The organism is Microbacterium sp. DMC48, assembly GCF_056313825.1.
The window spans coordinates 56,164-111,401 of the sequence record NZ_JBQUZN010000003.1 but is presented as its reverse complement, the minus strand read 5'-3'; the positions used below and the strand labels follow the sequence as shown (position 1 = coordinate 111,401).

Here is a 55,238-nt window from a genome sequence, read left to right as displayed (position 1 = left end):
ATCGAGCGCGCGATCACCTTCATCGACACCCCGGGACACGAGGCGTTCACCGCCATGCGTGCCCGTGGTGCGCAGGTCACCGACATCGCGATCCTCGTGGTCGCCGCCGACGACGGCATCATGCCGCAGACGGTGGAGGCCCTCAACCACGCTCAGGCGGCGAACGTGCCGATCGTGGTCGCGGTCAACAAGGTCGACAAGCCCGACGCGAACCCCGCCAAGGTGCGCCAGCAGCTCACCGAGTACGGTCTGGTCGCAGAGGAGTACGGCGGCGACGTCATGTTCGTCGACGTGTCTGCGCGCCAGGGCACGAACATCCAGGAGCTCCTGGATGCCGTTCTGCTGACGGCCGACGCGGGACTCGATCTCACGGCGAACCCGAACAAGGCGGCTCGCGGTGTCGCGATCGAAGCGAAGCTCGACAAGGGCCGCGGCTCGGTGGCGACCGTGCTCATCCAGTCCGGAACGCTCCGCGTGGGCGATGCGATCGTCGCCGGCACGGCCTATGGCCGCGTCCGCGCCATGATCGACGAGAACGGCGATGCGGTCGAAGAGGCCTACCCCTCACGGCCCGTCCAGGTTCAGGGCCTCAACTCGGTTCCGCGCGCCGGCGACGTCTTCATCGTCACCGAGGAGGACCGCACCGCGCGTCAGATCGCCGAGAAGCGCGAGGCCGCCGAGCGCAACGCCCAGCTCGCCAAGGCGCGCAAGCGCATCTCGCTCGAGGACTTCACCCGTGCTCTCGAAGAGGGCAAGGTCGAGTCGCTCAACCTCATCATCAAGGGTGACGTGTCCGGTGCCGTCGAGGCGCTGGAGGAGTCGCTGCTGAAGATCGAGGTCGACGACAGCGTCCAGCTGCGCATCATCCACCGCGGCGTCGGTGCGATCACGGAATCGGACATCAACCTCGCCACGATCGACAACGCGATCGTGATCGGCTTCAACGTCCGTCCCGACACGAAGGCGCGCGAGCGCGCCGCCCGCGAGGGTGTGGACGTTCGGTTCTACTCGGTCATCTACAACGCGATCGACGACGTCGAGCAGTCGCTCAAGGGCCTGCTCAAGCCGGAGTTCGAAGAGGTGCAGTCGGGTGTCGCCGAGATCCGCGAGGTGTTCCGCTCCTCGAAGTTCGGCAACATCGCCGGTGTCATCGTGCGGTCGGGAACGATCACGCGCAACGCCAAGGCGCGCGTCATCCGCGATGGTGTCGTGCTCGCCGACGGCCTTCAGATCGAGTCGCTGCGTCGCTTCAAGGACGACGTCACCGAGGTTCGTACCGACTTCGAGGCCGGTATCGGCCTGGGCAAGTACAACGACATCCAGGTGGGCGACGAGATCGAGACGACCGAGATGGTGGAGAAGCCGCGCGGCTGATCCTCCCGTCGGTTCCGGATACGGCTACGGCTCCGGAGGTCGTGCCGCGGAGGCAAGAGTGGGGCCCCTACCCCAATTGCCACCGCGTCACGACCTCCTCCGCCTCCGCCATATCCTGACCTCGATGCAGTCATCCACTGGGGCCTTGAGAGGGAAGAGAAGATGTCGAACGAACGGCAGGCGAGACTCGCCGACCGCATCCGCGTGCTCATCGCCGAGCGCCTCGAGAAGGGGCTGCGCGACCCGCGCCTCGGCTTCGTGACGATCACCGACGTGCGCGTCACGGGTGACCTGCAGCACGCGTCGGTGTTCTACACGGTGTACGGCGACGATCAGGCGCGCGAGGACTCCGCTGCGGCCCTGAAGGCCGCGACCGGAATGCTGCGCAGCGAGGTGGGCAAGCGCCTCGGCATCCGTCTCACGCCGTCGCTGGAGTTCATCCCCGACGCGCTTCCCGAGAACGCAGGGCACATCGCCGAGCTGCTGCGCGAAGCGCAGGAGCGCGATGCGGCCGTGGCCGGTCTTGCGGCCGGAGCCGCATATGCGGGCGACGCCGACCCGTACGTCAAGCCGCGCGAGGACGACGACGAGGACTGAGCACGGTCGCTTTCGCGTCACCGCGGCAGGCGCAGGAAGCCGTCGACGGCTTCGACGAGTCCGTCGACGATGAGCGAGTCGATCGCGCGATCGCGCTGCGCCGCGACCGGCCAGTCGGCGGCGACGTCGTCGGCGGGGAGAGCATGTGCGGGTGCGGCGCGCAGCGCGTGCAGCACCGCTCCGCGCGCCTGACGATCGCTGCCCTCGTATGCAGCCTGCTTGCGGCGCAGGTCACCGGTGTCGGGGTAGCCAGCCGCACGCCAGGCGCACAGCGAGGAGATCGGGCACACGTCGCATCGCGCGGAACGGGCAGTGCACACGATGGCGCCGAGCTCCATCATGGCGGCATTCACGACCGCGGCATCCTGATCGCCGCGCGGAAGCAGCCCCGCCATCGCGGCCAGATCACCGCGAGCCGGCGGCCCGGGCTGAGAACGTCCGTCGACGGCACGCGCGATGACGCGGCGGGTATTCGTATCGACGACCGGGTGACGGTCGCCATAGGCGAACACGGCGACCGCCCGCGCTGTGTAGTCTCCGATACCCGTCAGCGCGAGGAGCGCCTCGACGTCGCGCGGCACGACGCCGTCGTGTCGGTCGCGGATCTCCACCGCGGCGCGGTGCAGCCACAGGGCGCGCCGCGGGTAGCCGAGGTTCGCCCACTGCGCGACCGCCGACGCCGGGGCATCGTCGGCCAGGGCGGTCGGTGTCGGCCACCGCGCCAGCCAGGCGTCCAGCAAGGGGATCACGCGCGTCACGGGCGTCTGCTGCAGCATGAACTCGCTGACGAGCACGCCCCAGGCGCCGAACCCCTCCGCGCGCCACGGCAGATCGCGCGCGTTGTCGCGGTACCAGGCGATGAGCGGCGTCGCGAGGTCGGGCATCGCACCAGCCTACGTCGGCACGCCGCGTTCGCCTGCGGCCCCGATCGCCTGCGGCCCCGAGCGGGTGCGGCCGGAGGTGGCACCGCGCCTAGGCTGGAGCAATGCCCGCCTCTCCGCTCGTCCCCAACGGCGTCCTCCTCGTGGACAAGCCGCAGGGGATCACCAGTCACGATGTGGTCGCACGGGCTCGCCGCGCCCTGGGCACCCGCAAGATCGGACACGCCGGCACGCTCGACCCGATGGCCACCGGGCTGCTCATCCTCGGAGTCGGACCGGCCACCCGGCTGCTCACCTTCATCGTCGGGCTCGGCAAGACCTACGAGGCCACGGTGGTGCTCGGCGTGGCGACCGACTCCGACGACGCGGACGGCGTGGAGACGCGTCGGGCGGATGCCGAGACTCTCGCCTCCGTGACCGACGAGCGCATCGCCATGGCAGTCGCGGCTCTCACGGGTGAGATCGATCAGATTCCGAGCACCGTGTCGGCGATCAAGGTCGCCGGCAGACGCGCCTACGACCTCGCCCGGGCGGGGGAGAGCGTCGAGCTGGCAGCCCGCCGGGTGACGATCGATCGGTTCGATGTCGTCCGCCGCCGCGACACCGCCGAGGGCCTCATCGAACTGGATGTCGTCGTGGACTGCTCCAGTGGCACATACATCCGCGCCTTGGCCCGTGATCTCGGCGCCGCCCTCGGGGTGGGTGGCCACCTCACGGCGCTGCGGCGGACGCGCATCGGCGCGTTCGACGTGGGCGACGCCGTCTCCGAAATCGCGGCGGACGCGCCGCTGCTGCCGCCCGCGCAGGTCGCGGCATCCGTGCTCGGCGCCCTGCCCGTCACCGCGGCCGAGGCGCGTGACCTCCGCCACGGCAAGCGTCTCGTCGGCGCCGCACCGCGCCTGGAGGGGGCGATGACGCCGACGCCGGCGGCGATCGACCCCGATGGTCGGCTCGTCGGCATCGTGGAGCGGCGCGGCGCCGACATCAAGAGTGCGATGAACATGGCGGAGGACGCATGATCGAGTGGTTCGCCATCGCCCAGGTGGCCGTCGCCGTCGCCGCCGGACTGCTCGCGATCATCCTCGGACTCGCGGGGCGTCGGCCGAGCGATCTCACGGTCGGTGCGATGGCCCTGATCCTGCTGCTCCTGCTCGCACAGGTGGTCGTCGCGATCGTCGCCCCGCTCGTCGGCAACCCGCCGGCCGGCAGCGCACTCGAGTTCTGGGTCTACCTCGTCTCGGCGGTGCTCATACCGCCGGCATCCGTCGTCTGGGCGCTCGTCGAACGCAGCCGCTGGAGCACGGTCATCATGGGCATCGCCGCGCTGTCGGTCGCCGTCATGGTGTGGCGCATGCAGGTCATCTGGACGACCGCGGGTATGTGAGGCCGCGGCCCGGCGAGGGCGGGCGCCTATCATTGACAGGTCATGACTGCGCCACACGCCGACGCCGCCGCCCCGACCCGGATGACCGGAATCGGGCGCGTGCTCGTCGTCGTCTACGCCGTCATGGCGCTGGCGGCGACCGGACGCTCCTTCGTTCAGATCGTGCAGGACTTCGCGGCCGCGCCGCTCGCGTACACGCTCTCTGCGCTCGCGGCGGTCGTCTACGTGCTCGCGACGGTGGCTCTTGTGAAGTCGGACGGCCGGCGGTGGTACGTCGTGGCGTGGGTGGCGATCTGCTTCGAACTGGCGGGCGTGCTCATCGTCGGAACACTCAGCCTCACACATCCCGAGCTCTTCCTGCACGACGCGACCGTGTGGTCGGGCTATGGCTTCGGCTACTTCTGGGTACCTCTCGTGCTGCCGTTCGTCGGCCTGTGGTGGCTGCGCAGCGGCGGCCGCGAGCGCCCGGACCTGGATGGTGCCGCGGCGCCGGACGACGCGAAGGCGGGCATCGTGCGCACAGACGGGAGGTCCAGCTGGTGATCGTCTTCCACGACCCCGCGGAGGTGCCGGCCGGGTTCGGCCCCAGTGTCGTCGCGATCGGCAAGTTCGACGGGGTGCATTCCGGCCACCGAGCGGTGATCGACCGGGCGCGTGTGGCCGCGGAGGATGCCGGGGCACGGGTGGTCGCCGTCACGTTCGACCGCAACCCCTTGAGCCTGCTGCGGCCCGAGCTGTGCCCGCAGCCCGTGTGCAGTCTGCCGCAGAAGCTCGATCTGCTCGCCGCCGCGGGGGTCGATGCGACCCTGGTGCTCCGCTTCGACGAGGCGCTGGCCACCCTCGAACCGCGCGCGTTCGTCGAGCATGTCCTCGTCGGCCTGGGCGTCGTCATCGTGATGGTCGGCGACGACTTCCGCTTCGGCAACGGCGGAGCGGGCGATCCCGACACCCTGGTGCGTCTCGGCGCGGAGTACGGCTTCCAGGTCGACGTCGTCGGGGACGTTCAAGGCGGAGGCCGCCGCGTGTCGTCGACCTGGGTACGGGACCTGCTCGCGGCGGGCGATGTCGAAGGTGCCGCGCGCCTCCTGGGACGCCCGCATGCGGTGCAGGGCGAGGTCGTCCACGGCCTCAAACGCGGTCGCGAGCTCGGCTACCCGACGGCGAATCTGTCAGCCGATGCGGAGGGCTTCATTCCGGCAGACGGGGTCTACGCCGGGTGGCTCGTCGACCTCGGCACCGATGGTGCGACGGTGACGACTCGCTACCCGGCGGCCATCTCGGTGGGGACCAATCCGACGTTCGACGACGTCCCGACACGCCAGGTCGAGGCGTACGTGCTCGACGAGACCGGGCTCGACCTCTACGGGCATCGGGTGCAGATCCGGTTCACGAACCGCATCCGCGGCATGGTCGCCTTCGAGGGGATCGAAGCGCTCATCGCCCAGATGGACGACGACATCACGCGGGTGCGCGCCGCCCTCGGCTGAGCCGCGCGCACCCGGGCGGGGTCAGTACGACGAGGTGTCGACGGCGCCCGACGCCTGCTCGCCGGCATCCACACGGCGCGCCTCGCCGAGGATGACAGCGCTGCCGCTCGTTCCGAGCCGTGTCGCCCCGGCGGCGAGCATCGCGAGCGCGTCGGCGTAGCTGCGCACCCCACCCGATGCCTTCACCTGCACGTCCGGGCCGACACTGGCGCGCATGAGCTCGACGTGGGGGACCGTCGCCCCACCGCCGGCGAAGCCCGTGGACGTCTTGACGAAGTCCGCGCCACCGGCCTCGGTCAGGCGGCTGCCGCGGGCGATCTGCTCGTCGTCCAGCAGCGAGGTCTCGAGGATCACCTTCGTCACCTTGCCGGCCGCGGCCGCGACCACCGCCTGGATGTCGGCGACGACGGCGTCGTCGAAGCCCGAACGCAGAGCACCGATGTTGATCACCATGTCGAACTCGACGGCGCCGTCGGCGAGGGCCTGGCGAACCTCAGCCACCTTCGCGGCAGTGGAGGTCGTGCCGTGCGGGAAGCCGATGACGGTGCCGACGTTGACGCCGGTGCCCGTCAGCCGCTGCACGGCGTGCGCGATGTCGCTCGGGCGCACGCACACGCTGAACACGCGCCATTCGGCGGCGATGTCGAGTTCCGCGTCGACGTCCGCGCGGGTCAGTTCAGGCTTCAGGATGGCGTGATCGATCGTCGCGGCGAGGTCGCGCTCGGTGATGGTGGACATGGCTCCAGCCTACGCCAGCACGAGTCGGGAATACCCCAGGGGGGTATCATCGTTGGCATCGACAGCAGAGGCGGATCGGGACCGCCCGCGGAAGGAGCTCCACATGTCCACACACACGTACGCCGTCGAGGGAATGACCTGCGCCCACTGTGCCGGTGCCGTCACTCGTGAAGTCCGCAAGGTCGCGGGCGTGACGGACGTCGCCGTCGACGTGACCGAGGGCACGTTGACGGTGACCGTCGACGGTGGGGCGCCGGATGACGAGATCGCCGCGGCCGTCGACGAGGCCGGTTACGCCGTCGTCGCTCGCTGAGAGGAGCACAGCGTCCATGGGTGCGACCACGTCTGACGCCGAGCCGCGGGCAGAGGCGGTGCTGGAGATCGAGGGCATGACGTGCGCGAGTTGCGTCGCGCGGGTCGAGAAGCGACTGCAGCGGCTCGACGGCGTGTCGGCATCCGTGAACCTCGCGACCGAATCCGCACGGGTGGATTACCCGAGCGGCCTCGATGCCGCGGCTCTCATCGCCGCGGTGCGCGAAGCGGGGTACGACGCGCGCGTGCGAGAGCGCACCGCCCACCCGCACGCCGGCCCCCACGACGGCCATGCGTCGTCGTCGCACGGCGGCCACGTCCACGACGTCGAGGACCGCCCGGGTGCCACACGGCTGACCACTCGTCTGCTCATCAGCGCCGTGCTGGCCGTGCCGGTGGTACTTCTCGGGATGATTCCGCCGTGGCAGTTCCCGGGGTGGCAGTGGGTGTCGTTCGTACTGGCGGTGCCCGTCGTGCTCTGGGGAGGCTGGCCCTTCCACCGCGCCACGTTCGCCAACGCCCGCCATGGCGCGATGACGATGGACACCCTCATCACGCTCGGAACAGGTGCGGCGACGCTGTGGAGCGTCTGGGCGTTGTTCTTCGGCTCGGCGGGACGTGTCGGCATGCGCCACGACGGGGGACTGTTCGCCCCCGTCCATGACCCCTCCTCGCTCGTCTACTTCGAAGTGGCGGCGGCGGTCACGGTGTTCCTGCTGCTCGGCCGCGTCATCGAGCAGCGCTCCAAGCGCGCCGCGGGGGCGGCCGTGCGCGCGCTGATGGATCTGTCGGCGCGTGATGTGGAGCTCGAAGACGGCCGTCGCGTGCCGATCGAGGCGCTCGGTGTCGGAGACCTGTTCGTCGTGCGTCCGGGAGAGAAGGTCGCCACCGACGGTGTCGTTCGCGGTGGTCGTGCCTCGGTCGACGAGAGCATGATCACGGGCGAGTCGATCCCCGTCGACGTCGACGCCGGCTCGTCCGTGACCGGCGGCACGATCGCCACCGATGGCCGTCTCGTCGTGGAGGCCACCTCCGTCGGCGAGGACACGCGCCTTGCCCGGCTGGCCCGCCTGGTCGAGGACGCGCAGGCGGGCAAGAGCCGCGTGCAGCGCCTCGCCGATCGCATCTCGGGGATCTTCGTCCCGATCGTCATCCTCCTGTCGGCTCTCACGCTGTTGGCGTGGCTCGTGGTGGGAGGCTTCAGCGGTGAGGCCCTGGCGTCGGGGTTCACCGCGGCGGTGGCCGTGCTGATCATCGCCTGCCCCTGTGCGCTCGGGCTGGCGACGCCGATCGCGATCCTGGTGGGGACCGGTCGCGGTGCACAGCTCGGTGTCCTCATCACCGGACCGGAAGCGCTCGAGGCCGCGGACCGCATCGACACCGTCGTGCTCGACAAGACCGGCACGGTCACCGAGGGTGCGATGACGGTCGACGCCGTCACGCCCATCGGCGGAGCGGATGCCGACGAGGTGCGACGACTCGTCGGATCGCTGGAGGAGGCCTCGGAGCATCCGATCGCGCGCGCCGTCGCGGCGCTCGCGACGGGGCCGCAGGACGTGAGCGAGTTCGCCGGTCACGCCGGGCTCGGGGTGACCGGGATCGTCGACGGCCACCGCGTGTTCGCTGGTCGACCGGCCTTCGCCCGTGCTCAGGCGCCGGGCTCGGGCGCGGACGTCATCGGCGCGGTCGACGCCGCCGTCGACGCCGCCCAGCGGCGCGGCGCGACCGCGATCGTCGCAGGCTGGGACGACCGCATTCGCGGCGTCGTGGTCGTCGCCGACAGCATTCGCAGCGACAGCGCGCGCACCGTCGCGGCGCTGGAGTCTCTGGGCCTGAACCTCGTGCTGTTGACCGGCGACAACGCGGGCGCCGCGCGCGCGGTCGCCGACGCCGTCGGCATCCGCGAGGTCGTCTCGGGCGTTCTCCCGGAAGGCAAGGTCGCCGAGATCGAGCGGTTGCGCGCCGGCGGACACCGGGTCGCCATGGTCGGTGACGGTGTGAACGACGCCGCCGCGCTGGCGACCGCCGACCTCGGCATCGCCATGGGATCCGGCACGGATGCGGCGATGCATGCGAGTGATATCGCCGTCACCGGCAGCGGCTTGTCGCCGGTGCTCACCGCGATCGGCCTCAGCAGACGCACGATGCGCATCATCCGCGGCAACCTGTTCTGGGCCTTCGCCTACAACGTCGCCGCGCTGCCGCTGGCGGCGTTCGGCGTGCTCAACCCGATGATCGCCGGCGCGGCCATGGCCTTCTCGAGCGTCTTCGTCGTGCTCAACAGCCTGCGGCTGCGCCGCTGACCCGGCCGCCGCTCGCGGCGGTGGGGGAGGGCGCGCTAGACTGACGACGAGGTCCGCCCCGTTCGTCGCCGCAGCTCGCAGAAGCGAGTACCCGCAGCCGGAGGATCCGCACCTCGCCCCACCCCGCGGCGACCGCTGCGGAACGACTGACCGGTCATCCGACCGGACCTCCGCCGGCTTTCCGGCGCTTCACGCTCAGGAGGAGCATGCCGACCACGGCATCCACTGCCACCGCGTCCCGCCGACGCGGCTCGTCCCATCGCGGGTCATCCGCCCGTCGCGACGACGACGCCCCGCTGATCCCGATCCTCGCCCGCAAAGTGCGCGAGGTCGAGGCGAAAGCCCAGAAGGGCAAGCTGGGTCCGACCAACCGCGTCAAGTTCCAGGTCATCGCCTTCCTCGTTCGCGAGGAGCGCGCGCGGGTGAAGGCCGACGAGGCCGTACCCACAGCGGCGCGGGCCGAGCTGCTCAAGCGCCTCGACGGCGTCGCGACCATCCTCGCCAAGACCGCCGCGCGCGACACCTCGCTCATCCAGCTGCTCGAGGTCGATCAGGCCACCTCTCCGGTCGCCAAGCGCATGCGTCGCGACTGGCTGCTCGAGTCGGGCGCGGAGCTGCCCGATGACGAGCTGATCATCACCGATGCGGCGCCCGCCGCCCAGAGCTGGGGACAGACCCCGGTGGTTCCGGCCGCGCTGGCCGAGCGCCAGGTCGTGCCGCCGCAGATCGAGGCGCGCCGCGAGGCGAATCCCTTCCTGGCGCCCGACGTCGCGCTGCGCGCACCGGCATCCACGGCCCGCCGCCGGCTGGACGGCTGGGAGTTGATGGGACCGCTGTACAAGGCGTTCGAGACGGGGGCCGGCGGCGCCACCGCCTCCATGGAGCTTCCGTCCGTCCCGGAGTTCGATCGGATCTCTCCCAAGGGGCTCGAGATCATGCCGCACCAGTCCCGCTTCCTGGAGGCGGTGCGAGCCGGTCACCGGTCATTCCTTCTGGCCGACGAACCGGGCCTCGGCAAGACCGCCCAGTCCGTGCTCGCCGCCTCCGTCGCCGATGCGTATCCGCTGCTGGCGGTCGTGCCCAATGTCGTCAAGATGAACTGGGCGCGTGAGGTCGAGCGGTGGACGCCGCAGCGACGTGCGACCGTCATCCACGGCGACGGCGACACCGTCGACGCGTTCGCCGACGTCTTCATCGTCAATTACGAGGTGCTCGATCGGCACCTGTCCTGGCTCGGCTCGCTCGGCCTGAAGGGCATGGTCGTCGACGAGGCCCACTTCATCAAGAACCTCAGCTCGCAGCGTTCCCAGAACGTGCTCGCCCTGGGCGGGCGCATCCGCGAGCAGGTGCGCAACCCGCTGATGCTCGCCCTCACGGGAACGCCGCTGATCAACGACGTCGAGGACTTCGACGCGATCTGGCGCTTCCTCGGCTGGACGAACGGCGAGAAGCCGGGCCCCGAGCTCATGGAGAAGCTCGACGCGACCGGATTCACGCCGGCGGACAAGGCTTTCTACCCCGAGGCGCGCGACGCTGTGATTTCGATGGGCATCGTCCGTCGCAAGAAGAAGGACGTCGCAGCCGACCTTCCCGACAAGTTGGTCGCCGACCTGCCGGTGGAGCTCGACGACGAGTTCGGACGCTCGATCCGCGAAGCCGAGCGTGAGCTCGGGTCGCGCCTGGCGGCCAAGTACCGCCGCATCATCGAAGCGCGCGGCGACAAGGTGCTCATCGGCGAGGTCGACGAGGACATCGTCCGCCTCGTCGCGCACGGCGAGCTCGAAGAGGCGAAGGCGTCGGCCGCCGGCGCGGACAACGTCTTCACGATGGTCCGCAAGATCGGTCAGGCCAAGGCGCACCTCGCCGCTGACTACGCGGTGCAGCTGCAGCGCTCGGTCGGCAAGGTGGTGTTCTTCGCGAAGCACATCGACGTGATGGATGCCGCAGAGGCGCACTTCGCGGCATCCGGCCTGCGGACGATCTCGATCCGCGGTGATCAGACGACGACCGCCCGCCAGCAGGCCATCGACGCCTTCAACACCGACCCCGGTGTGGCGATCGCCGTCTGTTCGCTGACGGCGGCCGGCGTCGGACTGAACATGCAGGCGGCATCCAACGTCGTTCTCGCCGAGCTCTCGTGGACGGCCGCCGAGCAGACCCAGGCGATCGATCGGGTGCACCGCATCGGTCAGGACGAGCCCGTCACGGCATGGCGGATCATCGCCGCGCACACGATCGACACGAAGATCGCGGAGCTGATCGACTCGAAGCAGGGGCTCGCCCAGCGCGCCCTGGACGGCGCCCAGCTCGACCCCACCTCGAGCGATTCCGTGCAGCTGTCGGCGCTCATGCACCTGCTGCGCCAGGCGCTCGGCGCCGCCTGAGGCGGGCCGGGATTATCGACGGCGGATGCGGTGGCATCCGCCGTCGATACGGCGATAGTGTCGAGGAGGCAGCGTCGCCGAATCACATCCCGAATCACCAAAGGATCTCCACATGAAGATCGGTATCCTCACCAGCGGCGGAGACTGCCCCGGACTGAACGCGGTCATCCGCGGTGTGGTCCTCAAGGGCACCACGAACTACAACATCGAGTTCGTCGGCATCCGTGACGGCTGGCGTGGCGTCGTCGACGGCGACTTCTTCCCGCTGACCCGGCACGAGGTCAAGGGCCTCTCGAAGGTCGGCGGCACGATTCTCGGCACGAGCCGCACCAACCCCTACGAGGGTCCGCGCGGCGGCGCGGAGAACATCGCGAAGACTCTCTACGGCCACCACATTGACGGGATCATCGCCATCGGCGGCGAGGGCACGCTCGCCGCGGCCAACCGGCTGTGGAACGACGGCATCAATGTCATGGGCGTGCCCAAGACGATCGACAACGACCTCCGCGCCACCGACTACTCGTTCGGCTTCGACACCGCCGTCAACATCGCCACCGACGCCATGGATCGCCTCCGCACCACCGGAGACTCGCACCAGCGCTGCATGGTCGCCGAGGTCATGGGCCGGCACGTGGGGTGGATCGCCCTGCACTCCGGCATCGCGGCCGGTGCGCACGTGATCTGCATCCCCGAGGTGCCCATGTCGATCACCGAAATCGCCGCGCAGGTGCAGAAGGCGCATGACCGCGGTCGCGCGCCGCTCGTCGTCGTCTCGGAGGGCTTCACGCTCACGGGCATGGACGAAGCCTTCAGCGACAAAGGGCTCGACGCCTTCAACCGCCCTCGCCTGGGCGGCATCAGCGAGGTCCTGGCGCCCGAGATCGAGCGTCTGACCGGCATCGAGACGCGTGCGACCGTGCTCGGTCACATCCAGCGCGGCGGCTCGCCCTCCGGTTTCGACCGGGTGCTCGCGACGCGCCTGGGTCTGCATGCCGCAGACTCCGTCTACGAGCAGGCCTGGGGCCAGATGGTCTCGCTGAAGGGCACCGACATCGTGCGGGTGCCGTTTGCGGAGGCTCTCGGTGAGCTGAACACGGTGCCGATCTACCGCTACGAAGAGGCCGCCGCGCTCTTCGGCTGAGCCCGCCACCGGGACACCGAAGATTCCGTGTCCCACTTTTCGCTGGCGTTGTCCCACTTCCGCCGTGCCGTGTCCCACTTTCTGCTGTGCAGGAGGCCACCGGACAGCAGGAAGTGGGACACGTCCTGCGAGGGTCACTCTCACTGACCACGCCCTATGCAGGTTCCTCCCCGGTCGGTGTCGGGCTCTGAGGTTTCCACCGTTCGGTGCTCAGCCACCAGAGCATCGCTGCGCACGGGTGACGCTTGCGCGATGACGACCTCGAGCGACCTGCCGCTGAGTCTGCCGGACGCGTTCACCGTCGCGCAGGCGCGAGATGCGGGCGTGAGCCCCGGGCGGCTGCGGGGACGCGATCTGTCGCGTCCCTTCCACGGCGTCCGCGCGCGAGTGGAGCCCACTCCTGGCTCGCTCGAGGCATCGTGTCGGGCGCTGCTGCCGAGGCTGCGCAGCGGGCAGTTCTTCAGCCACGAGACCGCCCTGTATCTTCTCGGAGTGCCTCAGCCGGAGTGGCCGTATGAGCCGACCATCCACGTGTCCACCCACCGTCCTGCGCGCGAACCCCGTACTCACGCCGTGGTGGGTCATCGGCTGCAGCTGCGAACGCCGGCCCACACGACGGTGGGCGGGATGCCGGTCGAGCACCCGGCGCGTGCCTGGCGTCAAACGGGCACGCTCTGGCGGCTCGATGACCTCGTTGCCGCGGCAGATCACCTGATCTCAGGCCGGAGCCCGCTGGCGAGTGCGGCCGAGCTTCGGGGTGAGATCGAGGTGATGGGCGACGTGCGCGGCGGAATTCTCCGCAGGGCGCTGGCGCTCGCTCGCGGTGGCGTGCGCTCTCCTCGCGAAACGCGCTTGCGGCTGCTGCTGAGTCGCGCGGGCCTGCCGGAGGCCGAGGTGGCCTGGAACCTGTTCGACGATCGGGGGACGTTCGTCGCGGAGCTCGATCTGGCCTTTCCCCGCTATCGTCTCGCAGTCGAGTACGACGGCCGCGTCCACGCTGACGATGCGCGTCAGTTCGCGCGCGACGCCGACCGGTGGGCGGCCATTCGCGGCCTGGGGTGGCAGCACGAGCGGGTGCTGGCTCATCACCTCGTCGGCGATGGCCGGCTCGCGGTCGCGATGGTAAGAGAGGCCCTGCAGCGTGCGGGGTGGACGCCCGGGCGCTGACGCCGGGGCACAGAGGCGCGGCGCCGGAGCTGTGTGTCCCACTTCCTGCTGCCTGGGAGCGCTGTCAAGAACAGATAGTGGGACATGCCGCGGCATAAGTGGGACACGCCGCGGCATAAGTGGGACATGCCTCGGCGTGCGGCGTGCGGGGAGGGGGGGAGGTGCGGGAGGGGGGAATCAGTCCTCGGCGAGGCCCAGCACGTCGAGCAGCCAGGCGAGCTCGAAGGCGCGCTGCTGCCAGGAGTTGTAGCGCCCGGAGACACCGCCGTGGCCCGCGACCATCTCGCACTTGAGCAGTGCGTCAGCACCGACCTCGCGCAATCGCGCCACCCACTTGGCGGGTTCCACGTAGTAGACGCGGGTGTCGTTGAGCGAGGTGGTCGCGAGGACCCGCGGATACGTCACTCCCTCGCGCACGTTCTCGTACGGCGTGTACGACTTCATGTACGCGTAGACCTCCGCGTCGTGCAGCGGATCGCCCCACTCGTCCCACTCGATCACCGTCAGCGGGAGCGAAGGATCGAGGATGGTCGTCAGGGCGTCGACGAAGGGGACGTCGGCGAGGATGCCGGCGAACAGCTCGGGGGCGAGGTTCGCGACCGCGCCCATCAGCAGACCGCCCGCCGAGCCGCCCTCGGCGACGAGGCGGTCCGGTGCGGTGACGCCCGTGTCGACCAGGTGGCGCGCGACCGCGACGAAGTCGGTGAAGGTGTTGCGCTTGTGCTGCAGCTTGCCGTCCTCGTACCACTGGCGTCCGAGTTCGCCGCCGCCGCGAACGTGCGCGACGGCGAAGATGACGCCGCGATCGAGCATCGACAGACGCGCGACCGAGAAACCGGGTTCGATGGAGTGCTCGTAGGACCCGTACCCGTAGAGGTGGAGCGGACGCGGCGCGTCCCCCGGCTCGCCGAACGAGCGCTTCCACACGATCGAGACGGGCACGCGGGTGCCGTCGGATGCCGTGACCCACTCGCGCCGCTGCCCGTAGGCCGACGGATCGTATCCGCCGAGCACGGGCTGGCGCTTGCGCAGGTGCAGCTCACGCGCCGCCACGTCGTAGTCGTAGACGGTTCCCGGGGTGAGGAACGAGCCGTAACCGAGCCGCACCACGGGTGGGGCCCATTCGGGATTGCCGCCGGCTCCGGCGGTGTAGAGCTCCTCCTCGAAGGCGAGCTCGTCGATGCTGCCGGTGGCGTAGTCCAGGATCCCCATTCGCGACAGCCCGTCGCGTCGGTACGACACGACCCCCCAGTCGCGGAAGGCGGACATATCCAGCACGCGCCGCCCGGGAGTGTGGGCCAGCACGACGTCACGTTGGCCCTGTGGATCGGATGCCGCGACGCGCACCAGTTCGAAATCGAGCGCGCCGTCGTTGTGCACGATGTAGAGCACGTCCTCGCCGCCCACGACGGCATGGGTGGCCGAGTACTCCACGCCTTCTCGACGCGGCCAGATGGATCGCGGCTCGGAACGCAGATCGGTCGCGTCGACGAGGTACTCCTCGGTCGTGATGGAGGAGCCCACCTCGATGACCAGGTACTTCTCGCTGCGCGTGAAGCCGGCACCCACCCAGTAGCGCTCGTCCGGCTCGTGGAACAGGCGCGCGTCGGCTGCGGCATCGGTGCCGACCTCGTGCAGCCAGACGGTGTCGGGTCGCCACGCGTCGTCGACCGTCGTGTAGACGATGTACCGGCCGTCGGGGGAGAACGACGCTCCCGCCGAGGTGTTCTCGATGACGTCGGGCAGGTCCTTCCCGCTGACGAGGTCGCGCACACGCAGCGTGTAGCGCTCGTCGCCCTCCACATCGACACCGAAGAGCAGTCGAGAACCGTCGGTCGAGACGTCGAAGCTGCCCAGGGAGAAGAACTCGTGACCGTCGGCCTCGACGTTGCCGTCGAGCAGGACGATCTCGCCGGGGACGTCGACGCCCGGCGTCAGGACAGGAGGCGTCCAGTCGTCGGGGCCGGCCAGAGGCGCGCGGCATTGGATGCCGTACTGCTTGCCCTCGACGGTGCGCCCGTAGTACCACCATGCGCCCTGACGCGTCGGAACTGACAGGTCGGTCTCGAGGGTGCGAGCCTTGATCTCGTCGAAGATGCGCTGGCGCAGCCCCGCGAGGTGGGCCGTGCGCTGCTCGGTGAAGGCGTTCTCGGCTTCGAGGTGCGCGATGACCTCGGCATCCTCCTTCTCCCGCAGCCACTCGTAGTCGTCTCGCACCTCGTCGCCGTGATGATGGCGAAGCGTCGGACGAGCGGGGGCGACGGGGGCGGACAGCGGCGTGGAGGACGTCTCTCGGGTCACCGCTCCACGCTAATCCACGCCCGGCGTGTCGGGGCGGGATCGCCGTTCTGCAAGGGGCCTTGAATGTGGGAGTATTTCTGTGGTCCGGTTGCCGGAGAATGAAACCACGGTGAACTCTTCGTTCGCATCGCCGATTCCGTCGGCTCCCTTCCTGTGAATCCCGACGAAAGCGAACTGTGGAAACCGCTGCCCTCATCGTCGTGCTGGTGATCGTGCTGGCGCTGTTCTTCGACTTCACGAACGGCTTTCACGACACCGCGAACGCGATGGCCACCCCGATCGCGACCGGGGCGCTCAAGCCCAAAGTCGCCGTTCTGCTCGCCGCGAGTCTCAATCTCGTCGGCGCCTTCCTGTCCACCGAGGTGTCGAAGACGATCTCGCACGGGATCATCCGCGAGGACCAGATCGAGCCGCTCGCGTTCTTACCGATCATCTTCGCCGGCCTGATCGGTGCGATCACCTGGAACATGCTGACCTGGCTGCTGGGTCTGCCCTCCAGCTCCTCGCACGCCCTGTTCGGCGGGTTGATCGGGGCGACGCTCGTCGGCGCGAGCGCGGCGGCCATCGATTTCGGCATGGTGCTGAGCAAGGTCGTCCTGCCGGCATTGATCGCCCCGTTCACGGCCGGTGTCATCGCCTTCCTGGCGACGCGGCTCGCCTACGCGATGACGCGTCGCTACGACAACAAGCCCGACGGTCGCGACGGGTTCCGCTGGGGCCAGATCTTCACCTCCTCCCTCGTCGCCCTCGCCCACGGCACGAACGATGCGCAGAAGACGATGGGTGTCATCACCCTCGCGCTGATCATGGCGGGCTGGCAGAGCGGTGCCCATGCCGACCCGCAGCTGTGGGTGATCCTGGCCTGTGCGTTCACGATCGCCCTCGGCACCTACATGGGCGGCTGGCGCATCATCCGTACGCTCGGCAAGGGGCTCACCGACGTGAAGCCCGCACAGGGCTTCTCCGCCGAGACGTCCACGGCGGCGACCATCCTCGCCTCCAGCGCGCTCGGCTTCGCACTGTCGACCACGCAGGTCGCCTCGGGTTCGGTGATCGGCTCCGGACTCGGTCGGCGCGGCTCGAAGGTGCGCTGGCGCACCGTCGGGCGCATCGCCGTGGGGTGGGTGCTGACGCTGCCCGCCTCGGCCGCCGTCGGCGCCTTCGCGGCTCTGCTGGTCGTCTGGTTCGGAAGTGCCGGCATCGTCGTCGACGCGGTGCTCGCCGTCGCGATCATCGTGGGTCTGTTCCTGCGCTCGCGCCGCAATCACGTCGACTCGTCCAACGCGATGAGCGAGGTCGCCGATTCGGGTCTCGCCGTCAAGGTCAAGCGCAACCCGCCGCCCACGCGTCGCCAGCGCGCCATCCTGCGCGCGGAGCGCGCGCAGGAGAAGGCGGAGCGCGCCAAGGAGCGAGCGAAGAACACGGCGCCCCGCGGAAAGAAGCCCTCGGCCACGAAGCCCTCGGCCACGAAGCCCTCGGCCACGAAGCCTTCGGCCGAGAAGTCCGGTGCTGAGAAGACGGGGGAGCGCTGATGGGTATCAGCATCGACTGGTTGGCCTTCGTCCAGGTCTTCGCCGCCGCCTTGATCGGCGCGCTGCTCGTCGTCGGCTTCTATGCGGGCGGTCTTCGGCTGCTGGTACGTGGCGGACGGGCGCCCATCGTCGCTCCTGCGGAGTTCACCGACGCGATCACCGTGATCAGCGAGAAGGAGGCGCGTCGTGCGGCCAAAGCCGCCGCGAAGGCGGCGAAGAAGAGCCCTCTGACCGACGCGCAGAAGCGTCTGGCGCTGATCGGTGCCTACCTGTCGTTCGCACTGTGCGGCGTCGCGGTTCTCGCTGGGCTCGCCCTGATTGTCCTGCACTGATTGACCGGCATCGCGATCGCGGGGGCCTCACGCCCGGAACTGCGGGAGGGTCCGCGCCGCGTCGGCGGCGGCGCCTAGGCTGAGCTCATGGCCCCCGACTCGTTCTCGTTCGGCATCCATCCACCCGCCCAGCGCGTGATCGTCCATCTCAGCGATACGCATCTGCTCGCCGGGAACCGGCCCCTCGGTGGCCGATACGACACCTCCGCCAACCTCATCGCGACATTGGCGGCAGTCGAGCGCACCGGCGTCACGGCCGACGCCATCGTGTTCACGGGCGACCTGACCGATCTGGGTGAGCCGGACGCCTACTCCGCCCTGCGCGCCGAGGTCGAGCCCGTCGCGGCGCGGCTGGGTGCGCCCATCGTGTGGGTCGCGGGCAATCACGACGAGCGCCCCGCGTTGCGTGCGGGACTTCTCGACGAGGCGCCGAGTCTCGAACCCGTCACCGGTGTGTGGGACCTCGGCGGACTGCGCCTGATCGCCCTCGATTCCTCCGTGCCGGGGTGGCATCACGGCGACCTGGATGCCGCACAGCTCGACTGGCTCCGCGGCATCCTCGCCGAACCGGCGCCGCTGGGCACCGTGCTGGCTCTGCATCATCCGCCGCTGCCGAGCCACATCCCGTTCTTCGACATCCTCGAACTCCGTCATCAGAGCGAGTTCGCGGCGGCGCTCGCCGGCAGCGACGTCCGCGCCATCCTCGCCGGACACCTCCACTACGCCACGGCGGGCACCTTCGCCGGCATCCCGGTCAGCGTCGCATCGGCGACCTGTTACACGATGAACCTCCAGCGTCCGCCGCAGGAGGTCAACGGCATGGACGGCGGACAGTCCTTCCATCTCGTGCACGTCTACGACGACACCATCACGCACAGCGTCGTCCCGGTCGGTGAGGCCGAGACGGCCGAGGTCTTCAGCGAGGAATGGACACGGGCGATGGCCGCACTCGACCCGGAGGAGCGGCTCGAGGCCTTCTCCCGAAAGCGCTGAGATGGCGAGGTGTCCCGGGCGCGGCAGATGCGCTCATGCGGCTTGACTTCGAGTGCACTCGAAGTTCTACCGTGGGGACATGACCCTGCTCCCCGTCCCCGCGCGCGAGGGCGTCTCGATCGCCGAGGCCGCCGCCGCCACCGACGTCTCGACGCACACCCTGCGCTACTACGAGCGCGAGGGGCTCATGCTGACGCCGATCGACCGCGCCTCCTCCTCGCACCGTCGCTACTCGGATGCCGACATCTCCTGGGTGCGCTTCCTGACGCGGCTGCGCCTCACGGGCATGCCGATCGCCGGCATCCGCGCGTACACCGAACTCGTGCGCAGCGGCGAGTCGACCATCGCCCAACGGCGGGAGCTGCTGGTCGCGCATCGTGAACGCGTGCGCGCACAGCTCGACGAGATCACCGCGAGCCTGCGGGCCATCGACCACAAGATCGACATCTATGACAAGGAGATCGCACACTCATGAAGACCACCACTCTGGGAAGCGCCACCCCCATCGAGGTCAGCCGCCTCGGTCTCGGCCTGATGGGAATCAGCGCCTTCTACACCGGCGCCGGACAGGACGATGCGGATGGTGCACGCACCATCCTCGGGGCCCTGGATCGCGGCGTCACCTTCCTCGACACGGCGGAGATGTACGGTCCGTACACGAATGAGGAACTGCTGGGCACGACGCTCGCCGACGCCGGACGCCGCGACGAGGTCGTCATCGCCACGAAGTTCGGCACGGTTCGCCACACCGCGGGCGGTGAGCGCGGATTGGACGGAACTGCGGCCAACGTGCGCCTGGCCGTCGAGGGGTCGCTGCAGCGTCTGCGCACCGACCGCATCGACATCTACTATCAGCACCGGATGGATCCGTCGACCCCCATCGAAGAGACCGTCGGCGCGCTGGCCGAACTGATCGCCGAGGGCAAGATCCGCGGCTACGGACTGTCGGAGGCGTCGGTCGCGACGATCCGTCGTGCGCACGCGGTTCATCCCGTCACCGCGGTGCAGACGGAGTACTCGCTCTGGACCCGTGACCCCGAGGCGGAGCTGCTTCCGACGCTGTCCGAGCTGGGCATCGGGTTCGTGCCGTACTCGCCGCTGGGCCGCGGATTCCTCACGGGCACCATCCGCTCGCTGGACGTGCTCGACGACAACGACTTCCGCAAGAGCAACCCGCGCTTCGCCGACGGCGCGCTGCAGGCGAACCTCGCGATCGTCGACGCCGTCGAGAAGGTCGCCGCGGATGCCGGCGCCACCCCCGCTCAGGTGGCGCTGGCGTGGCTGCTGGCCCAGGGGGAGCACATCGCGCCGATCCCCGGCACGCGAAAGCTCACCCGCGTCGAGGAGAACATCGCAGCGGTCGACCTGGTGCTGACGCAGGAGCAGCTGGCCGCGCTGGCCGCCGTCGGCTCTCCGGTCGGCGACCGCTACGCCGACATGTCGACCGTCAACCGCTGACCGTCGAGGTGCCCTTCGTCGCGGCCTCGGCCTCGGCGGAGGGCACCCGTCTGTGCGGTGTACGCCGTGTACACCGGATGCACGTCGTCGTCGCGGGTAGGCTCGACCGCGACCACCCGAGGCGACGACCCAAAAGGACTGCACTCATGGCACCTGCCGCAACGACGCGCACCGAGACCGACTCCCTGGGATCGATGGAGATCCCCGCCGATGCCTACTGGGGCATCCACACCGCACGGGCGCTCGAGAACTTCCCGATCTCCATGCGCCCGATCTCCGTGTACAAGGACCTCGTGACCGCGCTCGCGATGGTCAAACAGGCTTCCGCCCGCGCGAACCTCGAGATCGGAGTGCTCGACGCCGAACGCGCCGATCTGATCGACCGCGCCGCCCAGCGGGTGATCGACGGAGAGTTCCACGACCAGTTCGTCGTCGGCGTGGTGCAGGGCGGTGCCGGCACCTCGACCAACATGAACGCGAACGAGGTCATCACCAACATCGCCCTCGAACTCGCCGGCCGTCCGAAGGGCGACTACGCCTATCTCTCGCCGATCGATCACACCAACCGCTCGCAGTCGACCAATGACGTCTACCCGACCGCGGTGAAGGTGGGGCTCAGTCTCGATCTGAAGACCCTCCTGGAGGAGCTGGACCTCCTGCGCCAATCGTTCCTCGCGAAGGCGGTCGAGTTCCACGACATCCTCAAGATCGGTCGCACCCAGCTGCAGGATGCCGTGCCCATGACCCTGGGCCAGGAGTTCCACGGGTTCGCGACGACCCTCGGCTACGACCACCAACGCCTGACCGAGAACGCGTACCTGCTGTTCGAGATCAACATGGGCGCCACGGCGATCGGCACCGGCATCACGACCCACCCCGGTTATGCGCCCGCCGTCCTACGCCACCTGCGGGAGATCACGGGCCTCGACCTGGCGACCGCCGACGATCTGGTGGAAGCCACGAGCGACACGGGGTCGTTCATGTCGTTCTCCTCGACCCTCAAGCGCAACGCGATCAAGCTCTCGAAGATCGCGAACGACCTGCGCCTGCTCTCCAGCGGTCCGCAAGCGGGCCTGGGGGAGATCAACCTGCCCGCGCGTCAGGCCGGATCGAGCATCATGCCCGGCAAGGTGAACCCGGTGATCCCCGAGGTCGTCAACCAGGTGGCGTTCTCCGTTGCCGGCGCCGACCTCACCGTCACGATGGCCGTCGAGGGCGGGCAGCTGCAGCTGAACGCGTTCGAGCCGATCATCGCCCACTCGATCTTCCAATCGATCACGTGGATGCGCCGCGCCATGCGCACCTTCCGGATCAACTGTGTCGACGGCATCACCGCGAACCGTGAGCGTCTGGGGGCGATGGTGGGCTCATCCGTCGGAGTGGTCACCGCGCTCACGCCGTTCATCGGCTACGCCGCCTCGGCAGCGCTCGCCAAGACCGCGCTGCTGACCCATCGCAACGTCGGCGACCTCGTCGTCGAGGCGGGGCTCATGACCCGCGACGAGGTCGACAAGCAGCTCTCTCCGGCGCGGCTGTCGGGCCTGGAGGCGATCACGCAGGCCATTCCCGTCGTACAGCCCGCCGAGAACCTCGTCGAGAGCTGACGAACCCTTTGCGCGAGACGCACGCGGGCCGATAGCGTCACTGTCAGCAACGCGCCGCACCGGCCGACCGAGGAGAGACGCATGACCGACCCCACTCAGCCCCCCGTGAATCCGCAGACGCCGCCGGCGGCACCGCCGGTCGCACCGCCGGCGTATCAGCAGGCCGGTTACCCGTCCGCTCCCGCCTACAACGGCGGCCCGGCGGCCTCCGGCTCCGTTCCGGGGCGCACGCTCGGCATCGTCGCCCTCGTTCTGGCCATCGTGCCGGTGGGGCTGCAGCTGATCGGTCTCATCCTCGGCATCGTCGCCCTGGTGCAGTCCAAGAAGGCGGGCGCGAAGAACGGCATGGCGGTCGCCGCCATCATCGTCAGCTCGGTGCTGATCGTCCTCGGCATCATCGTCGGCATCATCATCGCCGTCGTGCTTGCCAACACGGCCGGTGACCTGATCCAGTTCTGCGCGAACAACCCGAGCGGCATCTACGAGCTCAACGGCAAGACCATCACCTGCAACGGCGGCTGAGCCGCCCGCAGACGACGCCCCGGCGTCCGCGCGTGCGGATCGCCGGGGCGTCGTGCGTGTCAGTCCAGAATGCGGCAGTGAGTGGTGAGCTCACCGATGCCGTCGATTCCCACTGTCACGATCGAGCGATCGCGCAGGAAGATCTGCGGATCGCGAGAATACCCCGCCCCTCCCGGGCTTCCGGTCGAGATCAGGGTGCCGGGCAGCAGCGTCGCCGACTGCGACAGATGCGCGATCAGCGTTGCCACCGAGCGGATCATCTGTCCCGTCGAGGCGTCCTGCACGGTCTGACCGTCGACGACCGCCCAGATGTGCAGGTTCTGCGGATCGGCGATCTCGTCGGCGGTGACGACGAAGGGACCGTTGGGGGTGAAGCCGTCGAACGACTTGCAGCGTGACCACTGCGCTTCCGAGAACTGGATGTCGCGCGCGGTGATGTCATTGACCACCGTGTACCCCCAGACGTGGGCCAGCGCGTCCTCTGCGGCGACGTCTTTGGCGGGCGTACCGATCACAACCCCGAGTTCCGATTCGTAGTCGACCGACTCGCTGAGCGATCGCGGCCACGAGGTCGTGGCGTCGTGTCCGGACAGCGAGTTCGGCCAGAGCACGAACACGGTCGGAGCGGTGTCGGCCTTGAGGCCGAGCTCGCTGGAGTGCGCCGCGTAGTTCAAACCGACGGCCAGAACGATGGGCGGCGCGTCGACCGCGGGGCCGAATGTCAGGCCGTCCAGAGGGATGCCGTCGACATCGCGGGCAGCCTCGCGCACGCGAGCGAGGAGCTCGTCGCCCCCCTCGATCAGGGCCTGCAGCGTGCGCGGAGCCGCGTCGAACAGGTCCGCCACGGGGGCGATCCGTCCGGGTGCGACCACGACGACCAGCTGCGGATCGTCCGTTTCGGGCAGGAGGACGTGGGCGAAACGCATCCCTCCAGGGTAGTGCGGGGCGATGAACTCCGCAGGTTTTGGTGATTTCGGTCACCGCGCATCTGCCGTACAGATTCTGCCCACACACAGACTCAGCGCCCGGTGCCGCGGCGATGCCTGCGTGTCTCCCGGGCGCTGAGTTGGCCTGCATTCATTGTGTTCCGAGCTCTCGGAGGGTGTCAAGAGGGTGCCCGGCCCATCCGCGCATGCTTGGATGGAGGTATGACCGAAGAGCGCACCAAGCCCGAGTTCGACGCCCCCGCAGGACCTGCTCCCGCCGACCTCGTCATCCGCGACATCATCGTGGGTGACGGCGACGAGGCGAAGCCCGGCGACAACGTCACCGTGCACTACGCCGGCGTCGAGTACGAGTCCGGTGAGGAGTTCGACTCCTCGTGGGGTCGCGGCGAGTCGATCCAGTTCCCGCTGCGGGGACTGATCCAGGGATGGCAGGACGGCATTCCCGGCATGAAGGTGGGCGGACGTCGCGAGCTGATCATCCCGCCTCACCTCGCCTACGGCCCCGCCGGTGGTCACTTCCTCGGTGGCAAGACGCTGATCTTCATCATCGACCTGCTCAAGGTCGGCTGATCGGACGCTTTCGTGAGGAGGGGGTGGATGCCGCGGCATCCACCCCCTCCTCGTCTCTCCCGGATTGTTCCTCGAGAGTTTTTCCATGTGTGGGAATACATACGGATTCCGCGTGTTGACTAGCCGCAGACCGTTTCCCCGACGAAGGATGGCAGACATGACCGACACCACCACCGTTCCCGAGATCCCTGGCTACAAGGCCGGCACCTGGGTGCTCGACCCCGCGCACAGCGAGGTCACCTTCAGCCTCCGCCACATGATGATCTCGAAGGTGCGCGGCGTCTTCGGTCTCAAGAGCGCCACCATCGAGGCTCCGGAGAACCCGCTCGAGGCGAAGGTCAGCGCGACCGTCGACGTCGCCTCCATCAACACGAACGACGAGAACCGCGACAACCACCTGCGCAGCGCCGACTTCTTCGATGTGGCGCAGTTCCCGACGATCGAGTTCGTCTCCACCGGTGTCCGTTACCAGGACGGCGACTTCCTCGTCGACGGCGACCTCACGATCCACGGTGTCACCAAGCCGGTGACCTTCGAGCTCGAGTTCGGCGGCTTCGGCACCGACCCCTATGGGAACTACAAGGCCGGTGCCACTGCGACGGGCGTCATCAACCGCGAGGACTTCGGTCTGACGTGGAACGCGGCCCTCGAGACCGGCGGCGTGCTCGTCGGCAAGGACGTCACGATCACGCTCGACCTGCAGGGTTCGCTCCAGGCCTGAGTCCCTCCGTCCGACGGCGGTCGTTCCCGTTCCCGGGGAACGGCCGCCGTTGCGGCATTCGGAGTCGGTTCTGCGCGAGGAGGATGCCGAGGAAGACGATCCCGGCGCCGACCGGCTCGTGCCAGCCGATGCGTTCACCGAGGACGAGAAAGCCCAGCGCCACGCCCACGACCGGCGTGATGTACGTCACGGTCGACGCGGCCGTGGGCCCCCAGGCCCGCAGCGTGTTCTGGTTCCAGATGTAGGCCACGCCCGTGCCGAGGCAGCCCAGCAGCACCATGCTCACCACGATCCACGGGTCCAGCCGTACGGGCGTGAGGGCCACTGCCGGCGCCACGATCGTCATGATCACCGCGGCGATCCCGATGTTCACGAAAGAGAAGGCGAGAGGGCTCATGCCCGAGTTCGCGAGGAAGCGGCGCATGTACGCGAGGCTGAAGCCGTAGCACGCGGTCGCGCCGAGAAGGGCGAGCTGAGCGAGCAGGCTCTGCGTGAGGTCGAGGCCGGTCCACGGTGCGATGATCACCACCACCCCGCCGATGCCGAGGGCGATGCCCGCGATCTGCACCGGCTTCAGACGCTCCACGCGGAACACGAGCGCCGCCATGATCGCGGTCATGATCGGCGTCGTCGCGTTGTAGATGCTTCCGAGGCCCGACGACACGTGCTGCTCGGCCCACGAGAACAGCAGGAACGGCACGACGCAGAAGCTCACCGCGAGCACCGTCATATGGCCCCACACCCGCGCGTTCTCGCGGCCCAGACCGGGCAGTCGGTCGCGACGGACGAGGACGAAGGCGCCGAGCGTGGCCGCGCCCAGCACGAGACGCCCCCACGCGACCTGCGCGGGAGAGATGCCGCCGAGGGCGACCTTCATGAAGAGGAAGCTCGATCCCCAGATGATCCCCATCAGGACGAACTGGACGGCGATCGCCGCCGAGGACGGCCCCGGGCGGACCGGGGTGGGAGCGGGCGAGCGGGTCACGCGCCGACTCTAGCGGCGGCCACGGACGCCGTCGGCGCCCGTGGTATGCCACGTCCGAAACCCGCCGAAGCCTGGCAGGAATCGGTCGCGGCATCGAGCGTCAGGGATCGAGCGTCAGGGAACGGGGTTCTCGGCGTCGTAGCTGCGGAACCCCGGGTACAGGCGCGCGAGGGTCGCGACGATCGCGATGATCAGGATGCCGCCCACCAGCGGCGGGAACCACAGCGTGGTGATCGTGGCGAGCGTCCCCGCGTAGAGGGCTCCGATGCGGGGGCCGCCGGCCACGACGACGATGAAGATTCCCTGCAGCCGTCCCCGCACGGCATCCGGCACCGCAGCCTGCAGCATGGTGGAGCGGTAGATCGCGCTCACGTTGTCGGCGGCGCCGCCGACGGCCAGCGCCACGCAGGCGGCGACGATCATCGCGATGTTCGCGTGGTCGGCATCCACTGCATTCGGGGCGCCGACGCCGACCGCGGCGAGCACCAACGCGAGAGCGAAGGCGCCGATGGCCGCGCCGTACACCTCGACCGCGCGCGCGATGCCTCGTCCATGCCAGCGATATCCGCCGACGCGCCCGGAGAACAGGCTCGAGAGGAAGGCGCCGGCCGCGATCGCGGCGGTGAGGATGCCGGCCGTGACCGGCCCGCCCCCGAGCAGCACCATGCCGAGTGCCGGGAAGAGGGCGAGCGGCTGGCCGAAGGTCATCGCGACGATGTCCATCACGAACTGCAGGCGGATGTTCGGCGCGCGTTTCAGGAACGCGATCCCGTCCTTGAGCGACTCCAGTCCCGGGCGCACCGTCTCGCCCTCGGGGCGCATGGCGGGCAGCGTCCAGAGCCCGAGGAACAGGCTGAGCATGAGGATGACGTCGATGGAGTAGGTCCAGGCGTATCCGGTGGTCGCCACCAGGATCCCCGCCAGTGCGGGGCCGGCCATCACCATGATGCCCACCGTGACGCCCTGCAGGGCCGCTGCGGAGGGCAGCAGCTCGCGGGGGAGAAGGCGTGGGATGATCGCGGAGCGGCTCGCCATCACGATGGAGTTGGCGGCCGCGTTGACGACGCTGAGGACGTAGAGCGACCAGACCGCCTCCTGCTGCGTCCAGGCCAGAACGGCCAGCAGCAGCGTGGAGGCGAAGGTGACGGTCGCGGCCGTCAGAGCCACCGTGCGACGGTCGAAGGCGTCGGCGAGCATGCCGCCGTAGATGCCCGCGAGCACCATCGGCACCAAACCCGCCACGGCGATCATCGAGACGGCGAACGTCGACGATGTCAGTGCGTACATGTGCAGCATGACGGCCATGATCGTGAGCTGGCCGCCGAGCCCCGACAGCGTCGAGCCGATCCACAGTCGCGCGAACGCAGGGCTGTGCCGGAACGGCGTCAGATCGATCAGGTGGCTGCCGCTCATGCGTCCACCTCGACGCGCTTGTGACGCGAGGCGTGTCCGCGGAGGATCGTGACGTCGCGCGGCGCCACGCCGAAGTGATCGGCGAGTACGCGCGTCACCGCGTCGTTGGCTGCGCCGTCGACGGCGCGCTCGCGCACGAAGACCGTGAGGCCCTCGGCATCCTGCTCGACGAGGGGGCCCTTGCGGCTGCCGGGTTTGACGTGGACGGAGAACTGCACGCCTCGAGCCTAAGAGGATTGGCCCGGGCCGCGGCGCCGAGTTTCCGGGACGGGCTCGGCGCTGGTAGACTCCTGAGGTTGCCGTTCGATCGGCCGCGGATAAAGAGAGCCCACGCATCAGGCGTCGGGCGCCGCGCAACGAAGAGGAAGGGGATCACCTATGGCACTGGAAGCAGACGTCAAGAAGGCGATCATCGAAGAGTACGCGACGCACCCCGGTGACACCGGATCCCCCGAGGTGCAGGTCGCGATGCTGACGCAGCGCATCAAGGACCTCACCGAGCACCTCAAGGAGCACAAGCACGACCACCACTCGCGTCGTGGCCTGTTCCTGCTCGTCGGTCAGCGTCGTCGCCTGCTGGGTTACCTGCAGGACATCGACATCAACCGTTACCGCTCGCTCATCGAGCGTCTCGGTCTGCGCCGCTAAGGCTTCGCGCCCAGCGTTCAATCGCGCAAAACATTCTTGGAGAGCCTCCCCACGGTGTGGGGAGGCTCTCGTCATTCCACGGCATCGTGAGGCGCTGACGCCCGGCGCCGGCGTCAGGCGCGGGCGGCGAGCAGGTCGGCGTGCCAGCGCTCGGCGACGTCGGGATGCGCGCGCAGGCGCGACTTGAGGGCGTTCTCGCCGTAGAGGCTGTGAATCGGGTTCGTCGGGTCCTGCGTCACCCCGCGCGCCTGCGCGGCCATCTCCAGCGGCAGTTCGATGAGCGGCAGCCGCGCATCGAGGGCGGGGTTGAAGAAGAAGGGCACCGAGATGCGGTCGTCCGGATGCCGCGGCGAGACGACTCGGTGATTGGTGGCGATGAGATAGCCGCCGGTCGCGTACTCGAGCATCTCGCCGATGTTCACGACGAATGCTCCCGGCACGGGCGGCGCGTCGACCCATTCGCCGTCGCGCTCGACCTGGAGCCCCCCCTTGCCGGGCTCGACCCACAGCAGTGTGACGACGCCTGAGTCTTTGTGCGCACCCACGCCCTGCGCGGGCTCGGGGGAGGCCGAGCCGGGGTAGCGCACGATCTTCAGCAGCGTCGAGGGTTCTCCGAAGTGGTCGTCGAAGTATCCTTCCGAGGCGCCGAGGGCGAGCGCCCACGCGCGCAGCAGCTTTCGCGCGACGCCGGTGAGCTGCTCCTGCCACAGCGCGGCGACCTCGCGCAGTTCTGGCTGAGCCGCCGGCCAGAGGTTCGGGCCGATCAGTCGCGCGAAGTCGGGAGCGTCGGGGGCCGTGACCGCCTCCCGTTCCGGCCCGATGTCGATCTGCTCGCGCCAGTCGACCTTTCCCTGGGTGTGTTCCCCGCCCACCCGCGTGTACCCGCGGAAGTGCGGGCTCGTCACGTTCTCGATCGCGAGCTTGTCGGCTTCCGGCAAGGCGAAGAAGTCCCGCGCTGCGCGATGCAGGCGCTGTTCCAGCTCGGGGGTGACGCCGGTGCCGGTGAGATAGAAGAACCCGACGTCGTGCGTCGCCGATCGCAGCTCGTCGCGGAAGCGCGCTGCCGCCGCCGACCCCGCGTCCAGCAGCGAGAGGTCGAGCACGGGGAGAGTGGGATCGCTCATGAGGCGAGGGTAGACGTCCTGATGCCGGCGCCGGCGGCATGTTGCGTCCGGTTACCGGTGTGCGGGTCGGGAATAACCTGGACACCGCGGTGTTGTACGAGATACATTCACTTGCATGGAATGGATGCCGAGGCATCCGGAAGGCGAAGGACACCGTGAACGAGAAGAGCCCGCAGATGCAGTTCGGCATCTTCACCGTCAGCGACATCACGCAGGACCCCACCACGGGCCACACGCCGAGCGAGGCCGAGCGCATCCGCGCCACCGTGGAGATCGCGAAGCACGCCGAAGAGGTGGGCCTGGACGTCTTCGCGCTCGGCGAGCACCACAACCCGCCGTTCTGGTCGTCGTCGCCCACGACGACGCTGGCGTACATCGCCGCCCAGACCGAGCGGCTCATCGTCTCGACCTCGACGACGCTGATCACCACGAATGACCCCGTGAAGATCGCCGAGGACTACGCGATGCTGCAGCACCTCTCCGGTGGCCGCATGGACCTCATGCTCGGCCGCGGCAACACGGGGCCCGTCTACCCCTGGTTCGGCAAGGACATCCGTCAGGGCCTTCCGCTGTCGATCGAGAACTACGCGCTGCTGCACAAGCTGTGGCGTGAGGACGTCGTGGACTGGGAGGGTAAGTTCCGTACCTCGCTGCAGGGCTTCACCGCGACCCCGCGGCCCCTCGACGGCGTCGCGCCCTTCGTCTGGCACGGCTCGATCCGCACGCCCGAGATCGCGGAGCAGGCCGCGTATTACGGCGACGGCTTCTTTGCGAACAACATCTTCTGGCCGGCCGAGCACTACCAGCGCCTCATCGGTCTCTACCGCCAGCGCTGGGAGCACTACGGCCACGGCGCACCGGAGACGGCGATCGTGGGCCTGGGCGGCCAGGCGTTCATGGCGAAGAACTCGCAGGATGCCGTGAACCAGTTCCGTCCGTACTTCGACAACGCCCCGGTGTACGGCCACGGCCCGTCGATGGAGGACTTCACCGAGATGACGCCGCTGACCGTCGGCTCGCCGCAGCAGGTCATCGACCGCTACGCGGGGATGCGCGACATCTTCGGCGACTACCAGCGCCAGCTGTTCCTCATGGATCACGCCGGCCTGCCGCTGAAGACGGTGCTGGAGCAGCTCGACTTCCTCGGCGGCGAGGTCGTGCCGGTGCTGCGCAAGGAGTTCGCGAAGGACCGTCCCGAGAACGTGCCGGACGCCCCGACGCACGCCTCTCTGGTCCGCGCCGCCTACGGCGACGGACCCTCACGCCAGGCGACGCCGCGCGCCAACCGCGGTGACAACCTGAGCGGGCCCTCGCCCTACCAGGACGCCCCCGCCCCCGCCGGTGCCGCGTTCGGAGTGGGGGCGACCCGATGAGCGCGCGTCGCATCGCCGTGGTCTCGGCCGGCCTGTCGAATCCCTCGTCCACGCGCATGCTCGCCGACCGCCTGGCGGCGGCGACGGTCGCGGCGCTGGCTGAGCTGACGGGTCCTGACGGCGCGCCCATCCAGGCCACCGTCGACACGATCGAACTGCGCGATCTCGCACACGACATCACGAACAACCTCCTGACCGGCTTCGCTCCACCCGCGCTGGAGTCGGCCATCAACACGGTCGTGTCGGCTGACGCCCTCATCGTGGTCACCCCGATCTTCTCCACGAGCTACTCGGGGCTGTTCAAGTCGTTCATCGACGTGCTCGACCCCGACGCGCTCACGGGCAAGCCCGTGCTGATCGGCGCCAACGCCGGCACGGCGCGTCATTCGCTCGCGATCGACTACGCCATCCGCCCGCTGTTCGCCTACCTGCACGCCGAAGCCGTCTCGACGGGTGTGTTCGCGGCATCCAGCGACTGGGGCGCCGCGGCCGATCAGGTCGCGCCGCTGAGCTCGCGCGTCGAGCGCGGTGCCCGCGAACTGGCCGAGGCCGTCGCGCGCCGTCAGCCCGCCGGCAGCGACGACCCGTTCGACCCCGCGAACTACCTCGGAGAGGGACGTTCCTTCGGTCACCTGCTCGGCGGTCTCGCCGGGGAGTGACTCCTGACGACGCCCCCGATCACGCTCCGGCGCGGTCGGGGGCATCGCCGTCTCAGCCGGCTGCGGCCTCGGCGCGGGCGAGGGCGGATGCCGCGCGCACGAGAGCCAGGTGCGAGAGCGCCTGCGGGGTGTTGCCGGCCTGCCGCTCCTCGGCCACGTCGTACTCCTCGGACAGCAGGCCGACATCGTTCGCGCGGGCACAGGCGCGGTCCATGAGCGCCCGCGCGTCGGCGAGACGGCCGCTCGCCGCGTACTGCTCGACAAGCCAGAACGAACACGCCAGGAACGGGTTCTCCGTGCCTTCCAGCCCGTCCACCCCCGACTCGGTGCGATAGCGCAGCACGAGGCCGTCGACCATGAGGGTGCGCTCGATCTCGGCCACGGTGGCCAGCATGCGCGGGTCGTCCGCGGCGCAGAATCCGACCGTCGGAAGCAACAGGAGCGAGGCATCGACCGCGTCCGTCGCGGTGTGCTGCACGAAATGGCCTCGTGGGGAGACTCCGTGAGCGTCGATGTCGGCGCGCACCCGGTCGCGCAGCTGCTCCCAGTGCGCGTCGGGGCCGTGCAGACCGTGTTCGCGCACCGAGCGCACGCCGCGATCGAATGCCGCCCACACCATGGCCCGGGAGTGCACGAAAACCTGCGGCGCACCGCGGATCTCCCAGATGCCCTGATCGGGTTCGTCGATGCGCTCCTCGGCACGGCGCAGCAGCGCGCGCTCCAACGGCCACGAGATCGCCGACTGCTCGATGCCGGCCGCACGCGCGGCGAACAGGCACGTCATGACCTCACCGGTCACGTCGGCCTGGTACTGCTGCGCCGCACCGTTGCCGATCCGCACGGGCGCGGCACCCCCGTAACCGGGCAGGTCGCCGAGCTCCCGTTCGATGAGGTCGCGCTCGCCGGCGATGCCGTAGACGATCTGCAGGTCGGCCGGGTCGCCCGCGATCGCCCGCAGCAGCCAGCGCTGCCAGTGCGCCACGACGTGCGCGAAGCCCTGGCCGAGCAGCACCTCGATCGTCAGCGAAGCGTCTCGCAACCAGACGAAGCGGTAGTCCCAGTTGCGCTCGCCGCCGAACTGTTCGGGCAGCGACGTGGTGGGTGCGGCGATGATGCCGCCTGTGTCGCGGTGCGTGAGCGCGCGCAAGGTCAACAGCGAACGCACGACGACGTCGCGGTGCGGCCCGTGCACGTCGATGCGTTCGGCCCACGCGCTCCACCATTCGCGCGTGCACTGCAGGGCATCCTCGACGTCGAGCGGGGCGGGAACAGGGCGGTGCGAGGCATGCCAGGTGAGCGTGAGGTCGCGGTGCTCGCCGGCGGCGACGCTCAGCGTGCCGCGGTGCACGTGGTCGGTGGCCGTCAACGGTGCACCGCGCAGGGCCACGGCATCCGGTCCGGCGATCGCCGTCACCTCGGGGGCGTCGGCCGTCCCGGTCTGGCGCACCCACGGCAGCGCGCGGGCGTAGTCGAAGCGCAGCCGCACCTGCTGCTCGAACGCGACGCGGCCGCTGATGCCGACGACGCGGCGCACCAGGTCGACGCGGTGCACGACGTCGAGATGCCGGGGATCGACGGGCAGACAATCGTGCACCTCGGCCACGCCGTCCGCGCTCTCCCAGCGCGTGATGAGGGTGAAGGTGTCGCCGTCGTAGTGCCGTGTCGCCCGCGCGTCGGGATCGGCGGGCCGCAGCGCCCATCGTCCCTGATGGTCGTCGCCGAGGAGGGCGGCGAACACGGATGCCGAATCGAACCGCGGCAGGCACAGCCAGTCGATCGATCCGTCGCGCGAGACCAGCGCCGCCGTGCGGCAGCTGCTCAGGAGCGCGTAGTCCTCGATGGGCGTGGGGGAAGAGATCCGGCCCGCGTATGCATCTGCCACGGAATGATTCTGCCCCCTCGCCGCCCCGCACCGGGCGACATAGGGTGTGCACATGGCGGACGTGTCGACACTGGTGATCATCGGGGCAAGCGGCGATCTGACGCAGCGACTGCTGCTGCCGGCGCTCGCCGATCTGCTGCGAGGACAACCGCAACGGCAGCTGCATCTGGTCGGTGTCGGTCGCACCGAGATCAGCGACGCGCAGTGGCGGCGACGTGTGCGGACCGCGTTCCGGGAAGCCGGAGCGGACGATGCCTTCTCCGCTGTCGCATCGACGCCGTTCATCACGGCCGACGCGACGACCGCCGCGGGCCTGCGCGCGGTGATCGGCGCCGTCCCGGAGGGGCGGCTCGTGCTGTACTTCGCCGTGCCGCCCGCTGCGGCGGCGGCCGCCTGCGCGGCGCTGTCTCCGGCCGATCTGCCCGAGGGGACGATCCTCGCGTTGGAGAAGCCGTTCGGTGAGGACGAAGCCAGCGCGCGTGAACTCAATGCGGTACTGCTGAAGCTGCTGCCCGAGGAGCAGGTCTTCCGCGTCGATCACTTCCTCGGACGCTCCACCGTTCTCGACGTGCTCGGCGCCCGGTTCGCGAACCGGCTTCTGGAGCCCATCTGGTCAGCGGAGCACATCGAGCGGGTCGAGATCCGCTTCGACGAGACCCTCGGGTTGGAGGGGCGTGCGGGCTTCTACGATCACGCCGGGGCACTCGTCGACATGATCCAAAGCCATCTGCTGCAGGTGATGGCCGTCGTCGCGATGGAGCCCCCCGCGGCCCTCACCGCGACGGACGTGCGTGACGCCACCGCGGCGGTGCTGCGGGCGACGCACGTCTGGGACGACAACGCCGTGCGCTCCTCGCACCGCGCGCGCTACACGGCCGGCACGGCGGGCGAGGAACGGATGCCGTCGTACGTCGACGAGCCGGGCGTCGATCCCGCGCGGGAGACCGAGACGCTCGCCCAGGTGCGCGTCGAGGTGCGAAACGCCCGGTGGGCGGGCGTGCCGTTCACCCTGCGCTCCGGGAAGGCCCTGGCCGCCAAGCGGGCAGAGGTCGACGTCGTCCTGCGTCCCGTGCGCCACCTGCCGCTGGGGTTCACCGGCGATGCGAGCGGTGCCGTCCTGCGCTTCGGACTCGGGCCGGACAAGCTCACGATGGAGATCTCGGTCAATGGGGGTGACGAGCCGTTCGCCCTGCACCGTGCGACGCTCGAGGCCGACCTCGGCCTCGGCACGCACGCCGCGTACACGGAGGTTCTCGCCGCGATCCTCGACGGCGACGCCATGCTGGCCGTGCGCGGCGACGCCGCCGAGGAGTGCTGGCGCATCATCCAGCCCGTCCGCGACGCGTGGCGGCGCGGCGACGTGCCCATGGACGACTACCCTGCCGGATCGGACGGTCCCGACGGGTGGGGCGTTTCCTGAGTCATCTCCAGCGGTACTCGGTCTCCGGCCGTCCGCGCGTGCCGTAGCGGGGCGCGCGCTCGACACAGCCGGCCTCGGCGAGGTGCTCGAGGTAGCGCCGGGCTGCCACGCGCGACATTCCCAAGGCGTCGGCGGCTTCGGTCGCCGACAGTCCGCCGCCGTCGCGGACGGCCTGGGACACCCGTTCCAGCGACGCGGGGGACAGCCCCTTTGGCAGCTCGATCGTGCCCGTCGGACGCAGCGCCCCCAGCATCGCGTCGATCTCGGACTGGGTCGCCGCCCCCGATGTCGCGCGGGCGCGCTCGCGATATGCGCGATATTGGTCCATCCGGTCGTGGAAGGTCGCGAAGGTGAACGGCTTGACGAGGTACTGCGCCGCGCCGAGGGCGACCACCTGACGGACGATGTCGGCGTCGCGTACCGAGGTGATCGCGATGACGTCGACGTCGGCGGCGCGTGCGCGCACGTGGCGCAGGACGTCCAGGCCCGAGCCGTCGGGCATGGTCATGTCCAAAAGGACGAGGTCGATGCGCTCCCGGTCGGACGCGTCCAGAATCGCCGAGACTGCGGCCCGCGCGCCCGCGCACTCGGCGACCACCTCGAAACCGTCGACCCGCTCGATGTACGAGCGGTGCAGCTCGAGCGTCAGCGCCTCGTCGTCGACGAGCAGGACGCCGATCATGACCGCACCGTCGGCAGGACGACGCGGAACGTCGTCGGGGAGATCTCGACGGTGACCGTTCCGCCGATCTCGTCGATGACGGCACGCACCAGCGCCAGCCCGACGCCCCGACCGTCGCTGCCGGCCGGTTTTGTCGAGAATCCTCGCTCGAACATTCGTGCACGCACCTCCTCGTCGGGGCCGTCCCCGGAGTCGGAGACAGTGAGCAGCAGTTCGTCCTCCGCCGTGCGCGACATGTGCACGCGCACCCACCTCGGCGCCGGACCGCTCGCGGCAGCGTCCAGGGCGTTGTCGATGAGGTTGCCGACCAGCGCGACCGCGTCGATCGGGCTGAGCAGCGAGCGGGGAGCGTCGGGGGCGATGTCGGTCGACCAGTCGATCCCGCGTTCCATCGCCTGCGAGGCTTTGCCGAGCAGCAGCGCCCCGACGGTGGGATCGCCCTCGGTGCGGGCCGCGACCTGGTCCACCAGCGCCTGACTCTGACGCGCCGAATCCGTCAGGATGCCGATCGCATCATCCGTGCGTCCCAGTTCGATGAGTGCGACGGCAGCGTGCATGCGATTGCCGTGCTCGTGCGTCTGTGCGCGCAGGGCCTCGCCGAGCGTGCGCATCGACTCCGCGGATGCCAGGGTGTCGCGGATGGCGCCGGCGGGGAGGTCGCCGGCGACCAACCGCGTCGCGCGGCGGGCGAGCACCGCGCCGGCGAGCCCGGCGCCGACGAGCACGAGGCCGACGGCGGCGACCACGAGCAGCCGCGGCACCACTTGCGCGGTGACCGTTCGGATCGTCACGCCGACCGAGACCCAGCCGACGAGGCGTCCGTCCGCCTCCACCGGCATGATCGTGCGCAGCGACGGTCCGAGGGTCCCGCTGAACTCTTCGGTGAGGGCTGTCGGGGTGTTCGGGATGGTGCCGATGTAGCGCTTTCCGATCTGCGCCGGGTCGCGGTGCGTCACGCGGATGCCGTCGGCATCCATGATCGTGACGAAGTCGACACCCGCGTCCGACATGACCGCCGTCGCCATCGGCTGCAGCGCCTGGCTGGCGGTGACGTCGTCGCCCTGCGCGAGAGCCGTGGAGACCTCCTCCAGGTCGGCGAGGGTAGCCGACACCGCCTGCGTCACACGCTCGGCCTCGGCGCGTGCCGTGCGCTGCGCCTCCAGCACCAGCAGTCCGGCGGTGGCCAGAGCCAGCACGAGAGCGGCGCCGGCCAGCCACAGGAAGATCCGGGACGCGGCGCTGCGTCCGATTCTTCGGGTCATGGCGTCCTCGGCGGTCGATGGCGGGTCGTCGGCCGTCCCGACGGGTATCGGAGCGGCCGCCGGGACCAATACGACCACAAGTGAACCACGAGGCAGCCGACGCTGCACTCTGTGCGTGTGGCCGCCAGCGTCGGCGCCACCCGAACAACGACCCGTTCACACCTGGAGGCGGACATGGCCCTCACATCATCTTTCAAGCTCCCCGGCTACAACTGGCGCCGCGGCAAGAGCTCGTGGGACAAGCACACCTGGCTCTACGTGGCGGTGATCATCGCGGTGGTCCTGGGCGCGGTGGTCGGCCTCGTCTGGCCGGAGTTCGCGAAGGGGCTCGAGCCGGTCGGCAAGGCCTTCGTGAACCTCATCAAGATGATGATCGCACCGATCATCTTCTGCACCATCGTCGTCGGGGTGGGATCGATCGCGAAAGCGGCGACGGTCGGCAAGATCGGGGGCCTCGCACTGCTCTACTTCCTCGTGATGTCGACCTTCGCCCTCGCGATCGGCCTCGTGGTCGGCAACATCATCCACCCGGGTGAAGGGCTGAACATGGCCGGTGCCACGTACGACGCCGGCAAGTCCGGAGAGGCCACCGACACCGTGAGCTTCCTCCTCGGGATCATCCCCACGACGTTCTTCAGCGCCTTCACCGGCCCGAGCGTCCTGCAGGTGCTCTTCATCGCGCTGTTGGTGGGCTTCGCCCTGCAGCAGCTCGGAAAGAAGGGCGAGCCGATCATGTTCGCGGTCAAGCAGCTGCAGGTGCTGGTGTTCCGCATCCTCGGAATGATCCTCTGGCTCGCTCCGATCGGCGCCTTCGGCGCGATCGCGGCGGTCGTCGGCAAGACCGGCGTCTCGGCCATCGTGAGCCTCGGCATCCTGATGATCGCCTTCTACATCACGTGCGCGGTGTTCATCATCGGCGTGCTCGGGTCGCTGCTGTACGCGGTCACCCGGGTCAACATCTTCAGCCTCATCAAGTACCTCGCGCGCGAGTACCTGCTCATCATCGGCACCAGCTCCTCCGAGTCGGCTCTGCCGCGTCTGATCGGAAAGATGGAGCACATCGGTGTGTCCAAGCCCGTCGTGGGCATCACCGTGCCCACCGGCTACTCCTTCAACCTCGACGGCACCGCGATCTACCTGACGATGGCGTCGCTGTTCATCGCGACGGGGATGGGGATGCCGATGTCGATCCCCGAGCAGATCGGCCTGCTGGTGTTCATGATCATCGCCTCCAAGGGCGCCGCGGGCGTCACCGGTGCGGGCCTGGCGACCCTCGCCGGCGGTCTGCAGGCGTTCCGCCCCGATCTGGTCAACGGTGTCGGGGTCATCGTCGGCATCGACCGCTTCATGTCCGAGGGTCGCGCGGTCACCAACTTCACCGGCAACGCGGTGGCCACTCTCCTCATCGGCACCTGGACGAAGCAGATCGACCGTGACCGCGTGCGCGATGTGCTCGCCGGCCGCATCCCCTTCGACGAGGCCACCCTCACCGGCGACGGTCACGATGGCATGTCGACCGACACCGCGGCGGTCGGCACCCAGGGGCTGGAGGAGGCGGCGATCGCCGAAGCCGAGGCGAAGCAGGAGCGTGCCCGCGAGCGCGCCGGGGTCCGCTGACCCGAACCGCCTACGACGGCGCCGCGCCCCCGATCACGCGTCGGGGGTGCGGCGCCGTTGTGCGCGGGCCACGATCGCGTCCGCCGCCGCGCCGAGCACGATCGCCACGACGACCGAGGCGATGACCGCGGCGACGGTGCCGCCCGGGATCAGTGCGGCGACGGCCGCCCCCAGCAGGGCCTGATAGAGCGCCCACGCGCTCGCCGCCGGCGCCGCCAGCAGCAGGTATCGCCGCATCGGCATCCGCGAGGCGCCCGCGACGAGATTCACGGCGAGGCGGGCGAACGGGATGAAGCGGGCCGTGAACATCAACGTCGCGCCGCGGCGGTGCAAGGCGGTACGCGCCCCGCCGAGAGCCGCTGCCACTCTCGGACCGCGCATCCAGCGCCATCGTTCGAGGCCCGCGGTGCGGCCGACGAGGTAGCAGCCGAGGTCTCCGGTCAGTGCGGCTGCCGCCGCGACGACGATGACGGCGGCGAGTGGGGGAGAGCCTTCCGCGACGGCGAGCGCCCCGAGCGTCGTGACGGCGGCTTCGCCGGGGATGACGACGAGGAAGGCGTCGCCGACGACGAGGGCGGCCATCGCGGGGAGGGCCCAGGGACTCTGGGCGAGGGCCTGCAGCCACGCGTCGGTCACGCCTTCGGAATAGCACGCCGTCATGAACGCGCGGGGAACGGCGCGTGCGACGGTGACGTCGGGATGGCCGCCGCGGGACCGTTCGGCGAACACTGCGTTCCCGAGGCCGATTCGGCCCCGTCGCACGCGCTGCAGCCGCAACGCTGGACCCATGAGAGTCGCGTTCGTCGCCGAGTCGTTCCTGCCTCATATGAACGGGGTCACCGGTTCGGTGCTGCAGTCGGTCCGCCATCTCACCGCGAGCGGGCACGAGGTCCTCGTCGTCGCCCCGGGCGCTCCGGGCGCGCGCTCTGACCAGCAGACGCGTCTGCTGCCCTCGATGCCGCTGCCGGGCTACCCACAGGTCCGCGTGGCGCTCGGGCGCACCGGAACCCTGGCCGGCATCCTGCGCGACTACCGTCCCGACGTCGTGCACCTCGCCTCGCCGTTCGTGCTGGGCTGGCGTGCCGTTGCAGCGGCGGCGAGCCTGGACCTGCCGACCGTGGCGGTCTACCAGACCGACGTCATCGCCTACGCCAGAAAGTACGGTCTGCCGCGGGCGACGGCCCTCACCGCGGCGCACGTCGCCCGCTTGCATGCGCGTGCGACTCTCACCCTCGCCCCGTCGTCGTCGGCGCTGGCGCAGCTGCACGAGCTCGGCGTCGATCGCACCCGCCTGTGGGGTCGCGGCGTCGACACCGAGCGTTTCCACCCCGACCGCCGCAGTGACGCGTGGCGCCACTGGATCGCTCCCGGCGAGGTCATCGTCGGCTATGTCGGGCGCCTCGCCCCCGAGAAGCAGGTGGAGGATCTGGCCGCGATCGCCCGGATGCCGGGCGTGCGGCTGGTCATCGTCGGCGACGGGCCCGCGCGTGCACGGCTGGAGCGCACGCTGCCGGGCGCGGTGTTCCTCGGCCACCTCTCGGGTCTGGAGCTCGCCCAGGCGATGGCCGGCTTCGACGTCTTCGTGCACCCGGGGGAGAGCGAGACGTTCGGTCAGACGATCCAGGAGGCGCACGCCAGCGGGGTTCCCGTGGTGGCCACCGGACGTGGCGGCCCCGTCGACCTGGTCCGCTCCAGCGTGGACGGCTGGCTCTACCGGCCCGGTGACCTCGACGATCTGCGTGAGCGCGTGCGGGACCTCGTCGGAGACGTGACCAAGCGGCGCGCCTTCGGTGCGGCGGCGCGCGCCGGCGTCGAAGGACGCACCTGGCCGGCACTCGTCGACGTGCTCCACGGCTACTACCTCGAGGCGCAGCAGCTGCATGCCGCCGACGCGGCGCGCACACCGGGGCCGCACCCGGCATCCCTCGCGCCCGCGCCCTCACCCCGGTCGTGGAGCCGTGTCGTGGCGCTCGGCGACTCGCTCACCGAGGGCCTGTGCGACACGTCACGGATGCCCGAAGGCCAGTACCGCGGTTGGGCCGACCGTCTGGCGACGCTCCTTGCACAGCGGTCGTCGTCGACGGTGCGCTACGCGAACCTCGCCGTCCGCAGCCGCCGAGTGGGGGATCTCCTCGACGAGCAGCTGCCACGGGCTCTCGAGCTCGCGCCGGATCTGACCACCGTGCTGATCGGCGCGAACGACCTCGTGTCGCATCGCGCCGATCCCGACGCGCTCGCCGATCGCCTGGACGACGCCGTCGGCGCGCTGCGGGCCGCCGGCAGCGACGTGCTGCTCGTGACACCGTTTCTTCCCGCTCGTCGCGCATCGGGTCTGTTCGCGCGCCGGTTCGCCCGTTTCGCCGAGCGGCTGCGCGAGACGGCGTCGGCCCACGGGGCGTTCCTGCTCGACCTCGACAGCGATCCGGACGTCGGGGAACTCGAGAAGTGGGCGCACGACAAGGTGCACCTGAGCTCGCGGGGCCACCGTTTCGTCTCGTACCGCGCCGCGGAGGTGCTCGGGCTGCCCGATGTGGAAACGCTCGGGGCGCTCGATGCCGCCCTGCACGCGGAAGAGGACCGTCCGGTTTCCGGGACCTGGCTGCTGCGCGACGCTCTGCCCTGGGTCTGGCGGCGCCTGCGCGGACGCACAGCGGGCGACGAGATCACCGCAAAGCACACCGACTACATCGAACTGCCGGCCGGAGGATCCACCGCGCGCACGCGCGCGGCGCAGCCGTGAGGAGCGAACGTCAGCCGCTCTTGCGTCGGAACTCCCGCTTCGTGACCGCGCCGTGGGTGCCGTGCACCGCGGAGTCGCCGTCGAGGTGGGCCTCGCCGGTGCGACGCTGCGCGTTCTTCTTGTCGAGCGCCTCCTTGAACTTGCGCTTCATCTCCTCGGATGCCGTCGTGTCGTCGGTGCTCATGGCATCAACCATACGCACGCCGAGGTGCGACTGATAGGGTTGAGCAGGTTGCCGTGGATCTTCCGCGGCATCCGGAGCAGGCCGGCAGGAAGCTGGTCCCCTGTGGTGGGTTCCCGTTCGACACGATCCGATGCGAACGGTGGCTTTCTACTGGTGGCCAGCGCTGATCGTCCCGGCGGCGCCGCACGCGGAGCCGCCGCGCGTCTGGATCTGCCTGTTCCTGCTCCTTCGCACGATCTCGTGCGCGAAACGCGCGCGCGAGTCTAAACAAAGAAGGAGAGACCTCTTGGAAGGTCCAGAAATCACCGCCGCCGAAGCCGTTCTCGACAACGGCCGATTCGGCACCCGCACGATCCGGTTCGAGACCGGACGACTGGCGCAGCAGGCACAGGGTGCCGTCGCCGCCTACCTCGACGAAGAGACCATGCTGCTGTCGGCCACGAGCGCGGGCAAGCACCCGCGTGAGGGCTTCGACTTCTTCCCGCTGACCGTCGACGTCGAAGAGCGTTCGTACGCGGCCGGCAAGATCCCGGGATCGTTCTTCCGCCGCGAGGGCCGTCCCTCCACCGAGGCGATCCTCGTGTGCCGGCTCATCGACCGGCCGCTGCGCCCGTCGTTCGTGGATGGCCTGCGCAACGAGGTCCAGATCGTCGTCACCGTCCTGAGCATCGCCCCGGGCGAGTTCTACGACGCGCTGGCGATCAACGCGGCATCGCTGTCGACGCAGATCTCCGGCCTGCCGTTCTCCGGCCCTATCGCCGGTGTCCGCCTCGCGCTTATCCCGGGCCACGGCGAGCACGCCGACCAGTGGGTCGCGTTCCCGACGGCCGCTCAGGTCGAGGAGGCCGTATTCGACCTGATGGTCGCCGGTCGCGTCCTCGAGGACGGCGACGTCGCGATCATGATGGTCGAGGCGGAGGCCACCGAGAACAGCTGGAACCTCATCAAGGCCGGCGCGGTCAAGCCCAGCGAGGAGATCGTCGCGCAGGGTCTGGAGGCATCCAAGCCCTTCATCAAGGAGCTCGTCGCGGCGCAGAACGTCGTCGCGAACACCGCCGCCAAGGAGATCCAGCCCTACCCGGTCTTCCCGGCGTACGCGAAGGAGACCTACGACTTCGTCGCCGGTCGCGCCTACGACCGCCTCGTGCCGGTGTACCAGATCGCCGACAAGATCGAGCGCCAGAACGCCGACGACGCCGTGAAGGACGACGTCAAGGCGCAGCTGGTCGCCGCCGTCGAGGCGGGCGAGCTGCCGGAGAGCGCACTGGCCGAGTTCGGCGGCGCCTACAAGTCGGTCACCAAGCTCATCGTGCGCAGCCGCATCCTCACCGAGGGTGTGCGCATCGACGGCCGTGGCCTGGCGGACATCCGTCCGCTGGATGCCGAGGTGCAGGTCATCCCGCGCGTGCACGGTTCGGCGATCTTCCAGCGCGGCGAGACCCAGATCCTGGGTGTCACCACGCTGAACATGCTGAAGATGGAGCAGCAGATCGACTCGCTGTCGCCCACGACCAGCAAGCGGTACATGCACCACTACAACTTCCCGCCGTACTCGACCGGTGAGACCGGCCGCGTGGGCTCGCCGAAGCGTCGTGAGATCGGGCACGGCTTCCTCGCCGAGCGCGCCCTCGTGCCGGTGCTGCCCAGCCGCGAGGAGTTCCCCTACGCGATCCGTCAGGTCTCCGAGGCTCTCGGCTCCAACGGCTCGACGTCGATGGGCTCGGTCTGTGCCTCGACGCTGTCGCTGCTCAACGCGGGCGTGCCGCTGCGCGCCCCCGTGGCCGGCATCGCGATGGGCCTCGTCTCCGACCAGGTCGACGGCCAGACCCGCTATGCGGCGCTGACCGACATCCTCGGCGCCGAGGATGCCCTCGGCGACATGGACTTCAAGGTCGCAGGCACGAGCGAGTTCGTCACGGCGATCCAGCTCGACACGAAGCTCGACGGCATCCCGTCGTCGGTGCTCACGGCCGCGCTGACGCAGGCCAAGGACGCGCGCATGACGATCCTGAACGTCCTCAACGCCGCCATCGACGGACCGGACGAGATGGCGCCGACCGCGCCGCGCGTCATCAGCGTGCAGATCCCCGTCGACAAGATCGGTGAGCTGATCGGCCCGAAGGGCAAGACGATCAACGCGATCCAGGACGAGACCGGCGCGCAGATCTCCATCGAGGAGGACGGCACCGTCTACATCGGCGCGACCGATGGCCCGTCGGCGGAGGCCGCGCGCGCTCAGGTCAACGCGATCGCCAACCCCACCAACCCGGAGGTGGGCGAGCAGTTCCTCGGAACCGTCGTCAAGCTCGCGGCGTTCGGTGCCTTCATCTCGCTGCTGCCCGGCAAGGACGGCCTGCTGCACATCAGTGAGGTGCGCAAGCTCGCCGGTGGCAAGCGCGTCGAGAACGTCGAAGACGTGCTCGGCGTCGGCCAGAAGCTGCTCGTCAAGATCACCAAGATCGACGACCGCGGCAAGCTGTCCCTCGAGCCGGTGCTCGAAGAGGCCGCCGACCAGGAAGGCCGTGCGGCGGCCAGCGAAGGCCCGGAGGCTCCCGCCGAAGGCTGAGTGCTTCGTCGCCCGGCGCTGAGGGATCCACCCTGAGCGTGCCGCGGCGGCGACCCGGACACGGATGCCCGCTTCCTCCCGTCTCGGAGGGGCGGGCATCCGTTCGTTCATCCGGTGTCCACCGGATGGGGGACACCGCCCCCGCGCACAGCGACGCCGTGACGCAAGCGTTATGGAATGTTTACCGTTCGTTGGGCTCAATGCGCGGACCGTACCCGCGTCTGCCCTACCCTCGGAACTACGCATCGGGGGGTGGGTAGACAAGAAGAGCGACACCGCATCCGCGGTTCGTGAAGGGGGTGAACGGATGGGTTACTTCGGTATCGGCGCGACACCGACGGCCGTCAGAACCGCGCCGCCCGCGCATCCCTCCGCTCCCATTCCCGTTCAGGGGGCACCCGTGGGAGCCGGCATCCGCGTTCCGCTCGGCGAGTCCGGGCTTGAGGTCTTTCCGTTCCTCCTCGGTGCCGCCGAGTTCGGCTGGCATGTCGATCTCACCGCCGCGCACGCGATTCTCGACGCGTACCACGCGCGTGGTGGCAACGCGGTGCACACGTCCGACGGATATGCGGCGGGGCGCAGCGAGCACATCGTCGGGCAGTGGCTGCAGCGCCGCGGCATCCGCGACGACATCGTCGTCGCCGTTCGTGTCGGAGCCAACCCCGACCACCCCGGGCTCGGACCGGTGAACCTCATCCGCGCGGTCGAGGCGTCGCTGACGCGCCTGCACACGGACCGGATCGACCTGCTCTACCTCGACGCGCTGTCGGATGACGCGACAACCCTCGAAGACACCCTGGCGACGGTGGAATGGCTGATCGAGTCGGGAAAGGTGCGCGCCGTGGGAGCCTACGGCCACACGGCCGCCCAGCTGGTCGAAGCCCGGATTCTCGCATCGGCGGGTTACCCCCGCCTCACGGTGCTGGACGTCCCGTACAACATCCTTCGGCAGTCCGAGTTCGATGGCGATCTGCGTCTCGTGGCCAGCGCGCAGGGTATCGCCGTGACGCCCTCGCAGGCGCTCGAGCACGGCTATCTCGCCGGTGTGCACCGCGACCGTGCGCAGGTCGCGTATTCGGTACGCGGCATCCAATTGGCTGCGGCGATGAACCGGCGCGGATCGCGTACGCTGCGTGCGCTGGACCGGATCGGTGACGAACTGTCGGTGCCGCCGTCCGCCGTCGCCATCGCTTGGCTGCTGGCGCAGCGCGCGGTGGTCGCCCCCATCGTGAACGTCTTTGCCGTGGCCCACGTCGAAGAACTCGTGCAGGGTGTGGGCGCGCGGCTCAGTCGCTCCCACCTGGGCGAGATCTCGCGCGCCACGCAGTAGAGGCGGCGCGGCGTCCCGTGTCAAGACCCGGGTCGACGTCGACCGCCTGACGTAGGCTGGGAGCTGCCCCACCCCCAGGCGAGACGAGTATGACGTGACGCATTACCTGTACCTCGTGCGACACGGAGAACATCTCGACGCGGAGCACGGTCTGGAAGACGGGCCGCTGTCGCCGCGGGGGAGACGCCAGGCGGAGCTTCTCGCCGACCGCCTCTCCGGCGTGCCGTTGGATGCTGTGTGGCACTCGCCCCTGGAGCGCGCGGCCGAGACGGCTCGCGCCGTGTCGGGCCGCCTTCCCTCGGTGACCCCGAAGTCGTCCGCACTGCTGTTCGACTGCATCCCCACCGGGATGCTGCCCGAGACGCCGTCGATCTACGAGCCGTTCTTCGGCTCCTACACCGAGGCCGAGATGGAAGCGGGGCGCGCGCAGATGGGCGACGCGGTCGCCGAGTTCCTCGTGCGAAAGCCCGCCGCCCACGAACTGCTCATCACCCACAACGCCGTGATCGCCTGGTTCGTGCGGGAGGTGCTCGATGCCCCCGACTGGCGGTGGATGACGATCAATCAGGCGCACTGCGGCCTCACCGTGCTCGCTCAGCGCAAGGGGCGTCCGTGGGCTCTCGTGACCCACAACGACCTCGCGCACCTGCCCATGGAGTTGCGCACGGGCCTGCCCGAGGTTCCCCCGGTCTGAGTCGGCAGGATGCGGCGGCCGCGTCCGGCGGGCGGTATCCGACGGCCTGCGCTCGCTGGTCGGCGTTCACAACTCCGGACACTCTCGCCGGGCTGTCGGGGCGCCCGCACCGCCGCGCGGAAACTCCGGCCGCACGTCGACGATTCTCCGGAGTTGGGAACAGTCCGCGCCGCTGGTCAGTCGTTGCGTGCGACGATCCGCGTGGCGATGCGGCGGATCTCCGCGACGATCGGCGCAAGATCGCCGTCGACCTCCGCGACGTCGTCATGCGCGTCGTCGAGCACCGCCAGCAGATCGATCGACTCGTCGCCGGCGCCGTGACGGTAGCGGGAGTGTGCCCACCGCGCGAGCTCACGCGGGCTCACCTCGTCATGAAGAACGAGGTGGCACAGTCGATGCACGACGACCGGTTCGAGGTCCGAGTGAACCGCCTCGGTGATACCCGCGTCGCCCGCTGCCCGGTCGATCAACTCGTCGACGTCGAACCGACTCGCGGTCTCATCGATCAGCGCCAGCTGCACCAGGTCGTAGCCGTCTCTGCCGGCGATCAGCGCCGCCGTCGCCGCGTCGGCGAGCAGGGTTCGTGCGCCGGGCAGATCGGCGCGCCACCAGGCGACGGCCGCCACGAGTTCGGTGACGTCGTGTTCCCCAGCGGGCATGTCGACATCCTTCCACGCGCCTCGGCCGGTCAGTCGATGCAGCCGCCCGAGCTCAGAGCACCTTGCCGTACCAGCGCGTCGCGTTGGGATTGTCGTTGTAGGGCTCGATGGCGGTGAAACCCGAGCGTGCGTAGAGCGCGCCGGCGGCTTCGAGCGTGTGGTGGGTGTCGAGTACCAGTTCGGCCGCGCCGAAGGCGCGCGCCCGCTCCTCGAGCCCGTCCAGCAGCAGCCGACCCCAGCCGCGACCGCGCGTGCGCGGCTGCAGGTAGAGGTGCTTCACCTCGTACCGCACGCCCGTCGGCGCGTCCTCGATCCGTCGGATGCCGCCGCATCCGACGTCCGCCCCGTCCTCGTCGACGAGGACGAGGAAGACACCTGCTGGCGGGGTGAAGACGGATGCCGTGGGAAAGACGGGACGGTAGGCCTGGCCCTGAGGGAAGGCGTCGGCGCGCATCTGGAAGTACTCCTCCAGGAGGGCATGTGCGCGCGGGTCGTCGGCGGCGAGGGCGTGGAGCAGCACCATCCCTCGAGCGTAACCGTGTCGGTCGCACGGCCTAGGCTGGAACCATGACGACGAGAGTGGCCCTCGTGGGCGGCACCGGCAAGCTCGGTGCGATCATCGCCGGCGTGATCGATGAGCTCGACGACTTCGAGACGGTCGCCGTTCTCGGCTCTGCGAGCGATCTCGCCGAGATCGACGCGGCCGATCTCGTCGTCGACGCGTCGACACCCGGCGTGTCGATCGATGTGGTGCGGGCGGCGATCGAACGCGGCAAGAACGTGCTCGTCGGCACCTCCGGGTGGTCCACCGAACGGATCGCGCTGGTGCGCCCCCTCGTCGAGGCGGCGGGCACGGGCGCGGTCTTCATTCCCAACTTCTCCCTGGGCTCTGTCGTCGCCACGGCGTTGGCGGCGGCTGCGGCGCCGTTGTTCCCCTCGATCGAGATCGTCGAGACCCATCGCGAGACGAAGGTGGATTCACCCAGCGGCACGGCCGTGCGCACCGCCGAACTGATCGCCGACGCCCGCGTCGGGGTCGGCCCGGTGGAATCGCCGCACGTCGACCAGAGGGCGCGCGGCCAGCAGGTCGCCAGTGTTCCCATCCACTCTCTGCGACGACCCGGTGTCATCGCGAAGCAGGAGACGATCCTGTCGGGGCCGGGGGAGTCGCTGACGATCGTCCACGACACGGTCGAGCCGGCACGTGCCTACGCACCCGGCATCCGCGTCGCCCTCGCAGCCGCGCGCGACGCGCGCGGGGTCACGATCGGCCTCGACGCGCTCATCGATCTGGGACTCGGTGCGCCGCGCGACGCCGCGTCGGCGAGCGAGGTCATCGACGAGGGCGCCGTTCCGGGCCAAGTCGCCCGCGTCACCGGGGCATGAAGGCCCGCGCCGGTGTCGCCGTCATGGCGGCGCTGCTCGTCCTCTACATCGTCCTCGTCGCACAGCGCGCGTGGCTGTTGTTGACCTCGGGGCAGATCATCGGCGTCGCGATGGGGGTGGCGCTGCTCGTCTTGCCCGTCATCGCCGGGTGGGCGCTCTGGCGAGAGCTCTCATTCGGGCGCAGTGCCGAGCGACTCGCACGGCGTCTGGAGGCCGAGGGTGCGCTGCCGACCGAGGAGCTGGATGTCCGTGTGAGCGGCCGTCCCGATCGTGCGCAGGCCGACGCCGTGTTCCCGCACTATCGAGAAGACGTCGAGGCGCACCCGACCGATTGGCGAGCCTGGTTCCGGCTGGGGCTGGCTTACGACGGCGCCGGCGACCGACGCCGCGCCCGCGAAGCCATTCGGCGGGCGATCACGCTCGAGAAGAAGCCGACGACGCGCTGATCACGCCGGCACCGCGGCGGCCACGGCATCCTCGACCGTCGGGTGCGAGAAGACGAAGCCGGATGCCGTGAGCGCTTCGGGAACCACGTTCATGTCGCACGTGAGCAGTCCCTCCGCCGCATCGCGCCCGAGCACCAACTTCAGTGCCCACTCCGGCACCCGCAGCAGGTAGGGGCGGTTCATCCGTCTCGCGAGCGCCAGGCCGAGGTCGTTGGCCGTCGTCCGCTGGGGGCCCGCGAGGTTGACAGGGCCGGTGAGGGCGTTGTCGATGACATGCCGGATCGCGCGGACCTCGTCGTCGAGAGAGATCAGCGGCCAGACCTGCGTTCCGCGCCCGATGGGGCCCGACAGGCCGAGTTTGGTCAGCAGCAGAAGGGGCTTGAGAACACCGTCGGCGTGCACCACCGGCGCGGTCCGCAGCAGGGACACGCGGGCACGATCTCCGGCGCCGCGTGTCGCGGCCGTCTCCCACTCGCCGCAGAGGTCTGCGAGGAAGGAGTCTCCGCGGGGCGACGACTCCGTGAAGGTGACTCCCGGCGCCGACGGGTAGTAGCCGACCGCGGACGACGACACGAAGTGCGGGGCGTCATCGCCGAGGGCGCGCACGGCTGCCGCCAATGCCTGGGTCGGCGCGATCCGCGACCACACGAGGTCGTGCTTGTACCGCCGCGTCCACGGGAAATGCCCGAGGGTGGCTCCGTTGAGACCGACGACGGCCCGCGCCCCTTCGAGGGCGGAGGGCGGCAGCGGTCGGCTCGCCGGATCCCAAGAGAGCTCGTCCGGCGCGGCGCTGGGGCGGCGCACGAGGCGCGTCACGGCGATGCCGTCGGCGCGCAGGCTCGCCACGAGGGCACGGCCGATCAGGCCGGAGGCTCCGGCGACGACGACGCGCCCCTCGGCGCGCGACGAGTCGTTCTCAGGCAAGCGTGGCCTCGAGGGTGATCTCGATGCCTGCCAGCGCGGCCGAGACGGGGCATCCCGTCTTCGCTTCGCCGGCAATGCGGGCGAAGTCCTCGGCCGACAGCCCCGGGACCACCGCGTTGACGTTCAGATGCGAGCCGGTGATGCCGGTGCCCGGGATGAAGGTGACAGACGCCGTGGTCTCGATGCTCTCGGGGGGCGTCCCGTTGCCGGCGAGCGCGTGCGAGAGTGCCATGCTGAAGCAAGAGGAGTGCGCCGCGGCGAGCAGTTCCTCCGGGGTCGTGACCGACGCGGAGCCCTCACTGCGCGCCTTCCAGTCGACGGCGAACGGACCCTGGTTGGAACTCTCCAGGGCGATCTCGCCGGACCCGTCGGTGAGGGAGCCCTTCCAGCTCGTGGACGCTTCGCTCGTGACGCTCATGTGTGCTCCTCGTGTCGGATGCGGGCCGCGTATCGGCGGTGTGCATCCGAGCCTAGACGGGCCCAGGCTCCCGCGGAACCGGTGCGGCCGGCGCGGGCGCAGACCCTCAGACGGTGGCGGGGGTGGCGGTGACGCGCCCGAGCTCCAGCTCGATCGCGCTGCGGCTGGGAGTACCGCCGAAGCGGGTCTGGATGACCCCGTCGCGGTCGAGGATCAACGTCGTCGGCGTCTGAAGCACGTGGAAGTGCTTCGCGATGTCGGGACGGTCGGTGAGATCGACGTCCAGGTGCATCACGCCGTCGTGGGCATCGGCGATCGATCCCAGCACGCGGTGCACGCCGGGGCAGCGCGCGCACATCTGCGTGCTGAACTGCAGCAGGGTGGCCCGCTCGCCGAGGGCGTCGGCTCCGAGGCGTCGCGGTTCCACGACTTCATCGGTCGATGCGCGGCGGGGACGATTCTGCGTCCACCGCAGGAGCAGTCCGACGGCGAGGGTCACGGCGAGCAGTGCGGTCAGCACGAGCACGGCATCGACGATGTTCACGGTCTGCCACGATACCGCCTCCGGAGGTGCACCGGCTCCGATGACGGGCCGTGCGTAACAGTCCCGGCGTCGGCGGGCGAGGGTAGGGTGGCTGGCGTGAGCGCGGCATCCATCCCCACCCCCTACGAAGACCTCCTCCGCGAGGTGCTCGCCGACGGCGTACACAAGGACGATCGCACCGGCACCGGCACGACGAGTGTGTTCGGACGCCAGATCCGTTTCGACCTGTCGCAGGGCTTCCCGCTCATCACGACAAAGCGTGTGCACATGAAGTCGATCGCCTATGAACTGCTCTGGTTCCTGCGAGGTGAGTCGAACGTCTCGTGGCTCCAGCAGCACGGCGTGACCATCTGGGACGAATGGGCGGATGCCGACGGCGAGCTCGGGCCGGTCTACGGAGTGCAGTGGCGCTCGTGGCCGACGCCGTCCGGCGAGCAGATCGACCAGATCTCACAGGTCATCGAGCAGATCCACGCCAACCCCGACTCGCGCCGGCTCATCGTGTCGGCGTGGAACCCCGCCGACATCCCGCAGATGGCACTCGCTCCCTGCCACGCGTTGTTCCAGTTCTACGTCGCGGACGGCAAGCTGTCGTGCCAGCTATATCAGCGCAGCGCCGACATGTTTCTCGGTGTGCCGTTCAACATCGCGTCCTACGCGCTGCTGACGATGATGATCGCCCAGCAGACGGGGCTCGAGCCCGGCGATTTCGTGTGGACCGGCGGTGATTGCCACATCTACGACAACCACCTCGAGCAGGTCCGCGAGCAGCTCACACGGGAGCCGTATCCGTATCCCCGCCTCTCGTTCGCGCGGACGCCCGCGTCGATCTTCGACTACACGTACGACGACATCGTGGTCGAGGACTACCAGCACCACCCCACGATCCGAGCCGCGGTCGCGGTATGACCCGGCTCGGCCTGATCTGGGCCGAGGCGCGCGGCGGCGTCATCGGCAAGGACGGCGGCATGCCGTGGCACGTGCCCGAGGACCTCGCGCATTTCCGCGCCGCGACGATGGGGGATCCGGTCATCATGGGGCGCCGGACGTGGGAGTCCTTCCCGCCCCGCTTCCGGCCCCTTCCTGGGCGACGCAACGTCGTGGTCACCCGCAATGAGTCCTGGCGGGACGACGGCGCGGAGCGGGCCGCCTCGCTCGATGGTGCGCTGGAGCTCGTCGACAGGGAAGAGGCGGCCTGGGTCATCGGGGGAGCGGGGCTGTTCGCCGAGGCGATCGCGCGCGCCGATGTGCTGGAGGTCACCGAGCTCGATCTCGAGGTCGACGGTGACACGTATGCCCCCCGGCGGGACGGGTGGGCCGTGGCGCGCATCGACCCGGACGATGGCTGGTCGCTCTCGCGCACCGGCGTCCCCTATCGCTTCCTGACTCTGATCCGTCCCTGAACGGTTCGTGTCTCGAGCGGCGACGACGACAGGGAGCTCAGAATGGGCAAGACAGCGGTGGTGACGGGCGCCAGTTCGGGCCTCGGCGCGGAGTTCGCGCGTCAACTGGCGGCACGCGGAGCCGACCTCGTCCTGGTCGCCCGAGACAAGGACGCGCTCGAGGACATCGCGGAGCGACTGCGCGCAGATCACCGGGTACAGGTCGAGGTGCTCGCCGCCGATCTCGTCGCCGATGACGGTCTCGCCGCGGTCGTGGCCCGCGTCGCCGACCGCGAGCGACCGATCGGCATCCTCGTCAACAATGCGGGATTCGGACTCGACCTCGACTTCGCGGCGGGCGACATCGCCGACGAGCAGCGCCACCTTGATCTGCACGTGCGTGCGACGATGCATCTGACCCACGCCGCGCTGGGCACCATGCTCGAGCGGGGATACGGCCGGATCGTCAATGTCGCCTCGGTCGCGGGTTTTGTTCCGCGAGGCACCTACGGTGCGGTCAAGGCCTGGGTGATCTCCTTCAGTCGATGGGCCAACATCGCGTACGCGCCGCGCGGCGTCACCGTGACGGCGCTGTGCCCGGGCTTCACGCACACGAACTTCCACGAGCGCTTGGGGCTGCCGCCGGGGCGGGAGGGCATTCCCGCGGTGATGTGGCTCGACGCAGCGGACGTCGTCCGCGAAGGGCTGCGCGACGCCGCGCGGGGCAAAGCCGTCTCGATTCCCTCTCTGCGCTACAAGGTGCTGGTGGCGGCGATGCGTGTGCTGCCGGGCCCCGTGGCCGCGCGCCTGGCGCGCACCGGACGCTGAGGACTCGGCCGTGACCCACCCGCGGTCTGCTCCGACGGGGTCGCCGCGAGCCGGTAGCCTGGAAGCATGACGCACTCGGGCAATCCCTTCGGACAGGTCCTCGTCGCTCTCGTCACTCCGATGACGGCCGACGGTGAAGTGGACTGGCCCGCTGTCGAGAAGCACATCGACGACGTCATCACCGCCGGCGCCGACGGCATCGTCGTCACGGGCACGACCGGCGAGACGAGCACACTCACCGACCCCGAGAAGCTGAAGCTCGTCGAGGTCGGCAAGTCCGTCTCCAGCGGGCGGGCGAAGATCATCACCGGTGGCGGCTCGAACGAGACCGCGCACGCGATCGAGCTCTACAAAGCCAGTGAGAAGGCCGGCGCCGACGGCATCATGATCGTGACGCCGTACTACAACAAGCCCACCCAGGCCGGCATCTTGACGCACTTCCGTCTGGTCGCCGACGCCACCGACCTTCCCGTCATCCTCTACGACATTCCGGGACGCACCGGCGTGCCGATCAAGTACGAGACGATCCTGCGGCTCGCCAACCACCCGAACATCCTCGCGGTGAAGGACGCGAAGGGTGACTTCAGCGAGGTCAGCCGGGTGCTCAACCAGACCGACCTGATGTACTTCTCCGGTGACGATGCGAACGTCCTGCCGCATCTGTCGATCGGCGCGTCGGGCCTGATCGGCGTGACGGCGAACATCACTGCGACGCCCTACCGCGTCATCGTGGATGCCGTCAACCGCGGGGACCTGGCCACGGCGACCGCCGCCCACCAGCAGCTCGAGCCGCTCGTGCGCGCCGTCATGACGCACGTGCCCGGGACCGTGAGCGCGAAGTACATCCTGCACGGACTCGGCCGCATCTCGAGCCCTCGGGTGCGGCTCCCGCTCGTCGGCCCCGAAGAGTGGGAGGCTGCCCTCATCGAGGATGAGCTCGCACTCGTGAAGGGCGTCGACGGCGCCGACTTCTCCAACTTCCGTCCCGACCGCAACGCCGCCGCCGGCGGCGCGCTTCCGAAGGTCCACGGCACCACCCGCTGAGCGACCGCGATACCGGTGGATGCCGCGGCATCCACGAAAGGCAGACGATGCCCACGACGTTCTCCGAGCCTCCCGCGCTCGCCCCCCAGACCCTTCGCGTCATCCCGCTCGGCGGGTTGGGCGAGATCGGTCGCAACATGACGGTCTTCGAATACGACGGCAAGCTCCTCGTCGTCGACTGCGGCGTGCTGTTCCCCGAGGAGCACCAGCCCGGCGTCGACCTCATCCTCCCCGACTTCGAGCCGATCAAGGATCGGCTCGACGATGTCGTGGGCGTCGTGCTCACGCACGGCCACGAGGATCACATCGGCGCGGTGCCGTACCTGCTGCGGTTGAAGAACGACATTCCCTTGATCGGTTCGAAACTCACCCTCGCCCTGGTCGAAGCGAAGCTCAAGGAGCATCGCATCAAGGCCTACACGCTCACCGTCGAGGAGGGGCAGGATGAGCAGGTCGGTCCGTTCGACCTCGAGTTCGTCGCGGTCAACCACTCGATTCCCGATGCGCTCGCCGTCGCGATCCACACCGACGCCGGGACGGTGCTGGCCACCGGTGACTTCAAGATGGACCAGCTGCCGCTGGATGGACGCCTCACCGACCTGCGCGCGTTCGCCAGCCTCGGCGAGGACGGCGTCGACCTCTTCCTGGTCGATTCCACCAACGCCGACGTGCCGGGCTTCACACCGCTCGAGCGCGACATCGGTCCGGTTCTCGACCAGGTGATCGCCAAGGCACCTCGACGGGTCATCGTCGCGAGCTTCTCCAGCCACGTCCATCGTGTGCAGCAGGTCATCGACGCGGCGGCGGCAAACGGACGCCGTCTCGCGTTCCTCGGCCGCTCGATGGTGCGCAACATGACGATCGCCGAAGACCTCGGCTACCTGCGCGTCCCGGACGGGGTGCTGATCGACTACAAGAAGGCCCAGGATCTGCCCGACGACAAGATCGTCTACATGTCGACCGGGTCGCAGGGTGAGCCCATGGCGGTCCTCAGCCGCATGGCGAACCTGGACCACGCGATCGAGCCCGGACCGGGTGACACGGTCATCCTCGCCTCGAGCCTGATCCCGGGCAACGAGAACGCGGTCTATCGCGTGATCGACGGGCTCACCAAGCTGGGAGCCAACGTGGTGCACAAGGGCAATGCCAAGGTGCACGTCTCGGGTCACGCGGCGGCGGGCGAGCTGCTGTACTGCTACAACATCCTCCAGCCACGCAACGTCATGCCGGTGCACGGCGAGTACCGTCACCTCATCGCCAACGCCAAGCTCGCGCAGGACACCGGCATCCCCGCGGAGAACACGATCATCGCCGAGAACGGCACCGTCGTCGACCTCAAGGACGGCGTTGCCCGCGTCGTCGGCCAGCTCGATCTCGGCTTCGTCTACGTCGACGGATCGACAGTGGGCGAGATCACCGACGCCGACCTCAAGGATCGCCGGATCCTCGGCGAGGAGGGCTTCATCTCGGTGATCGTCGTCGTCGATGCCACGACGGGGCGGATCATCACCGGCCCCGAAATCCACGCACGAGGGTTCGCCGAGGACGACAAGGTGTTCGACGACGTCAAGCCCAAGATCGCCGCGGCCCTCACGGAGGCGGCTCAATCGGGCGTCCGCGACACCCACGCGCTGTCGCAGGTCGTGCGCCGCACGATCGGTCGGTGGGTGAACCAGCGGCTGCGTCGTCGCCCGATGATCGTCCCCCTCGTCATCGAAGCCTGAGCAGTCGCGGCGCAGCGCTACGATCGGCTCCATGCCCGTCAGCTTTCGTGTGCGCCCCGCGACACAGGCCGATGGCGCGTTCCTCGGAGACATGGTCGTCGAGGCGGCGAACTGGCGGCAAGGGGGCGCGCGGCCGCGGCACGAGGTGCTGACGCACCCCGATCACAATCGCTACATCTCGGGGTGGATGCGTCCCGGCGACGCCGGCTTCGTCGCGATCGACGCGCAGGATAGTTCGGTCGGTGCCGCGTGGTACCGGATGCTGCCGCGCACCGATCCCGGCTTCGGGTACATCGGCACGGGCGTGCCGGAGCTCATCATCGGGGTGCGGCCCATCTGGCGGGCTCACGGGGTGGGGCGTGCCCTCCTGCAGCGGCTCTGCGAGCACGCGCGCGCACAGGGATACGCTCGCATCAGCCTGTCGGTGGAACGGGGCAACTACGCCCAGACGCTCTACCGCAGTGAGGGCTTCGCCGTCACGCAGGCCGGTCATGGCCGCGACACCATGGTCAAGCGCCTGCGTTGACCAGGCGCGGCGGATGCCGGGCCCGTCTCG

55 protein-coding genes (1 of these 55 running past the window's edge) are annotated in these 55,238 nt (G+C 69.5%); 37 read left to right on the top strand and 18 right to left on the bottom strand.

Translation table 11 applies throughout. The annotated features are described in order from the left end of the window. Positions 1-1,374, top strand: partial view of a translation initiation factor IF-2 gene (gene infB / locus ACT53O_RS00580; RefSeq protein ID WP_347418506.1) — the 3' portion only. 1,362 nt of this gene lie to the left of the window's left edge; 1,374 of the gene's 2,736 nt are visible here — the last part of the coding sequence; the start codon falls outside the window, past its left edge; its stop codon occupies positions 1,372-1,374. A gap of 162 nt (positions 1,375-1,536) precedes the next feature. Further along, positions 1,537-1,971 carry a 30S ribosome-binding factor RbfA gene (gene rbfA, locus ACT53O_RS00575; RefSeq protein WP_039414614.1) on the top strand — a complete coding sequence of 145 codons (435 nt, stop codon included), beginning with the start codon at positions 1,537-1,539 and terminating at the stop codon, positions 1,969-1,971. A gap of 17 nt (positions 1,972-1,988) precedes the next feature. Here the strand turns inward: rbfA and ACT53O_RS00570 are convergent, their stop codons facing one another. Next, positions 1,989-2,855, bottom strand: a complete 867-nt coding sequence (locus tag ACT53O_RS00570; RefSeq protein ID WP_036319794.1) for an HhH-GPD family protein — start codon at positions 2,853-2,855, stop codon at positions 1,989-1,991. A gap of 101 nt (positions 2,856-2,956) precedes the next feature. On the opposite strand from ACT53O_RS00570, the gene truB reads away from it, so the two are divergent. The 4 genes from truB to ACT53O_RS00550 are packed head-to-tail and all read left to right on the top strand — an operon-like array spanning position 2,957 to position 5,723. Further along, positions 2,957-3,871 carry a tRNA pseudouridine(55) synthase TruB gene (gene truB / locus ACT53O_RS00565; RefSeq protein ID WP_294946653.1) on the top strand — a complete coding sequence of 305 codons (915 nt, stop codon included), beginning with the start codon at positions 2,957-2,959 and terminating at the stop codon, positions 3,869-3,871. Next, positions 3,868-4,236, top strand: coding sequence for a hypothetical protein (locus tag ACT53O_RS00560; protein ID WP_476150922.1), 369 nt, complete (start codon positions 3,868-3,870; stop codon positions 4,234-4,236). Before truB ends, ACT53O_RS00560 begins: the two co-directional genes overlap by 4 nt. A gap of 42 nt (positions 4,237-4,278) precedes the next feature. Beyond that, positions 4,279-4,779, top strand: coding sequence for a hypothetical protein (locus tag ACT53O_RS00555; RefSeq protein ID WP_476150921.1), 501 nt, complete (start codon positions 4,279-4,281; stop codon positions 4,777-4,779). After that, positions 4,776-5,723, top strand: coding sequence for a bifunctional riboflavin kinase/FAD synthetase (locus tag ACT53O_RS00550; protein ID WP_294981424.1), 948 nt, complete (start codon positions 4,776-4,778; stop codon positions 5,721-5,723). The genes ACT53O_RS00555 and ACT53O_RS00550 overlap by 4 nt, the downstream gene beginning before the upstream one ends. Before the next feature lie 21 nt (positions 5,724-5,744). Here the strand turns inward: ACT53O_RS00550 and deoC are convergent, their stop codons facing one another. After that, complete coding sequence (deoC, locus tag ACT53O_RS00545; RefSeq protein ID WP_039414625.1) at positions 5,745-6,461, bottom strand: deoxyribose-phosphate aldolase; 717 nt, start codon at positions 6,459-6,461, stop codon at positions 5,745-5,747. Between the two features lie 103 nt (positions 6,462-6,564). Between deoC and ACT53O_RS00540 the strand changes: the two genes are divergently transcribed. From ACT53O_RS00540 to ACT53O_RS00520, 5 genes are all read left to right on the top strand, one after another. Further along, positions 6,565-6,774 (top strand): heavy-metal-associated domain-containing protein, encoded by a 210-nt coding sequence (locus tag ACT53O_RS00540; protein ID WP_112932701.1) that lies wholly within the window; start codon positions 6,565-6,567, stop codon positions 6,772-6,774. Positions 6,775-6,790: 16 nt separating this feature from the next. Next, on the top strand, positions 6,791-9,076 hold the full coding sequence (locus ACT53O_RS00535; RefSeq protein WP_476150918.1) for a heavy metal translocating P-type ATPase: 2,286 nt from the start codon (positions 6,791-6,793) through the stop codon (positions 9,074-9,076). Positions 9,077-9,282: 206 nt separating this feature from the next. Continuing rightward, the gene (locus ACT53O_RS00530) at positions 9,283-11,460 is read left to right on the top strand and encodes a DEAD/DEAH box helicase (RefSeq protein WP_135948368.1); all 2,178 of its coding nucleotides are present in this window, start codon (positions 9,283-9,285) and stop codon (positions 11,458-11,460) included. Between the two features lie 112 nt (positions 11,461-11,572). Beyond that, positions 11,573-12,601, top strand: a complete 1,029-nt coding sequence (locus ACT53O_RS00525) for a 6-phosphofructokinase (protein ID WP_005048745.1) — start codon at positions 11,573-11,575, stop codon at positions 12,599-12,601. A 252-nt stretch (positions 12,602-12,853) separates the two neighbouring features. Further along, positions 12,854-13,768 (top strand): PDDEXK family nuclease, encoded by a 915-nt coding sequence (locus ACT53O_RS00520; RefSeq protein WP_052241254.1) that lies wholly within the window; start codon positions 12,854-12,856, stop codon positions 13,766-13,768. A 177-nt stretch (positions 13,769-13,945) separates the two neighbouring features. On the opposite strand, the gene ACT53O_RS00515 is transcribed toward ACT53O_RS00520, so the two are convergent. Further along, complete coding sequence (locus ACT53O_RS00515) at positions 13,946-16,069, bottom strand: S9 family peptidase (protein ID WP_476150915.1); 2,124 nt, start codon at positions 16,067-16,069, stop codon at positions 13,946-13,948. 176 nt (positions 16,070-16,245) lie between these two features. Between ACT53O_RS00515 and ACT53O_RS00510 the strand changes: the two genes are divergently transcribed. The 7 genes from ACT53O_RS00510 to ACT53O_RS00480 all read left to right on the top strand — a co-directional run bounded on the left by ACT53O_RS00510 (position 16,246) and on the right by ACT53O_RS00480 (position 22,510). Then, the gene (locus ACT53O_RS00510) at positions 16,246-17,601 is read left to right on the top strand and encodes an inorganic phosphate transporter (protein WP_347418512.1); all 1,356 of its coding nucleotides are present in this window, start codon (positions 16,246-16,248) and stop codon (positions 17,599-17,601) included. Continuing rightward, positions 17,601-17,933, top strand: coding sequence for a peptidase (locus ACT53O_RS00505; RefSeq protein ID WP_135948364.1), 333 nt, complete (start codon positions 17,601-17,603; stop codon positions 17,931-17,933). Before ACT53O_RS00510 ends, ACT53O_RS00505 begins: the two co-directional genes overlap by 1 nt. An 87-nt stretch (positions 17,934-18,020) precedes the next feature. Beyond that, entirely contained in the window at positions 18,021-18,926 is a 906-nt protein-coding gene (locus ACT53O_RS00500; protein WP_294946682.1) for a phosphodiesterase, read from the top strand. A 79-nt stretch (positions 18,927-19,005) separates the two neighbouring features. Further along, positions 19,006-19,401 carry a MerR family transcriptional regulator gene (locus tag ACT53O_RS00495; protein WP_039414645.1) on the top strand — a complete coding sequence of 132 codons (396 nt, stop codon included), beginning with the start codon at positions 19,006-19,008 and terminating at the stop codon, positions 19,399-19,401. Then, positions 19,398-20,384 (top strand): aldo/keto reductase, encoded by a 987-nt coding sequence (locus tag ACT53O_RS00490; protein ID WP_476150913.1) that lies wholly within the window; start codon positions 19,398-19,400, stop codon positions 20,382-20,384. The genes ACT53O_RS00495 and ACT53O_RS00490 overlap by 4 nt, the downstream gene beginning before the upstream one ends. A 146-nt stretch (positions 20,385-20,530) precedes the next feature. Further along, positions 20,531-21,988: an aspartate ammonia-lyase gene (locus tag ACT53O_RS00485; RefSeq protein WP_036315616.1), complete on the top strand. Its 1,458-nt coding sequence runs from the start codon at positions 20,531-20,533 to the stop codon at positions 21,986-21,988. An 81-nt stretch (positions 21,989-22,069) separates the two neighbouring features. Next, a complete protein-coding gene (locus ACT53O_RS00480; protein ID WP_039414649.1) occupies positions 22,070-22,510 on the top strand; it encodes a DUF4190 domain-containing protein in 441 nt (146 codons plus the stop codon). A gap of 59 nt (positions 22,511-22,569) precedes the next feature. Here the strand turns inward: ACT53O_RS00480 and ACT53O_RS00475 are convergent, their stop codons facing one another. After that, complete coding sequence (locus tag ACT53O_RS00475; protein WP_036315621.1) at positions 22,570-23,436, bottom strand: fumarylacetoacetate hydrolase family protein; 867 nt, start codon at positions 23,434-23,436, stop codon at positions 22,570-22,572. A gap of 222 nt (positions 23,437-23,658) precedes the next feature. Here ACT53O_RS00475 and ACT53O_RS00470 point away from each other — a divergent pair, with 222 nt between their 5' ends. Both ACT53O_RS00470 and ACT53O_RS00465 read left to right on the top strand, forming a co-directional pair. After that, positions 23,659-24,027 carry an FKBP-type peptidyl-prolyl cis-trans isomerase gene (locus ACT53O_RS00470; RefSeq protein WP_135948361.1) on the top strand — a complete coding sequence of 123 codons (369 nt, stop codon included), beginning with the start codon at positions 23,659-23,661 and terminating at the stop codon, positions 24,025-24,027. Between the two features lie 157 nt (positions 24,028-24,184). Then, complete coding sequence (locus ACT53O_RS00465) at positions 24,185-24,748, top strand: YceI family protein (protein ID WP_135948360.1); 564 nt, start codon at positions 24,185-24,187, stop codon at positions 24,746-24,748. Here the strand turns inward: ACT53O_RS00465 and ACT53O_RS00460 are convergent. The 3 genes from ACT53O_RS00460 to ACT53O_RS00450 all read right to left on the bottom strand — a co-directional run bounded on the left by ACT53O_RS00460 (position 24,714) and on the right by ACT53O_RS00450 (position 27,364). Continuing rightward, the gene (locus ACT53O_RS00460) at positions 24,714-25,733 is read right to left on the bottom strand and encodes a DMT family transporter (RefSeq protein ID WP_476150910.1); all 1,020 of its coding nucleotides are present in this window, start codon (positions 25,731-25,733) and stop codon (positions 24,714-24,716) included. The two genes, ACT53O_RS00465 and ACT53O_RS00460, sit on opposite strands and share 35 nt — an antisense overlap. 114 nt (positions 25,734-25,847) lie before the next feature. Further along, positions 25,848-27,146, bottom strand: coding sequence for an MFS transporter (locus ACT53O_RS00455; protein WP_294982070.1), 1,299 nt, complete (start codon positions 27,144-27,146; stop codon positions 25,848-25,850). Beyond that, entirely contained in the window at positions 27,143-27,364 is a 222-nt protein-coding gene (locus ACT53O_RS00450) for a DUF167 domain-containing protein (RefSeq protein ID WP_036287653.1), read from the bottom strand. Before ACT53O_RS00450 ends, ACT53O_RS00455 begins: the two co-directional genes overlap by 4 nt. Positions 27,365-27,524: 160 nt before the next feature. Between ACT53O_RS00450 and rpsO the strand changes: the two genes are divergently transcribed. Next, a complete protein-coding gene (gene rpsO, locus ACT53O_RS00445) occupies positions 27,525-27,794 on the top strand; it encodes a 30S ribosomal protein S15 (protein WP_005048780.1) in 270 nt (89 codons plus the stop codon). A gap of 113 nt (positions 27,795-27,907) precedes the next feature. Here the strand turns inward: rpsO and ACT53O_RS00440 are convergent, their stop codons facing one another. Next, positions 27,908-28,918 carry an isopenicillin N synthase family dioxygenase gene (locus ACT53O_RS00440; RefSeq protein WP_476150906.1) on the bottom strand — a complete coding sequence of 337 codons (1,011 nt, stop codon included), beginning with the start codon at positions 28,916-28,918 and terminating at the stop codon, positions 27,908-27,910. Between the two features lie 176 nt (positions 28,919-29,094). Between ACT53O_RS00440 and ACT53O_RS00435 the strand changes: the two genes are divergently transcribed. Both ACT53O_RS00435 and ACT53O_RS00430 read left to right on the top strand, forming a co-directional pair. Next, the gene (locus tag ACT53O_RS00435; RefSeq protein WP_187289899.1) at positions 29,095-30,291 is read left to right on the top strand and encodes an LLM class flavin-dependent oxidoreductase; all 1,197 of its coding nucleotides are present in this window, start codon (positions 29,095-29,097) and stop codon (positions 30,289-30,291) included. Beyond that, positions 30,288-30,950: a CE1759 family FMN reductase gene (locus ACT53O_RS00430; RefSeq protein ID WP_036287646.1), complete on the top strand. Its 663-nt coding sequence runs from the start codon at positions 30,288-30,290 to the stop codon at positions 30,948-30,950. Before ACT53O_RS00435 ends, ACT53O_RS00430 begins: the two co-directional genes overlap by 4 nt. Positions 30,951-31,002: 52 nt before the next feature. On the opposite strand, the gene ACT53O_RS00425 is transcribed toward ACT53O_RS00430, so the two are convergent. Beyond that, positions 31,003-32,832, bottom strand: coding sequence for a glycoside hydrolase family 15 protein (locus ACT53O_RS00425; RefSeq protein ID WP_476150904.1), 1,830 nt, complete (start codon positions 32,830-32,832; stop codon positions 31,003-31,005). Positions 32,833-32,884: 52 nt separating this feature from the next. Here ACT53O_RS00425 and ACT53O_RS00420 point away from each other — a divergent pair, with 52 nt between their 5' ends. Continuing rightward, a complete protein-coding gene (locus tag ACT53O_RS00420; protein ID WP_295775150.1) occupies positions 32,885-34,252 on the top strand; it encodes a glucose-6-phosphate dehydrogenase in 1,368 nt (455 codons plus the stop codon). Position 34,253: 1 nt separating this feature from the next. Here the strand turns inward: ACT53O_RS00420 and ACT53O_RS00415 are convergent, their stop codons facing one another. Together ACT53O_RS00415 and ACT53O_RS00410 are read right to left on the bottom strand one after the other, a co-directional pair. Continuing rightward, on the bottom strand, positions 34,254-34,934 hold the full coding sequence (locus ACT53O_RS00415; protein WP_476150901.1) for a response regulator: 681 nt from the start codon (positions 34,932-34,934) through the stop codon (positions 34,254-34,256). Beyond that, positions 34,931-36,196 carry a sensor histidine kinase gene (locus ACT53O_RS00410; RefSeq protein WP_476150899.1) on the bottom strand — a complete coding sequence of 422 codons (1,266 nt, stop codon included), beginning with the start codon at positions 36,194-36,196 and terminating at the stop codon, positions 34,931-34,933. Before ACT53O_RS00410 ends, ACT53O_RS00415 begins: the two co-directional genes overlap by 4 nt. Positions 36,197-36,370: 174 nt before the next feature. On the opposite strand from ACT53O_RS00410, the gene ACT53O_RS00405 reads away from it, so the two are divergent. Further along, positions 36,371-37,813, top strand: a complete 1,443-nt coding sequence (locus ACT53O_RS00405) for a cation:dicarboxylate symporter family transporter (protein WP_036320258.1) — start codon at positions 36,371-36,373, stop codon at positions 37,811-37,813. Between the two features lie 33 nt (positions 37,814-37,846). Here ACT53O_RS00405 and ACT53O_RS00400 read toward each other — a convergent pair whose 3' ends face one another. Further along, the gene (locus ACT53O_RS00400; protein WP_476150897.1) at positions 37,847-38,449 is read right to left on the bottom strand and encodes a DedA family protein; all 603 of its coding nucleotides are present in this window, start codon (positions 38,447-38,449) and stop codon (positions 37,847-37,849) included. 151 nt (positions 38,450-38,600) lie between these two features. Here ACT53O_RS00400 and ACT53O_RS00395 point away from each other — a divergent pair, with 151 nt between their 5' ends. After that, positions 38,601-40,553, top strand: a complete 1,953-nt coding sequence (locus ACT53O_RS00395; protein WP_476150895.1) for a GDSL-type esterase/lipase family protein — start codon at positions 38,601-38,603, stop codon at positions 40,551-40,553. Between the two features lie 10 nt (positions 40,554-40,563). On the opposite strand, the gene ACT53O_RS00390 is transcribed toward ACT53O_RS00395, so the two are convergent. After that, on the bottom strand, positions 40,564-40,737 hold the full coding sequence (locus tag ACT53O_RS00390; RefSeq protein WP_162722461.1) for a DUF5302 domain-containing protein: 174 nt from the start codon (positions 40,735-40,737) through the stop codon (positions 40,564-40,566). A gap of 286 nt (positions 40,738-41,023) precedes the next feature. Between ACT53O_RS00390 and ACT53O_RS00385 the strand changes: the two genes are divergently transcribed. From ACT53O_RS00385 to ACT53O_RS00375, 3 genes are all read left to right on the top strand, one after another. After that, positions 41,024-43,303 (top strand): polyribonucleotide nucleotidyltransferase, encoded by a 2,280-nt coding sequence (locus ACT53O_RS00385; RefSeq protein WP_112932719.1) that lies wholly within the window; start codon positions 41,024-41,026, stop codon positions 43,301-43,303. Between the two features lie 307 nt (positions 43,304-43,610). Further along, complete coding sequence (locus ACT53O_RS00380; RefSeq protein WP_204946800.1) at positions 43,611-44,633, top strand: aldo/keto reductase; 1,023 nt, start codon at positions 43,611-43,613, stop codon at positions 44,631-44,633. 94 nt (positions 44,634-44,727) lie between these two features. Then, positions 44,728-45,327: a histidine phosphatase family protein gene (locus ACT53O_RS00375; RefSeq protein WP_476150892.1), complete on the top strand. Its 600-nt coding sequence runs from the start codon at positions 44,728-44,730 to the stop codon at positions 45,325-45,327. Positions 45,328-45,503: 176 nt separating this feature from the next. Here ACT53O_RS00375 and ACT53O_RS00370 read toward each other — a convergent pair whose 3' ends face one another. Together ACT53O_RS00370 and ACT53O_RS00365 are read right to left on the bottom strand one after the other, a co-directional pair. After that, on the bottom strand, positions 45,504-45,986 hold the full coding sequence (locus tag ACT53O_RS00370; RefSeq protein ID WP_036320283.1) for a hypothetical protein: 483 nt from the start codon (positions 45,984-45,986) through the stop codon (positions 45,504-45,506). Positions 45,987-46,038: 52 nt separating this feature from the next. Beyond that, the gene (locus ACT53O_RS00365) at positions 46,039-46,509 is read right to left on the bottom strand and encodes a GNAT family N-acetyltransferase (protein ID WP_476150890.1); all 471 of its coding nucleotides are present in this window, start codon (positions 46,507-46,509) and stop codon (positions 46,039-46,041) included. A 44-nt stretch (positions 46,510-46,553) separates the two neighbouring features. Here ACT53O_RS00365 and dapB point away from each other — a divergent pair, with 44 nt between their 5' ends. Together dapB and ACT53O_RS00355 are read left to right on the top strand one after the other, a co-directional pair. After that, positions 46,554-47,372 (top strand): 4-hydroxy-tetrahydrodipicolinate reductase, encoded by an 819-nt coding sequence (gene dapB / locus ACT53O_RS00360; protein ID WP_036320057.1) that lies wholly within the window; start codon positions 46,554-46,556, stop codon positions 47,370-47,372. Then, a complete protein-coding gene (locus ACT53O_RS00355) occupies positions 47,369-47,818 on the top strand; it encodes an FxsA family protein (protein WP_135948345.1) in 450 nt (149 codons plus the stop codon). The genes dapB and ACT53O_RS00355 overlap by 4 nt, the downstream gene beginning before the upstream one ends. On the opposite strand, the gene ACT53O_RS00350 is transcribed toward ACT53O_RS00355, so the two are convergent. From ACT53O_RS00350 to ACT53O_RS00340, 3 genes are all read right to left on the bottom strand, one after another. Then, positions 47,819-48,742, bottom strand: coding sequence for a TIGR01777 family oxidoreductase (locus ACT53O_RS00350; protein ID WP_295818523.1), 924 nt, complete (start codon positions 48,740-48,742; stop codon positions 47,819-47,821). Continuing rightward, positions 48,735-49,160 (bottom strand): OsmC family peroxiredoxin, encoded by a 426-nt coding sequence (locus ACT53O_RS00345; protein WP_036320048.1) that lies wholly within the window; start codon positions 49,158-49,160, stop codon positions 48,735-48,737. Before ACT53O_RS00345 ends, ACT53O_RS00350 begins: the two co-directional genes overlap by 8 nt. A gap of 106 nt (positions 49,161-49,266) precedes the next feature. Further along, positions 49,267-49,704 (bottom strand): TlpA family protein disulfide reductase, encoded by a 438-nt coding sequence (locus ACT53O_RS00340; RefSeq protein WP_039416574.1) that lies wholly within the window; start codon positions 49,702-49,704, stop codon positions 49,267-49,269. A gap of 87 nt (positions 49,705-49,791) precedes the next feature. Here ACT53O_RS00340 and ACT53O_RS00335 point away from each other — a divergent pair, with 87 nt between their 5' ends. The 6 genes from ACT53O_RS00335 (at position 49,792) to ACT53O_RS00310 (ending at position 55,208) form a co-directional block, all read left to right on the top strand. Continuing rightward, entirely contained in the window at positions 49,792-50,613 is an 822-nt protein-coding gene (locus ACT53O_RS00335; RefSeq protein WP_294945990.1) for a thymidylate synthase, read from the top strand. Then, entirely contained in the window at positions 50,610-51,107 is a 498-nt protein-coding gene (locus ACT53O_RS00330) for a dihydrofolate reductase (protein WP_039416580.1), read from the top strand. The genes ACT53O_RS00335 and ACT53O_RS00330 overlap by 4 nt, the downstream gene beginning before the upstream one ends. Before the next feature lie 42 nt (positions 51,108-51,149). Beyond that, on the top strand, positions 51,150-51,914 hold the full coding sequence (locus ACT53O_RS00325) for an SDR family NAD(P)-dependent oxidoreductase (RefSeq protein WP_294946006.1): 765 nt from the start codon (positions 51,150-51,152) through the stop codon (positions 51,912-51,914). 66 nt (positions 51,915-51,980) lie between these two features. Beyond that, positions 51,981-52,958 (top strand): 4-hydroxy-tetrahydrodipicolinate synthase, encoded by a 978-nt coding sequence (dapA, locus tag ACT53O_RS00320; protein WP_036320028.1) that lies wholly within the window; start codon positions 51,981-51,983, stop codon positions 52,956-52,958. Between the two features lie 47 nt (positions 52,959-53,005). Then, positions 53,006-54,682 carry a ribonuclease J gene (locus ACT53O_RS00315; protein WP_112932728.1) on the top strand — a complete coding sequence of 559 codons (1,677 nt, stop codon included), beginning with the start codon at positions 53,006-53,008 and terminating at the stop codon, positions 54,680-54,682. 31 nt (positions 54,683-54,713) lie between these two features. Beyond that, positions 54,714-55,208: an N-acetyltransferase family protein gene (locus tag ACT53O_RS00310; RefSeq protein WP_476150885.1), complete on the top strand. Its 495-nt coding sequence runs from the start codon at positions 54,714-54,716 to the stop codon at positions 55,206-55,208. Positions 55,209-55,238: the final 30 nt, after the last annotated feature.

What these genes read in the sequence shown, in the direction of transcription:
- rbfA (WP_039414614.1), top strand. Translation starts at nt 1,537, where the DNA reads ATGTCGAACGAACGGCAGGCGAGACTCGCCGACCGCATCCGCGTGCTC.
- ACT53O_RS00570 (WP_036319794.1), bottom strand. Translation starts at nt 2,855, where the DNA reads ATGCCCGACCTCGCGACGCCGCTCATCGCCTGGTACCGCGACAACGCG.
- truB (WP_294946653.1), top strand. Translation starts at nt 2,957, where the DNA reads ATGCCCGCCTCTCCGCTCGTCCCCAACGGCGTCCTCCTCGTGGACAAG.
- ACT53O_RS00560 (WP_476150922.1), top strand. Translation starts at nt 3,868, where the DNA reads ATGATCGAGTGGTTCGCCATCGCCCAGGTGGCCGTCGCCGTCGCCGCC.
- ACT53O_RS00555 (WP_476150921.1), top strand. Translation starts at nt 4,279, where the DNA reads ATGACTGCGCCACACGCCGACGCCGCCGCCCCGACCCGGATGACCGGA.
- deoC (WP_039414625.1), bottom strand. Translation starts at nt 6,461, where the DNA reads ATGTCCACCATCACCGAGCGCGACCTCGCCGCGACGATCGATCACGCC.
- ACT53O_RS00540 (WP_112932701.1), top strand. Translation starts at nt 6,565, where the DNA reads ATGTCCACACACACGTACGCCGTCGAGGGAATGACCTGCGCCCACTGT.
- ACT53O_RS00535 (WP_476150918.1), top strand. Translation starts at nt 6,791, where the DNA reads ATGGGTGCGACCACGTCTGACGCCGAGCCGCGGGCAGAGGCGGTGCTG.
- ACT53O_RS00530 (WP_135948368.1), top strand. Translation starts at nt 9,283, where the DNA reads ATGCCGACCACGGCATCCACTGCCACCGCGTCCCGCCGACGCGGCTCG.
- ACT53O_RS00525 (WP_005048745.1), top strand. Translation starts at nt 11,573, where the DNA reads ATGAAGATCGGTATCCTCACCAGCGGCGGAGACTGCCCCGGACTGAAC.
- ACT53O_RS00520 (WP_052241254.1), top strand. Translation starts at nt 12,854, where the DNA reads ATGACGACCTCGAGCGACCTGCCGCTGAGTCTGCCGGACGCGTTCACC.
- ACT53O_RS00505 (WP_135948364.1), top strand. Translation starts at nt 17,601, where the DNA reads ATGGGTATCAGCATCGACTGGTTGGCCTTCGTCCAGGTCTTCGCCGCC.
- ACT53O_RS00500 (WP_294946682.1), top strand. Translation starts at nt 18,021, where the DNA reads ATGGCCCCCGACTCGTTCTCGTTCGGCATCCATCCACCCGCCCAGCGC.
- ACT53O_RS00495 (WP_039414645.1), top strand. Translation starts at nt 19,006, where the DNA reads ATGACCCTGCTCCCCGTCCCCGCGCGCGAGGGCGTCTCGATCGCCGAG.
- ACT53O_RS00490 (WP_476150913.1), top strand. Translation starts at nt 19,398, where the DNA reads ATGAAGACCACCACTCTGGGAAGCGCCACCCCCATCGAGGTCAGCCGC.
- ACT53O_RS00485 (WP_036315616.1), top strand. Translation starts at nt 20,531, where the DNA reads ATGGCACCTGCCGCAACGACGCGCACCGAGACCGACTCCCTGGGATCG.
- ACT53O_RS00480 (WP_039414649.1), top strand. Translation starts at nt 22,070, where the DNA reads ATGACCGACCCCACTCAGCCCCCCGTGAATCCGCAGACGCCGCCGGCG.
- ACT53O_RS00475 (WP_036315621.1), bottom strand. Translation starts at nt 23,436, where the DNA reads ATGCGTTTCGCCCACGTCCTCCTGCCCGAAACGGACGATCCGCAGCTG.
- ACT53O_RS00470 (WP_135948361.1), top strand. Translation starts at nt 23,659, where the DNA reads ATGACCGAAGAGCGCACCAAGCCCGAGTTCGACGCCCCCGCAGGACCT.
- ACT53O_RS00465 (WP_135948360.1), top strand. Translation starts at nt 24,185, where the DNA reads ATGACCGACACCACCACCGTTCCCGAGATCCCTGGCTACAAGGCCGGC.
- ACT53O_RS00455 (WP_294982070.1), bottom strand. Translation starts at nt 27,146, where the DNA reads ATGAGCGGCAGCCACCTGATCGATCTGACGCCGTTCCGGCACAGCCCT.
- rpsO (WP_005048780.1), top strand. Translation starts at nt 27,525, where the DNA reads ATGGCACTGGAAGCAGACGTCAAGAAGGCGATCATCGAAGAGTACGCG.
- ACT53O_RS00440 (WP_476150906.1), bottom strand. Translation starts at nt 28,918, where the DNA reads ATGAGCGATCCCACTCTCCCCGTGCTCGACCTCTCGCTGCTGGACGCG.
- ACT53O_RS00435 (WP_187289899.1), top strand. Translation starts at nt 29,095, where the DNA reads ATGCAGTTCGGCATCTTCACCGTCAGCGACATCACGCAGGACCCCACC.
- ACT53O_RS00430 (WP_036287646.1), top strand. Translation starts at nt 30,288, where the DNA reads ATGAGCGCGCGTCGCATCGCCGTGGTCTCGGCCGGCCTGTCGAATCCC.
- ACT53O_RS00420 (WP_295775150.1), top strand. Translation starts at nt 32,885, where the DNA reads ATGGCGGACGTGTCGACACTGGTGATCATCGGGGCAAGCGGCGATCTG.
- ACT53O_RS00415 (WP_476150901.1), bottom strand. Translation starts at nt 34,934, where the DNA reads ATGATCGGCGTCCTGCTCGTCGACGACGAGGCGCTGACGCTCGAGCTG.
- ACT53O_RS00410 (WP_476150899.1), bottom strand. Translation starts at nt 36,196, where the DNA reads ATGACCCGAAGAATCGGACGCAGCGCCGCGTCCCGGATCTTCCTGTGG.
- ACT53O_RS00405 (WP_036320258.1), top strand. Translation starts at nt 36,371, where the DNA reads ATGGCCCTCACATCATCTTTCAAGCTCCCCGGCTACAACTGGCGCCGC.
- ACT53O_RS00395 (WP_476150895.1), top strand. Translation starts at nt 38,601, where the DNA reads ATGAGAGTCGCGTTCGTCGCCGAGTCGTTCCTGCCTCATATGAACGGG.
- ACT53O_RS00390 (WP_162722461.1), bottom strand. Translation starts at nt 40,737, where the DNA reads ATGAGCACCGACGACACGACGGCATCCGAGGAGATGAAGCGCAAGTTC.
- ACT53O_RS00380 (WP_204946800.1), top strand. Translation starts at nt 43,611, where the DNA reads ATGGGTTACTTCGGTATCGGCGCGACACCGACGGCCGTCAGAACCGCG.
- ACT53O_RS00370 (WP_036320283.1), bottom strand. Translation starts at nt 45,986, where the DNA reads ATGCCCGCTGGGGAACACGACGTCACCGAACTCGTGGCGGCCGTCGCC.
- ACT53O_RS00365 (WP_476150890.1), bottom strand. Translation starts at nt 46,509, where the DNA reads ATGGTGCTGCTCCACGCCCTCGCCGCCGACGACCCGCGCGCACATGCC.
- dapB (WP_036320057.1), top strand. Translation starts at nt 46,554, where the DNA reads ATGACGACGAGAGTGGCCCTCGTGGGCGGCACCGGCAAGCTCGGTGCG.
- ACT53O_RS00355 (WP_135948345.1), top strand. Translation starts at nt 47,369, where the DNA reads ATGAAGGCCCGCGCCGGTGTCGCCGTCATGGCGGCGCTGCTCGTCCTC.
- ACT53O_RS00345 (WP_036320048.1), bottom strand. Translation starts at nt 49,160, where the DNA reads ATGAGCGTCACGAGCGAAGCGTCCACGAGCTGGAAGGGCTCCCTCACC.
- ACT53O_RS00330 (WP_039416580.1), top strand. Translation starts at nt 50,610, where the DNA reads ATGACCCGGCTCGGCCTGATCTGGGCCGAGGCGCGCGGCGGCGTCATC.
- ACT53O_RS00325 (WP_294946006.1), top strand. Translation starts at nt 51,150, where the DNA reads ATGGGCAAGACAGCGGTGGTGACGGGCGCCAGTTCGGGCCTCGGCGCG.
- dapA (WP_036320028.1), top strand. Translation starts at nt 51,981, where the DNA reads ATGACGCACTCGGGCAATCCCTTCGGACAGGTCCTCGTCGCTCTCGTC.
- ACT53O_RS00315 (WP_112932728.1), top strand. Translation starts at nt 53,006, where the DNA reads ATGCCCACGACGTTCTCCGAGCCTCCCGCGCTCGCCCCCCAGACCCTT.
- ACT53O_RS00310 (WP_476150885.1), top strand. Translation starts at nt 54,714, where the DNA reads ATGCCCGTCAGCTTTCGTGTGCGCCCCGCGACACAGGCCGATGGCGCG.